Raw genomic sequence first — 42,769 nt, 5'->3', positions numbered from 1 at the left:
CGGGATGCAGCGGCCGACGGCACCCAGGTCGCGTCGGCCTGCGTGGCCCCTGCCGCCTGCTGACCCCCACGAATCGCAGGCCCGGACGGCCTGATTTGTCACAGCATGGGGATGGCGGCCAGCGACTGGCTGCCTAGCATCCGCCTCTTCGCCAGGCCCGTGTGGGCTCGGCCGCGCAACAGGGGAGTGCCGATGAAATCCGTCCAGTGGTCCAGTGGTCTGTTCGCAATCGCCCTGGCCTGCGGGCCTGCAAAGGCCGCCGGCATCGACGCCGTCTACGAATGGTTGGGCGGCACGGATTGGCAGGTGGCGTTCACGCTGCATGCCGACGGCACGCCGGCCAGCGTTTCGGAGTTCAGCGTCTATTTCCCCGAAGCCAGCTTCAGCACGCTGACGCTGCAAGCCGCGCCCGCCACCTGGGACAGCCTCGTGGTGCAGCCAGACGCGGCGCTGGCCTCGCCGGGCTACCTTGACGGCCTGTTGCCAGCGCCCGCTCCAGGTCTGACCGCAGGTCAATCGCAAGCCGGCTGGCTGGTCAAGTTCAGCTACCTGGGCGCCGGCCAGCCCGGTGCGCTCAATTTCGACATCCTCGACTCGAACTTCGCCGTCGTCGCCAGCGGCCAGACCGCCGTCGTGCCCGAGCCCGCGCAGTACGCCTTGCTGCTCGCCGGCGCGCTCGCGCTGGGCCTGTGGTGCTCGCGCCGCCGCGCCGGAGAGGCAGCATGAGCCCCGATCTCGGCGCACCGCGCCGCAGCTGGCTGCCCGGCCTGGCCACCGCATTGCTGTTGAGCGCCTGCGGCGGCGGCGGGCAGGACACGGCGCCCTTCGCCACCGCCACGGAGGCCCCAAGCGCCCAGGCGCTGGCGGTCAGCGCAGCCACCGCTGCCAGCGTCACGAGCCTGACCAAGCTCAGCGAGAAGCGCATCGGCCGCACGCTCTTTGAATATGAGTTCCGCATCACGGTGCAGAACGGCGCCCTGGCGCAGACCGGCCTCAAGGCCCAGCTGACGGCCGCAGGCGCGGGCACCACCATCGTGCAGGGCGGCGTGACCGTGGGTGACATCGCCGCCAGCGCCAGCCTCACGCCCGCCGGCACCATCACGCTGCGCCAGGACCGCCAGCAAGCCTTCCAGCTCAGCCAGTTGGCGTGGACCTTCACCGCCAGCGGCGCCGTGCCCAGCGGCCTGCGCCTCGCGCTCAACCAGGGCGTGATCGGCGCGGGTGGCAGGCTGGCCATCCAGCCCACCGTGACCGACGCCGGCGGCACCGTCATCGACCCAACGCCCGCGTTGACCCTGCAAGTGATCGCGCCTGCCGGCGGCTCGCTCGGCGCCTTGCCCACGGTCAGCGGCAACCAGATCCTGACCTCGGCGGACACGCGCGGCGGCTTCAGCGTGCAAGCCACGCTGGGCAGCCTGGTGGCGCGCGCGGACTTCGTCGTCGTGGCCAACAACGGCCAGTCGGCCAACTCCGGCCAGTTCGCCGATCTGTCGGCCAACCATGCCAGCCTGGTGAACAACCTCGGCCTGCTGCGTGACGCTGTGGCCCGCAACGACAACTCCGCCGTGGCCATGCTGAAGGCGGCCATCACAGACGCCGGCAACCGCATCGACCCGAACATCCTCTACTTCGGCAGCCCGTTCGCGCCGGACGCCGGCTTTGTGCCCGAGGCGTCCAAGCTCAGCGCGGCCGGTCTCACCGGCACGCCCGCCGACGCCGTGTACGCCGGCGCGGTAGCCCAGTTGCAAGCCAAGCTCGCGCAGATCACGGCGCTGCTGCGCGCGACCACCGGGTCGGACGCCGACAACACCGCGCTGCTCACCCAATACCTGGCGGACCTGACCGGCATCGCGGCTGCTCTGAAGTCCCCTGGCGCCCAGCCCAGTGCCCACGGCCTGGTGGCCAATGCCGCTCTGCTCAACCGCCTGCTCACGCAGGACATGCCCGTCACGATGCGCGCCATTGCCGACCGCGCGGTGACGCAGGCGGCGACCTCCGTGGTGGCGGTGGCAAACCCGAACCTGAACACGGCCGCCGCGCTCGCGGTCAAGGCGCTGTCGACCACGCGCGCGGCAGACGGCAGCGCCAGCCGCCAGGCGCTCACCGCCTGGCACCAGGCGTCGGGCGGCAGCGCCTCGCCTCAGTTCCTGCTGTCGGGCCTGCTCAACGCGCTCGGTCCCATCGGCAAGCTCATCGACGGCATGTACGGCCAGGGCCTGTCGCAGATCCAGAACATGATGACGCTGCTCGTCACAAAGGACCTGCTCGACAAGTTCCTCACCCAGACACTGATCATCGAAGGCGTGCATTCGGCCTCGTCGGTCGGCGGCCCCTACGCCTACAACTACCCGAACAGCACCATCGAGCTGCGCAACACCAGCGCTGCCGAGATGGCGGGCGCCGATGCCTACCTGATCGGCGCCTCGGCGGTGAACGCGCTCACAGCCGCCGGCAAGTCTCTGAAGCCGCCCTCAGAGCCCAAGTCGTTCAAGGAAATCTTCGACTACTTCAAAGGCATCGTCGACGCGATCAAGGGTGTGGGCGAAGCCTACGAACTGGCCCACCAGTTGCCCACCGAGATCGTCAACAACAGCTTCACTGAGAACTTCGGCTGCCTGGTGTCGTTCTCGGACAGCTGCACGGAGATGAAGTACCCCGCCGGGTTCAAGAACGTGGCCGGCGGTGAGCGCTTCAGCTTCACGGTGCTGATCCTGGTGCGCAGCGGTGGCCCCAAGCCCAAGTACGGGTCGATCGTGGTGAACTTCGTCCCGACAACCTGAGCCGAGAAAAGCTAGGCCCGGTCGCGCGGCGCGGCCTGATCGCACTTCAGGCAGTCCAGCCGCTGGCCCAGCGCGCCGGCCCGGCCTTGCGCGCTCTGCGTCCAGGGCCGGTTCTGCCAGGGCGGGTCGTGGCGGGTGTGCTGGTTGTGGCCGCAGGCCAGCTCGGCGACCCAGTGGCCCTCATCGTCGACATGAAAGCCAACGATAGGCTGCTGCATCAGCGGCCGAGCACTCGAAGGATCTCGGTGCCGTAGGCTTCCAGCTTCTTGGCGCCAACGCCGCTGATTTCGCCCAGCTCCGTCAGGTCGCCCGGCACCTGCCGCGCCATCTCGGCCAGCGTCGTGTTCTGGAAGATCACGTAAGCCGGCAGCCCATGCTCCTTGGCCACTTCCGACCGCCAGGCCTTCAGCGCCTCGAAGCGGTCCTGCGCCTCGGCGTCCAGCCCCAGCGCCGGGTCGACCTTGGGCTTGCCCGTGCTGGCGCGACCGGCCTTGCCGCGCGGCTTCTTCTCCTCGGCCTCACGCAGGCGCAACTCCACCTCGCCCTTGAGCACCGCCCGCGCGCTGTCCTGCAGCGCCAGCGTGTTGAACTCGCCCTCGGCGGCCACGTGGCCTAACGAGATGAGTTGGCGCAGCACGGCCCGCCACTGCTGCTCGGACAGGTCGGCGCCAACCGCCCAGGTGGACAGCCTGTCGTGGCTGTACTGGCGCGTCTTGTCGGTCGCCTTGCCGCGCAGCACGTCGATGAGATGGCCGGCGCCGAAGCGCTCGCCGCGCTGGTGGAAGCGGTAGATGCAGCTCAGCAGCTTGCGCGCCGCTTCAGTGCCGTCCCAGGTCTGCGGCGGGTTCAGGCAGTTGTCGCAGTTGCCGCAACGAATGCTCTCTTCGCCGAAGTAGCTCAATAGCCGCACACGCCGGCAGTCCGTCGCCTCCGCCAGCGCCAGCAGTGCGTCCAGCTTGCCGCGCTGGCCCTGCTTGAAGACCTCGTCGGCCGGGCTGTCGTCGATCATGCGGCGCTGGTTGACGACGTCGGCCAGGCCGTAGGTCATCCAGGCCTCGGCCGGCGCGCCGTCGCGGCCGGCGCGGCCGGTCTCCTGGTAGTAGCTCTCGATGTTCTTGGGCAGGTCCAGGTGGGCCACGAAGCGCACGTCGGGCTTGTCGATGCCCATGCCGAAGGCGATGGTGGCGACCATGACGAGGCCTTCCTCGCGCAGGAAGCGGTCCTGATGGCGGCGGCGCACGTCGGCATCCAGGCCGGCGTGGTACGGCAGCGCCTTGATGCCCTCGCTCTCCAGCCACACCGCCGTCTCGTCCACCTTCTTGCGGCTCTGGCAGTAGACGATGCCGGCCTCGCCCTCGTGCTCGTCGCGCACGAAGCGCAGCAGCTGCTCGCGTGGCGAGGCCGTCTTCTCGGCGATGAGGTAGCGGATGTTGGGCCGGTCGAAGCTGCTGATGAAGACGCGCGCGTCCTGCAGCTGCAGCCGCTGGATGATGTCGGCGCGGGTCAGGTCGTCGGCGGTGGCCGTCAGCGCGACGCGCGGCACCTCGGGGAAGCGCTCGTGCAGCAGGCTCAGCTGCAGGTACTCCGAGCGGAAGTCGTGCCCCCACTGGCTGACGCAATGCGCCTCGTCGATAGCGAACATCGACAGCAGGCCGCGCTCGTTCAGCGACTCCAACTGGGCCAGGAAGCGTGGCGTGGTGAGTCGCTCGGGCGCGGCGTACAGCAGCGTCAGCCGCCCGCTCATCATCTCGCGCTCGATGCGGCTGGCCTCTTCGCCGGTCTGGCTGCTGTTGAGGAAGGCGGCGTGCACGCCGGCCTCCTCCAGCGCGCCGACCTGGTCGTGCATCAGCGCAATCAGCGGGCTGACGACGATGGCGACGCCCTGGCCACGCGTGTGGCGCACGATGGCCGGCACCTGGTAACACAGGCTTTTGCCGCCACCCGTGGGCATCAGCACCAGCGCGTCGCCGCCGGCGGCCACCTGCTCGACGATCTCGGCCTGCTGGCCCCGGAAGGCCGTGTAGCCGAAAACTGCTGACAGGACCTGGTGTGCAGCGGATTGCAGGTCGGCGGTAGGTTCGGGAAGATGCGCGGGCGGGTTCACGCCGCCATTGTCCCAGGAGCTTCCCAATGAACACACCCGCCCAACTGCGCGAGCGGCTGATCCGCAATTTCAACGACGTGCCGCGCGAGCGCTTCGTGCGCCCGCCGCTCTACGACAGCGAGACCGCCAGCCTCACCAAAGGGACCGCGGCGAAGAAGCTCGGCGCCAGCATCGACATCGTGGCGCCGGGCCAGATGAGCTGCCCTTACCACCTCCACCACGCAGAGGAAGAGATGTTCGTCATCCTGCAGGGCGAGGGCACCTTGCGCGTCGCCGGTGAGCGCGTGCCGATCAAGGCCGGCGACGTCATCACCATCCCGCCGGGGCCGGAGTACCCGCACCACATCATCAACACCTCGAACGCGCCGCTGCACTACCTCAGCATCAGCACGATGGAGAAGCCCGAGGTCTGCGAGTACCCGGATTCGGGCAAGGTCGGTGTTTTCTCTCAGGACCTGCGTCTGTTGCAGCGGCGCGAGGCGGGGCTGGACTACTGGGACGGTGAGGCTTGACGGCGAGACGGCGCGTCACTTCGACGCATCGTCCATCGCGACGAAATCGAGCGTCAACGCCGCGCCCGACGGGGCGAGAGGCCCGACAAACGGAGCGTTGCGCCGGCCATCGCGCTCGCAGCGCAGCTGCGGCTTCCCGCCTGCCTGAACGGCACGCAAGCCGCATCGGACAGTCGCCTGCGCGGACAGCGCCCCGCCCTCTTCGACGGCGATGTCAAAGCGAACCAGGTAGCGCTCGCCCTTTCTCGCCTTCAGCGTCACCTCGTAGCCGATGCCGGTGATGCCGAGGTGGCACGTCCCCGCAAGCACCTCGTCGAGCACGAGATCCTGGGTGGACGTGCCCGGCTCGACGGGGTAATGGAACACCCGCGTAAAGTGGAAGCGCTCTTCCTGGAGGAACGAGGATCTGGACCACCAGCAGCCATCGGCCACCTGGCCGGAACGGGGAAGCAACTGCATGCTGCCATTCGGCTGCGGATGGAACTGCGAATAGAAAGTCACTAGGCGCACGTCGAAATCGGGCGGCGTTCCCGTGGTGACACGCATGGTCCGGGCTCCGCGGGCGGGGTTGCGCGGCGCCATCCCGTCCGTTGCGCGCGTCGAGGCGTCGTAGTCGTCGCCGAATGGCAGCAGGGCACAGCCACTTACGAGCGCAATCCACGCCGCAAGAGCCAGTCGTGCCGCTGCAGTCTTCGTCGGAGCGTTCGCCATGCGCATTCAGTAATGCGGCGGCAGCTCATCTCGCAGATTGACCTGCGCGCCCGGCTCGGCGGTGGCGCGATTGCGCAGCTCCACCAGCTCGCGGATCAGCCGGTCGATCTGGGCCTGCTGGCGCACGACAACCGCGTTGAGCTGCTCCACGGTGTCCTCGGCAAAGCTGGCCTTGATCTCGAGGTCGGTGATGCGTTGTTCCAGGGTGTGCAGGTCGTCCATGCCCGTATTGGGCCAGAAGCTCAGGCGTCGTCCGGCAGCGCGTCCAGCGCCTCGGCCCACTTGGCGGCCACCTTGACGTAGCCGGCGCGGGTGGGATGGATCTCGTTGGCCCAGTCGCCCGAGGCGCCGCTGCTGCCGGCGTCGGCCAGCACGAGTTTGGCGGCCTGGCTGTCGATGATCTGGATGGGGCCAGCGCCGGGGTGGGCGGCGGTGCGCTGCGCGGCCAGGTCGGATAGCAGCTGGCCCAGGCGCTTCATCAGCAACTGGCCGATGGCCAGCCATTCGGGGTCCGGCACCTGGAAGGCCAGCATCGCCGGCTGCAGCCAGGGGCCGAAGCCCGCACCGGCCGAGGCGGGGCGCGGGCGCAGCAGCGCGTAGTTGTGCAGCAGCAGCGGCGTCTGCTTGTTGATGCCGCGGTCGCGCAGGTCCATCAACCCGTCGAAGACGGCGCCCAGGTAGACGCTGAAGGTCTGCCAACCGTCGTCGCTGAGGTAGCCGGCCGCGTCGGGCGGGTTGCCGCGTTCGGCGGGCGTCAGCAGCAGGCGCTGGCCGCGCGGCGCGCTGGGCGGTGAGCCGATGGCCTCGATGAGGTCGTTGCCGCCGCCGGAGACGAGGACTGCGCTCCAGCGCGTGGCGACCTTGCCGCTTAGCTGGTTGGCGAAGTTGGGCGCCTTGACGCTCTCCACCATGCGCTTGAGCACGGCGCCGGGCGCTGCGCAGTTCACCGCGACGGCGCCGCGCTCCAGGCGCAGTTCTTCGAGCACGTTGGAGGTCTTGAAGGGCGGGATGGCGCCGATCGAGAACCACGAGTCGCCCTGCGCCAGAAAGCACTGGCCGTAGAGGTCGATCGGGAAGGGATCCCCCGACGTCAAGTCGTAGGGGCTGATGATCTTGACGGGATGCGGCATGGCGGTTTTCCTCCTGCACGTGAGCAGCCCAGCAGTGGACGGCGCAGCGGCGGCGGGCGCAACCCCAACAGTGACGACTCAGCGCTTGTCGGTCGCCCTGTCGCCCGGCCTGTCGCCCTTGCCCGAGATCGAGCCCATGCCCGACACCGAGCGCTGCACCGACGGGTTGCCGAAGTAGTCGACCGAGCCGACGCCGGAGATGTGGGCGGCGAGATCGTCGGTCACCCAGAGCAGCACGTTGCCCAGGCCGCTGACGTTGACGCGCGCCCGCTGCGCCTGCAGGCGATGGGCAGTGACCTTGCCCTTGCCGGAGATCTGCAGCGCCAGCTCTTCCACGCGGCCGCCGAACTGGCCTTCGCCGGCGCCGCTGATGCCGAAGGTGAGCTGGCGGGCCTGCAGTTGGTCCAGCCGGACGATGCCGGCGCCGCTGATGCTGAGCTTGAGCTGCTCGCATTGCAGCGGCCCGGGCGCGTGCACGTCGCTGGCGCCGGAGACGGAGAGCGCGCGCAGCTGGCGCATTTCGACCTGCACGAAGAGCTTGCCGCTGTGCCAGAACTTCCAGCCGCCGGTGGGCCGGATGACGAGCTGGCGGTCGGCCAGCTCGACCTCGACACCCTCCTGCACCTCGGCGTCGCCGGCGATGAAGGCCTGGTCGCGGTCGCCCTGCACGAGGAGGACGCGGGCTGCGCCGCCCAGCTCCAGGCGGTCAAACTCGCCGGGGGCGTAGACCTTGCCGGGGCCAACGGGCGGCACGGGAGGCGACGGACGCGGCAGCGGCGCCGGGCCAGCCGGTGGCGCGGGCGGCGCTGCCTGCGCGCCGGCAAGGCCCGCCAGCACAAGCAGCAAACACGGCAGCAGGCGCCTGTTCACAGGGATTGCTCCCTCAGCATCTTGGACACCTCGCGGTTGGCCGTGATGCGCGTGCCGTCGCGCAGCTGCACGACGAGCTGGGAGTTCTCGTCGGGCGTCATGCTGTCGACGAAGTCCAGGTTGACGATGCAGCCACGTTGCAAGCGCAGGAAGCGCGCCGGGTCCAGCCGCGTCTCGAAGCTGGCGATGGGCAGGCGCACGAGGAAGCTGCGGCCCTTGGCTGTGATGGCGGTGTATTTGTTGTCAGAGCGCAGGCTCTCGATGGCCTCCACCTGCAGCGGGAAAATCTTGCCCTGGTCGCGCACGAGCAGGCGGGTCAGCGGCGCGTCGGCCGGCGTGCCCAGCGCCTGGGCCACTTCGGCGGTGGTGGGGGCAGCGTCGCGCAGCACATGGGCCACGGCCTCGTCGAAGCGCTCGCGCGAGAAGGGCTTGAGCAGGTAGTCGACCGCGTGCAGCTCGAAGGCCGTCAGCGCGTGCTCGTCATAGGCCGTGGTGAAGATGATGCGCGGCTGGTGGGCGTCGTGCTGGATCTCGCGCACCACCTGCAGGCCGGTCATGCCGGGCATCTGGATGTCGGTCAGCACCAATGCGGGCTTGAGCGCGCGGATCTGCTCCAGCGCGTCCTCGCCATCGGCGCAGACGGCCACCAGCTGCAGGCCCGGCGTGGCCTTGACCCAGTCGGCCAGCGCCTCGGCGGCGAGGGGCTCGTCTTCGGCGATGAGAACGGTGGTGGTCGTGGTCATGTTTGCGGTATGAACAGGTCGACGCGGAAGCCGGCGCCGGGAGCGGTGTGGATGCGCAGGCGCGCGCGGCCGTCGTAGTCGAGCGCGAAACGCTTCTTCAGCGCCGCCAGGCCCACGCCACGACGCTGGCCAGGTTGGGGCTCCAGCGCCTCGGGTTCGCAGCCGGGGCCGTCATCGGCCACGGCCAGGTCCAGGCCCTGGTTGAGGGCGTTGCGGCGCGCGGTGATGGTGACGCAGCCGCCACCTTTGCGCGGTGCCACGGCGTGCAGGATGGAGTTTTCCACCAGCGGCTGCAGCGTCAGCGGCGGTAGCTCGTCGGCCAGCGTGCGCTCTTCCAGCTGCCAGTCCACGCGCAGCCGGGTGCCCAGGCGCAGCGCTTCCAGCGCCAGGTAGTCGCGCAGGAAGTCCACTTCGTCGGCCAGCATGACGCGGTCCTCGGCGCCGCGTTTCGTGTCCAGCACGTAGCGCAGCATGGACGCGAACTGCAGCAGCGCGGCCTCGGCGCGGGCAGGGTCCTTGCGGGTCAGCGCGATCAGCGAGTTCAGCGTGTTGAACAGGAAATGCGGGTTTAGCTTGCCGCTGATGGCCGACAGCTCGGCGCGGGCAAGCGCGCTCTCGGCCTGGGCCGCCGCCACCGCTGCGCCGCGCGCCGCCCGCGCCTGCAGCACCGCCGTGAAGGCCGTGGCGATGGCCGCGTAGACGACGAGGCCCCAGACGGAGTGCCACAACAGGCCGGCCACGAGCACGGCGCCGGCGTGGTCGCCCCCGAACAGGACCGCGTTGACGGCGAACTCGCCCGCCTGCCAGCAGGCCGAGAACACCACCGCCGCCAGGACGTGGGCCATGGCCGTGGCGGCTTGGCCGGCGTCGCTGGCCTGCAGCCGGCGCGCCACCGGCCAGATGGCGACGCCCAGCAGCATGGGCGCCCACAGCATGGTGGTGGCCTGGTAGACGGCCAGCCAGAACGGGTCCAGGCCCCGGTCGAACTCGCTGCCGGCCAGCACGAACAGGCACCACGCCAGCGCGCAGGCCCCGGCGTACGCCAACCACATCCGCCGGTTGGGGCGGCGGCTGCTGGGCATGGCGGCGGGGGTGGTCATGGCTTCATCTTAGGGAGGGCCTGCGGCCGGCTGGCGCGCGGGGAGACGAAGTGCGGCCCCCGGGGTGCGGGATGCGGTCTCCGGGGTTCAGGAGCCTGCACGGCCCAGCCTATGGCCCGCGCCGTAGTCGAGTTGCGGTGACCGGCAAGGCGCAGGCGACGCTGCAGGGCGCCGCAACTCACCCCGGCCCTCCGCGTTGGGCATGGCAAGGGCGCATGCGGCGTTGCTCGATCCTCGTGGGCGCGAGCCCACTTCGTCCTCGCGCCTTGCCTGCGCCCTCGCCAAGCCCAACGCGGGCCGTACGCTGAGCCGTGCAGGCTCCTCGCCCGCCGTCATAATTCGCCCCCTCCCCATCGAATTCGGACGAGCGTCATGGCCAGCGTCAACAAAGTCATCCTCATCGGCAACGTCGGCAAAGACCCCGAGGTTCGCTACAACCCCAGCGGCGGCGCCTGGGTCACCCTCAGCCTGGCCACCACCCGCAACTGGAAGAACCGCGAAAGCGGCGAGCGCCAGGAAGAGACCGAATGGCACCGCGTCGTCTTCAACGACCGCCTGGCCGAGATCGTCGGCGAGTACGTCAAGAAGGGCCGCCCGCTCTACGTCGAGGGCCGCCTGAAGACCCGCAAGTACCAAGACAAGGAAGGCCGCGACACCTACACGACCGAAATCGTCGCGCAGGAAATGCAGCTGCTCGGCGGCCGTGACGGCCAGGGCGGTGGCGACGAGGGCGGTGGCGGCAGCTACGGCCGTGGCAATGACGCGGGTGGCGGCGACGAGCGCGGCGGCGGCGGTGCTCCCCGTGCTGCGGCGGCCCGGCCCCCGGCAGCCGCTCAGCGCCCGGCACCCCAGCGTGCTCCGGCCCCGGCGCCCAAGGCGTCGACGGGGTTTGATGATATGGATGACGACATTCCGTTCTGAAAACTAGAGCCGTTTAGAAAAAGGGCCCACGGCATTCGCCGTGGGCCCTTTTTATTTGTTTTGCTTCAAGTTTGCACGAAGGCTGCTTTGCAGGGCGGGAGCAGCCATTGGGATAGGCTCAGCGAATGGCTTGCTGCAACTCAAGATCCGCTGAACGGGCGCGCGCGACGTAGCGCAGTGCGCAATCGGGAGGAAAACGATGGCTGCCAGGCTTTGTGTTGTCTTTGGGTGCTTCGCCGCGTTCGGCTTAGCAGTCGGCGCGATCCTTGTGCTACTTCCGGCCGGGCTCGTTTCTGTCGGCTTTGAGAACGGCACCGTCCTGTTGGGGGCCGTTTTGTTGGTGGGCTCCGTGTCGTCGCTGGTCAGCTTCGCGCTTTTGCTGGCCGCGCGCAGGCGATCAACCGGGGTCACGGCGAACACATGGTTTTCGCGAGGGGTGATCGGAGTGTTTGCAGTCTATGCGGGGCTGTTTGTCGTCGGCGTTGCCTCAAGCCTCGTGCGTTGATGGGCCGCTGTCAGCCTGAAGTAGTCCCTCTAAAGCCGCCCATCTCACCCACCCGCGCCGCACTCGGCGCATACCCGATTACCCTTTTGAACGACCGGCCGAACGACGACGCTGACTCGTAGTCCGGCCGGTCCGCCGCCGTGGCCACGCGCATGCCGCCCTGCGCCATCCAACGGCGGGCCTGGCACATCTTGAACTTGGCGACAGGCCTCGCCGGACTCTTGCCCATCGTGCGCGTCAAGGCGTCGGCGACGCTGTAGCGCGAGGCGCCCATGACGTCGGCAGCGAGGGCAGGTTCCAGTCGCGCTCGGGGTCGGCGTAGATGGCGGCGACGCCCCTGACGGGCACCGGTGGGTGTCGTGCCGGAGATCTGGGCGGACAAGCCGCTTGGGCCACGGCGCCTAGACGGGCTCCAACTTCACCGCGATCCGATTTCCACCCGTGTTCGTCGGCGGGCAGCTGCCGTAGCTGGTTGCGTAGGCCCCCTTGGTGACCACCTTTTTCGGGGTGTAGCCGGTGGCCGAGACCGTGAAGGAAATGTCGCCCGTCGATGTCGTGAATCCGCAGGGCAGCGTGCATTCCAGGCTATTGCCGACCAGCCGGACGTTCAAGCTCTGAGTCGGTGAAAAGGACGCGGCTGTGAAACTCAAGCCGTAGACCGCGATGTCGCTCAAGACGACCACGGGAACGGGCGCAGAGGTCGCAGCGTTCTGGACCGAAGCGACGATGAGAGAGGGCTCGTCGGTTTGCATGATGAGCGTGCAGCCGACCGACTCACGGTTGTCGCCACCCCCGCCGCAAGCGGTCACGCCAAGCAGTAAGGAGGCCAGCGTGATTGCCGAGGAGCAGACAGGGTGGTGACGCATGCGAGTGGCAGGCCTGCGCCGGCAAAACCGGCGTGTGGCCTAACGGTCTAGGTGGGCGGCCATGCTAGCCAACACCGCCCGCCTCACCGGGCGATTAACTCCCCCCACGAGCCGCACCCGGCGCATGCCCGAGCATCCGTTTGAACGCCGGCTGAACGGCGCCAGCCCAGCCGGCCAGCCACCGTGGCCATACGCATGCCGTCCTGAGCGATCCAGCCGTCGGCCTGGAACATCTTGACCTTGGCGACGTGCTTGGCGGCCGCGCTGTTACAGCACCATCCAAAGGCCCGCAGCCCCAGGCCGGTGCCGCCAGGGGTCAGGCTTGCACCAAGCTGTCTATGGCCGCGATTGCGGCGCTGGTTGCAGTCGACTTGCGCCTCTCGAAACACCCCCAACCCGAGTGGCCGGCGACGAAGTTGGCATGGAACCCGCTAATCCCTGCTCGACAAGTGATGTCAATGCTTGCGAGAGGGAAGAACCCATGCGTGCGAACTCTGTTCTGTTCACTCTGATGGCCACTGCTCTGCTGAGCGGGACCGCAGCGTCTGCGACGGTGCTCACGGTGGCGCTGGGCATGCCCGCGTTCAGCGGTGGCCCGGCAGACGGCGCGCCGGTCGCCCTGCCCGCAGCGACCTCGGCCTACGCCCGGTACAGCGTGGATGGGGCGACCCCGACGATGAACGTGCTCAAGGATGCGCTGGCCGCCCCGGCCGCCACCCAGGCGCCAACCGGCGCCGAGTTGCAGGCCCGCGCGCCCGAGCCGGAGACCTATGCGCTGATCCTCGCCGGCCTGCTGTTCGTGGGCCTGCGGATGCGCAGCGAGCGGCGCAAGCCGCCGGCCCGCCTCAGCCCGCCCGCGCCGCGCTCGGGGCGTGGCCGATGACGCGCCGCCGGTGCCGCGCCGTTCAGCTGGCGAACACGAACCTGAACGTCGTGCCCTGCTCCCGCGACGAGGTCACGGTGACCGAGCCGCCGTGGGCCGCGGCGATGGCCTTGACGATGAACAGGCCCAGGCCGACGCTGCGCGTCGATTGATCCCGCGTGCCGCCACGGATGAGCGGCTGGAACATCCGCTCCAGCATCTCCGGTGGCACGGGCTCGCCGCGGTTGTGAACGGTGAGAACGCATTCGCAATCCTCGCGTGAGGAGGTCACCGCGATGGGGCCGTTCGGCTCGCCATAGGTCACCGCGTTGGCCACCAGGTTGCCCAGCAGCTGCGCGATCCGGTCGGGGTCGACCTTGCAGCCTGCCGACCCGTGGGCGGTGTGGCTGATCGGGTTGGCCGGGAAGGCCAGCTTCAGCTCCTCCACCAACTGCGCGACCAGTTCGTGCAGGTTGGCCGGCTTGTGGGCCACGGTCAGGCCGTGCCCCACGCGCACCAGCGTGAAGTCGAGCAGCTCGTCGATGAGCCGGCGGGCGCGGCGCGATGAGCGGTTGATGTTGTCCAGCACCTTGGCGTGCCGGGCGCTCAACGTGGCGTCTCGGCCAATGGCGCTGGCACCCATGGTGATGGCCGCCAGCGGGTTGCGTAGGTCGTGGCTGACGATGCCCATCATCTGTTCGGCGAACAGGGCACGGTCCTCGGCTTCGGCGCTCTTGCGCGCCAGCTCGGTGATGTCGCGCAGCACGCCGACAAACCGCTGCTGCGCCCCGCTGGCGTTGGCAAAAGCCTGGCCGGAGGAAATCAGGATCTTGTCGTGGCCGCGCGCGTCGCGGATGCCGAAGCTCCAGCTGTGCACGACGGACGGGTCGGCCAGCGCGTTCCGGAACGACAGCTCTTCGCCCTCGCGGTCCTTCGCGTGGATGGCACCGAGGAACTCGGCCTCGCCCACCGTCGCGGCCACGTCGAGCGCGAGCAGCGCCGCCACGGACGGCTCGAAGCGGCGCGTGCCTGTCTCGTCGGCGCTCCACAGGTGCAGCCCGCCCACGCGCACAGCCTGCCGCAGCTGCGACTCGGCCACCTGCAGCACCTCCTGCGCGCGCACCTCCTTCTCGGCCAGCGCTTCCGAGCGCTTGCGCTCCAGCAGCAGTTGGCGCTCGTACTTGTTCCTCTCCTCGGCCACGATGACGGACACCACGTCGTAGGCCGCCGCGCCGGTGCCCTTGCGAACGGCGTTCAGCATGACGGTCAGCAACCCGCCATCGCTGCGCTTGAGGTCGAACTTGACCTCGGAGATGGAGCCCTGGATCTGCAGGATGGGCAGCCAGTGCGTCTGGTAAAAGATGCGCCCGCCCACGTTGAAGAGGTCCTGCAGCTTCTTCAGCCCGATCAGCTCTGCCGCGCTGTAGCCGGCCCAGGTACACAGCGTGCGGTTCACGCTGGTGATCGTTCCCGAGGCGTCCGTCACCAGCAGCCCGACGGGCACCTCGTCGAGCAACTGCTCGAGCGGGGGGCACGCGGGTGGGGAAGGCGCCACGGTCAGAGGTTAAGCGCGGCCACGAAGCGGTCGATGGCCTGCTCGCTCGCGCTGGGCGCGCTGAGGTGCGGGCAGTGGCCGACGTTGTCGACGAGCTCCAGCGTCGAGCGCGGCAGCATCCGGTGCATGTAGTCGCCGACGGCCACTGGCGCAATGATGTCTTCGGTGGACTGCAGGATCAGCGTCGGTTCCTGCAGCTTGATCAGGTCGCTTCGGTTGTCCGACAGGAAGGTCACGCGCGCGAACTGCTTGGCGATCTCGGGGTCGGTGCGGCAAAAGCTTTCCGCCAGCTCCTGGCCGAGTTCCGGCCGGTCGGGCGCGCCCATGATGGCGGGCGCCATGTTGCTGGCCCAACCGAGGTAGTTGGACTCGAGCATGTCGAGCAGGCCGTCGATGTCTTGGCGCGAAAAGCCGCCCACGTAGTCGCCGTCATTGATGTAGCAGGGCGACGGGCCGACCATGATGTGCGCGGCGATGGCGCCCGGTGCGCGCAATCCGGCCAGCAGGCCGATCATGGCGCTGACCGAATGGCCGACGAGGATGACCGGCCCCGAGCCGAACTCCTGGACGATCTCTACCAAGTCCTCGGCATAACCACCCAGCGTGCTGTACTTCTGGCGGTCGTAGGCGCCCAGGTCGGACCGGCCGCTGCCGACCAGGTCGAACGTGACGACCTTGAAACGACGCGCGTATTGGGGCGCCAGCAGCCGCCACATGCTCTGGTCGCAACCAAAGCCATGCGCGAACACGACCGTTGCCGCGCCCTCGCCAATGACCTGAACGTTATTGCGTTGAGCAATGCTCATCTGGACCCCTTGCGAAACATGCTACGCAGCCTTCTTGCTGCGAGTGGTGCTCCGGGTCGCACTCTTCGCAGCCCCCTTCTTCGCCGGCGCCTTGGCCTTTGTCGACTTGCTCCCCAGGCTCTGGCGCAGCAGCTCGGTCAGGTCGACGACGTTGTCGCTGCGGCCCCCGTCGGGCGCGTCCTCGAAAGGCTTGACGGTGGACTTCTTGCCCGCCTTGGCCTTGGCCGCCACCAGCGCGTGGATGGCGGAGGTGAAGTCGTCCTTGAACTGCTCGGGCTTCCAGGCGGCAGTCATCTGCGCGATGAGCTGCCCGGCCATCTTCAGCTCGGCGGGCTTGAGGCCGTTGGCGGCGGCGCCGGCCTGGGGCAGGTCCAGCGCGTCGGGCGAGCGGATCTCCTCGGCCCAGCGCAGCGTGCCCAGCATCAGCGCCGGGCCGGCAGGGATGAGGGCCGCGAGGTGCTCCTTGTTGTGCAGCACGAAGCGGGCGATGCCGATGACGCCGGCTGCCTCCAGCGCCTCGCGCAGCAGCGCGTAGACGCGCTGCGCCTTGGCATCAGGCGACAGGTAGTAGGGCTTCTCGATGTAGACGAAGGACACCTCCGTCGCCTTCACGAAGGCCTCGATCTGTATGGTCTGCGTGCGCTTGGGGTAGGCGGCCTTGATCTCGTCGTCGGACAGCACGACGTAGTCATCGCCTTCGAGCTTCACGCCCTTGACGATGTGTTCCTTGGCGATCTCCTTGCCGGTGCGCTTGTTGATGCGCTTGTAGCCGACCGGGTCCATGCTGCGCTTGTCGAGCCAGTCGAAGTCGACCTCCTGCTCGCTGGTGGCCGTGTGCAAGGCCACGGGCACGTGGACGAGGCCGAAGGAGATGGCGCCCTTCCAGATGGCGCGCGGGCTGGCGGAGTGCTCTGCCATCGTGGCAGCTCAGCGGCCGAGCCTGAGCGCGACCGTGCTGGCCGGCGCATAGCCGGTCTGCACCGTCGGCTTGGGCGCCTTGTCGGGCGTGGGCAGCGGTGGTGGCGGCACTTCCTTGCGGCAGGCCGCCAGGCCGCCAACGGCGATCAGCGCACCGGTCATCAGCTGGGCGATTCGTGGCTTCATGGCGGTCATCCTCATCTGTGCTGCATTCGTTCGCGGACCGAGCGTCGGGCCGCTCCCAAGCCGGGCCGCATTGGGCGATGTGCTTGCGGCTCAACGCAGCAAGCATCGCCGTCCCCCCGGGGGACCGGCCAAGGTTCTCCTTGGACGAGGGGCTTCATACGCCCCAGGCGGCGCCGTAGTGGGCATAAACGCCGCGGCTGTAGTCCTCGCTCCAGGCGGGCGACTCGTCCTTGGCGTAGCGCGGGCCGGTCTTGAGTTGCTCCATGTCGAGGTTGACGACATAACCGTCCTTCTCGATGTCATAGGTCAGCATGCTCCAGGGCAGCGGAAAGGTGTCGCTACCCAGGCCCAGGAAGCCGCCGAAGGCCAGCGCGGCGTGGCGCACCAGGCCGCTGCGCTTGTCGATGACGAGGTCGTCGATGGTGCCGAGCTTCTCGCCGGCTAGGTTGTAGACGGCGGTGCCTTCGACCTTGGACGAAGAGATGGTGGGGTGCAAGCTCATGGGGATTCCTCGAAAAGCGTTGCAGCCACTATCCGGCGAGCGGCCGCACCGGGCGATCGGCCTGGGGGCAGTCCGCCTGTAGGTGCCGACCGACCCGTGCGGGACAGCCGCACCTGCGCGTGTCAGCGCAACTCCCCTCTGCCGGCCGCTTGTCCGATACGCGGCGACGAAAGGGGCCGACACCGCAGGCTGCCCGCTTTGCCCATGATTTGCTTCATCAAGCCTTATCGTCCGGAGACCTTCATGACGTCCCGCCTGCTCCCCCCGCTGCTCTGCTTTTGCATGGTGGGTTCAGCCCTTGCCCAGACGCAGAACGCCGTCACCTACAACGGCACTGCGCTGGCCGGCCAGGGTCAGGCCATGGCCGCCGGCGACCCTGAGCTGAACTGGCGCGACCCGCAGTGGCTGGCCAAGCAGCGTGAGCGCTCGCGCTGGCGCTACCAGCTCGGCCTGGAGCAGCAGGTTCGATCCCCCGTGCAGCTCGGCCCCCAGGCTGCGGTGCGCGAGGCGGTTTGGGCCGGCGTGAGCTACGACCTGACCACGCGACTGAGCGGCGGCGTGGAGACCCCGGTCTGGCAGCGTGACACCGGCTGGGCCTCGCGCATGAGCTTCGAGCGCCCCAAGAGCGACGGCGTGGCCGGGCTGCGCGGCGCGCTGTCGTACAAGCTCAGCTCGCAAAGCAAGCTGATGCTGCGCCCGCAGGCCCGGCGCGTGATGCTGACCTACGCCGCCACTTGGTAGGCGCGGCGCACCCGCACCCTTAAAGCAAGGGAAGCCACCGGCGCGCGGCGGCGCTGGGTTTCAGCAGAATCGGGCCCCGCCTTCCTTGCTGAACTCCCACGATGAAGACTCTGCTGATCTACGACGACCTCGTCTCGCTGAACCGTGAGCAGCATCGCCAGCTCAAGCTGGCGCCGCCTGCGCAGCCCTTCGGGTTTGCACGCGAGACCAACTCGGTGCTGATCGCCGCTGCGGAGCTGCCATTTGCTGTGCTGGACTTCCCCTGCGTCTTCATCGAGGCGGGCGATGGCCACAGCATTGCGGCGCTGGTGGGCCTGCGCGACCACGAGAACCTGTTCGTGCAGCCCGACGGCACCTGGGCGCGCGGCGCCTACCTGCCGGCGTTCTTCCGCCGCTATCCCTTCGTGCTGGCCGAGGCTGCCGGCGACCCGACCTTCACCGTCTGCCTGGACCGCGCCTGTGCGGGGCTGAACACCGAGCAGGGCGAGGCGCTGTTCGACGCCGAGGGCCAGGAGACGCCTTGGCTGGAGGAGATCAAGCGCTTCCTGCTGAGCTTTCGCAACGAGATGGCCGCCAGCCGCGACTTTGCCAACCAGCTGGCCGCGCTGGAGCTGCTGCAGGACGGCGTCATCGAGTACACGCTGGACGGCAACAAGAGCTCGCTGCGCGGCTTCAAGACCATCAACGAAGCCAAGCTGCGCGCACTGGACGCGGCCACGCTGCAGGAGCTGGCGGCGAAGGGCTGGCTGGGCTGGGCCTATGCCCACCTGCTGTCCATCCAGCAGGTGCAGCGCCTGGCGCAGCGGCTGGATGAGCGGCGAGCGCTGGATACGGCCGAGCGCGACGCGGCGCCTTCGACCCACTGAGCGAGAGGCAGGCGCCAGACTCGGGCGGCGACTTGCCTTCTCAACAACGGGCCGCAGGTGCTACAGGCAAGCCCCTAAAGCGCAGCTGGCGCCGCAGTGGTACGTTGGCACGGCGCAAATAAACCCCACGGAGACGAACATGGCTTGGCAATGCTTGAAGGTGACATGTCTGGCGATACTGGCCGTCGTGGCTGGGCTGGCCGCAATGCCGGCGCGGGCGTCGGGCGACAAAGGCCCCGACGCGGAACCTCCGACAGACGTCTCATTCATCAGCTTCCAGTCACCCAACCTGGCGGCGCCCGGCACGATGCTGACGATCCAGGGCAAGCTGAGCGTGCCGCGACATGACGAGCGTTCAGAGAGACACGGCGGCCACGACCACCGCAAGCTGCCGGCCGTGCTGATCCTGCACGGCTCGTCCGGCGTTGACGCGCGTGGCGATTTCTACGAAGCCGCGCTCAATGCGGCCGGCATCGCCACCTTGCAGATCGACATGTGGCAGGCGCGCGGCATCACCGCTGCTGGCCAGAGGCCCGCCGCACCCGTCATGACCTACCCCGATGCGTTCTCGGCCCTGGCCTTCCTGGCGCAGCAGCGCGGTATCGACGGCACGCGCGTCGGCGTGCTCGGCTTTTCCTGGGGTGGGCTGGTCAGCCTGGGCACGGCCGAGCGGCTGTACGCGGGCCAGTTCGGTGGCGGCCTGAAGTTCAAGGCCCACGTGGCGCACTACCCCGTGTGCTATGCATGGAACAACACGGCCCTGCTCGCCGCCGTGCACAGCACCCCCGCGCAATACGGCGTGCAGTGGATCAACCTCACCGGCGCGCCCGTGCTGATCCAGGTCGGCACGAAGGACGACTACGACAACAGCAGCCAACCGTGTGAAGCGCTGGCGCAGTCGGCCAACGCCGGCAACGGCGGCATCGTCAGCGTGAACGCCTACCCCGGCGCCACGCATGGCTGGGACCGGCTGATGGTGCCGATCGTCGTGGCGGACCCATTCGCCAACCAGGGCAGCTACTTCAGCACCGGCGTGCCGCCTGCGGTAGCGTTCACGCCCGACGCCGAGCAGGCCTACCAGTCGCGCGCACGCGTCGTGCGCTTCTTCGCCAAGCAGCTGTAGGGGCGGCGCCTATCCGCCCAGCAGCCGCATCAACGATGCCGGCGAGGCGGACAGCACCTGGTCATCCTGCTCGTCCTTCAGCTCGATACCGCTCAACTGGCGGGTTCGCGCCTCGCGCAGCAACGCGTGCAGCTTGGCGGCCGCAGCGGCGGGCGCCAAGCCCTCGGGGCGGATGTTGGAGATGCAGTTGCGCTGGGCATCCGCCAGGCCCACGCGCGGCGCCCAGCTGAAGTAGGCGCCCAGGCTGTCCGGCGCGCTCAGGCCCGGGCGCTCGCCGATGAGCACGACGACGCAGCGTGCGTTCAGCAGTGCGCCGGCCTCGTCGCCCAGCGCCACGCGGGCCTGGGTAGCGACAACGAGCGGTGCCCAGGTCCAACCGCCTTCCAGCAGCAGCCGCTCGCGCAGCGCCGTGAACAGCGGCAGCGCCTGGCGCTGCAGCGCCAACGCGGAGAGACCGTCGGCGAGGATGAAGGCGAGGTCAGTGGCCGGCGCGTTCAACCCCATCAACACGGTGACGCTGGCGGCGGCCAGGCGCCGGCCGAGGTCGGGCCGCTGCAGATAGCTGGCGCGGTCCACCGCCTGGCTTTGCACCTGCAAGGGCGCCTCACCCAGCGCGCGCAGGCCGGCCAGCAGCGCGCCCACATCGAGCGGCGCATGCACCGCATCGCGCGCCTCGGCGTGGGCCTGCTGGAAGGCCAGGTGGGCGCTCGTCGGCACGCTGACCCCGGCGCGGCCCAGGCCGATGCGCGCGGCGGTGTAGCGGCGCAGGCTGGCCCAGGGTTGGTCGGTGACGGGCGGCTTCATGACTGCGCCAGCAGGTGCGCGAAGCGCGCCGGCAAGCCCTCGGCAAGACGCAGCTCCGGCCCCGCCTCGAACACGCCCACCCGCTGCAGCCAGGCCTCGAACTCCGGCGCCGGCCGCAGGCCCAGCAAGCGGCGCATGGCCAGCGCGTCGTGGAAGCTGGTGCTCTGGTAGCCCAGCATGATGTCGTCCGACCCCGGCACGCCCATGATGTAGTTGCAGCCGGCCGCGCCCAGCAGCGTCAGCAAGCTGTCGACATCGTCCACGTCCGCCTCGGCGTGGTTGGTGAAGCACACGTCCACGCCCATCGGCAGCCCCAGCAATTTGCCGCAGCAGTGATCCTCAAGGCCCGCGCGCAGGATCTGTTTGCCGTCGAACAAATACTCCGGCCCGATGAAGCCGACGACGCTGTTGACCAGCAGTGGCTCGAAGCGCCGCGCGACGGCGTAGGCGCGGCACTCCAGCGTCTGCTGGTCGCAGCCGTGGTGGGCGCCGCTGGACAGCGCGCTGCCCTGGCCGGTCTCGAAGTACATGACCTGGCGGCCGCCGCGCTTCAGGCTCAGCGCCGCCGCCTGCGCTTCGGCCAGCAAATCGAGCGTGATGCCGAAGCCGCGGTTGGCGCCCTCGGTGCCGGCGATGGACTGGAACACCAGGTCCACCGGCGCGCCGCGCTCGATGGCCGCTAACGTCGTTGTCACATGCGTCAGCACGCAGCTCTGCGTCGGGATCGCGTGGCGCGTGATGACGGCGTCCAACATCTGCAGCAGGCGCATCACCTGGGGCAGGTTGTCGGTGGCCGGGTTGATGCCGATGACGGCGTCACCCGCGCCCATCAGCAGGCCGTCGAGCAGGCTGGCGGCGATGCCGGCCTCGTCGTCGGTCGGGTGGTTGGGTTGCAGCCGTGTGGCCAGGCGGCCGCGCAGGCCGAGCGTGCTGCGGAACTGCGTGACGACCTCGCAGCGGCGCGCGATCAGCATCAGGTCCTGCACGCGGCAGAGCTTGCTGACGGCGGCAGCCATCTCGGGCGTCAGGCCGCTCGCGATCTGCGCCGGCTCGACGGCATCGGCCAGCAGCGCATCGCGCAGGCCACCGACGGTGAGATGCGAGATCGGCGCGAAGGCGGTGGCGTCATGCGTGTCGACGATGAGGCGCGTGACCTCGTCCGTCTCATAAGGCACGACGGCCTCGTTCAGGAACGTGGTTAGCGGCAGGTCGGCCAGCGCCAATTGCGCCGCCACCCGCTCGCGGGCGTTCGCCGCCGCCACGCCGGCCAGCTCGTCGCCCGAGCGGCGCGGGCTGGCCTTGGCGAGCAAGGTGCGCAGGTCGGCAAACTGGAATCGTTCGGCGCCAAGGGTGTGGCCGTAGGGCATGACGCGAGTGTGCGCAAAAGCAGTGGCGGATGCATGACCGCGCGTAAACCGCCTGTCGAAAAAATTGACGCCCGGCTGGCGACCCGCCAAGCAACGGAGCGCAAGTGGCTGTAGATGCAGGCGTTTTCGGCACGGGCGCGCGACTTGCGTGTGAGCCCTGCCCCCCAAATCAGAAGAGGTTCTCTCCATGACGCCATCTGCCACTCTTGCCGCCCGACTCCGCCATGGCCTCTTCGGCTGGCTGCTAGCGGGCCTGGCCGCCACCGCCGGCGCGGCGCCTGTCTGGGTCGAGTCCAACGCACTGCAGAGCGCGCTCGACAACAACTGGACCTATGCCTCCGACGCCGTTGCGCGGACCGGCACCGTCAGCTTTCACGACCAGGGCGCCACGAACGCCGGCGCCACGGATGCCCACCTCGGCATGTACCTGGGCTGGGCCTGGAGCTACGACGCCAGCGGCGCGGCCACCTCGCTGCTGTGGAGCAATGCCGACCAGGCCTTCGGCGGCGGCGGCGTCAAGCTGGGCATCACCGGCCACACCGGCAGCATCCAGCTTGGCGATGTTGGCAACGACAGCTGGATTGGCAACCCGTGGACGCCGGGCGCTCCGGCCATCGGCATCGCGACGCAGGCCGACTGGGTAGTGCCGCTGTTCGACTTCGGCACCATCGCCGCTGGCGCCACGGTGCTCTACGACATCACGCTGACCTTCAGCTTCGACACCCAGGCCGCCTTCGACGACTGGAACCGTGGCGGCAATTTCTACCTGGGTGGCCAGGGCGTCGCCGCGCCCCTGCCCGAGCCGGCCAGCCTGGCCTTGGTGATGCTGGCGCTGCTGGCCTGGCGAGCGACAGGTTCGTCCGTCAAGCCCAGCCCCCGGTAAACGCAGTACGCCGCCGGCCCTCGGGCTGGCCGGCGCGACTGGCAACACCGAGCAAACGGTGGGCACGGGATCACGACGCTGTCACGCCAGCAGCCTAGGCTGCTGGCTGCCATGCCGCTGCCTGCCGAACTCCTCCCGCCCTGGGCCTGGGCCCTGCTCGCCTTCGCCGCCCTGCCCGCCGCCCTCGTCCTGCTGCAGGGCAAGCTGCTGTTCGGCCGCACCTGGGTCATCCGCCGCACCGACCCGGGCCCAGCCGCAGCGCGCCGTCACACCGCAGCCGTGTGGCTGGCGCGCCCGGGCGGCGTGCAACTGCAAGGCTGGCTGACCACGCCCGTGGGTGGCGAGCCCCCGCGCCGCCTGCTGCTGTGGTTTGGCGGGCGCAACGAGAACGTCGCCTGGACGCCCGACCTCGCCGGCTGGCTGCCCGACGACTGCGCGCTGCTGGCCTTCAACTACCGCAGCCTCGGCGCCAGCGGCGGCTGGCCCTGCGAGGCCGCCTGCGTGGCCGACGCCGAAGCCGCCGCCGCGTGGGGGCTGGCGCGGCTGGCGCTGCCGCCGCAGGCGCTGCACCTGGCCGGCCGCAGCCTGGGCACCGGCGTGGCCATGCAGCTCGCATCGCGGCTGGCCACGGCCGGGCGCCCGGCCGCCAGCGTCGCCCTCATCACGCCGCTGAAGAGCCTGCGGGCCGTGCTGCGGCGCAACCCCATGCTCGCGCCGCTGACGCCGCTGCTGCGCTCGCCGCTCGATTCCGTTGCCGCCGCACGGGCGCTGAACTGCGCGGTGCTCGTGCTGCTGGCCGAGCGCGACAGCCAGGTGCCGCACGCCCATTCGCACACGCTCGTCGCGGCCTTGCGCCACGCTGGCGCCGCCGTCACCGTGCACAAGCTCGCCGGCACCGACCACCGCAGCCTGGCGCGCACGCCGGCCGCGATGCAACACCTGGGCGGCTGGTTGCTGGAAGAATCCGCAGCAGGATGAAGAAAACCCTGCAAGCCATCGCCATGGTCACCGCCGTGACCAGCGCCAGCGCGCCAGCCCTCGCGGCCGACACCCAGTTCGCCGTCCTCGTGCTGGCAATGCCCACCAAGTACCACTATGAGTACATCCCGGTGGCGCGCGAGAGCTTCGAGAAGCTCGCCAAGCTGCACGCCTTCGAGATGTACAAGGACCCACGCTACCTGGACCACCTGTGGGGCGGCATCTGGTGGGCGGCCACGGGGCACTGACCGCCAGGTTTCAGGCTACTTCGAGAACCAGCCGCCAATGCGCTGCTTGAGGCGAAGGAAGAAGCCCGCGCGTTCCACGTCAGCCAGCGCGACCACCGGCGCCTCGCCGAGCGTCTTGCCATTGGCCACCGCGACCAGCTTGCCGATCACCGCGCCCTTGGCGATCGGCGCCTCCAGGCCCGCGTTCAGCGTCACCTCGGTCTTGACCGCGGCGGCCTGCCCCTTCGGGATCACCATCGTCCACGGCTTGGCAATGCCCGCCGCCACCTCGGGAGCCACACCGTACAGCACCTGGGCGTTCGTCAGCGTCGCGCCCGGCTGGGCCGGCGTCGCTTCCTCGAAGTTGGCATAGCCCCAGTTGAACAGCACGCGGGTCTGGTCCGCCCGGGCCTGCTTGCTGTTCGCGTTCATGATGACCGAGATCAGGCGCATGCCATTGCGCTTGGACGAAGCGGTCAGGCAGTAGCCGGCGTCCTCCGTGTGCCCGGTCTTGAGCCCGTCGACGGTCGGGTCCGTGTAGAGCAGCGCGTTGCGGTTGCCCTGCTTGATGTTGTTGTAGGTGAACTCGCGCTCGGCGTAGATCGGGTAGTACTCGGCGCTGTTGCGGATGATGGCCGCGGCCAGCACGGCCAGGTCCTTGGCCGAGGCCTTGTTGTTGGGGTCGGGCAGCCCGGCCGCGTTGGCGAACTGCGTCTTCGTCATGCCGAGCTTGGCGGCCTCGGCATTCATCAGGGTGACGAACCCGGCCTCCGAGCCGCCGATGTGTTCGGCCAGCGCCTTGGAGGCGTCGTTGCCGCTGGCGATGACGACGCCGCGCAGCATGTCCATCAACGAGGCTTGCGTGTTCAGCGGCACGAACATGCAGCTGTCGCCGTCCTTGCCGCCGCGGCACCAGGCGCTCTCGCTCATGGTGACCGGCTCGTCGGGCTTGTGCTTGCCGCTCTTCAAGCCCTGCTCGACCAGGTAGCTGGTCATCATCTTCGTCAGCGACGCGGGCGGCAGCGGCTCGTCCGGGTTGGACGACGCCAGCAGCTGGCCGGTATTGAAGTCCATCAGCACCCAGGCTTTGTTCTCAAGCACCGGGACGGATTGCCCGTTCGCGTCGGTGGTCATCGCCTGTTCGGCGGCGGCGGGCTTGGCCTTGCGGGCCGCCGCGGCGTGGGGCTTGGGCTTGGCATGCGGCGCGCCAGAGGCGGCTGCGGCCATGCTGGCGAGGATGGCGCTGGCGAGGAGGGAAGGAAGGAGGCGGGAGAGGGGGGATTTGCGGGTCATGGAGATGCTTGCTGAAGAAGCCGGTCGGTAGCTGGCGATCATTGCGCGGGTGCCCAGGGCCGGTGAGGTGTGCCGCTCGCTCGAAACACCCGTCGTCGTCGATGCGATGGAGCGGCCGGTGGCAGCGCATCACGCCGGCATAGGCGGGCGTCCGGTCGACGTGATCGCTGGGTGATCGCGGTCCATTGTGGCTCGCTGCGCTTTGGCGGGCGGTGGCGCCGCTGCGCCGCTGCCATGCCGTGCCGTTGATCAACCTGCTGAGCGGTGGAGTGGGTCCGCATCGTACGCAGCGGCGTGCGGGCACACTGCGCCGTCATGAACGCCACTCGTCGCTTGATGAGCCTCCTGCCTCTGGCCGGCCTGCTGCCAGCCCTCGCGCCGGCCGCCATCGCCCCCGCCGTGCTGCCGCTCTGGCCCGAAGGCGTGCCCGCCTCCGTGCGCGCCGATGTCCCGGCCGCGCGCGGCGACCTCGGCCCCGAGCGCGTGGATGCGAACGGCGCCATCGCCAACGTGTCGCTACCCACGCTGACCGTCGTGCCGCCCGCCGTGGACCGCCCCAACGGCACCGCCGTCATCCTCTGTCCGGGCGGCGGCTACAGCTACCTGTCGTGGAACCGCGAGGGGCTGCAATACGCCGCCTGGCTGAGCACGCTGGGCATCACGACCTTCATCCTGAAAAGCCGCCTGCAGGAATGGGGCCACCCCGCGCCGCTGCAGGACGTGCTGCGCGCCATGCGCCTGGTGCGCTCGCGCGCGGCCGAATTCGGTGTCGACCCGAATCGCATCGGCATCATGGGCAGCTCCGCCGGCGGCCACCTGGCGGCCAGCGCCAGCACGCTTTTCGACCACGCCGACGGCCGCACCGGCGCCGCGCTGGACACGGTGAGCGCCCGGCCCGACTTCGCCGTGCTCGTCTACCCCGTCATCACCATGACCGACCCCGCCGCCCACGCCGGCTCGCGGCGCGCGCTGCTGGGCAACTCGCCGAGCGCGGCGCTGCTGACGCTGACGTCCGTGGAGCAACAGGTGACCGCCTCGACGCCGCCCACGCTGTTGCTGCACACGCAGGGCGACAAGACCGTGCCGGTGCAGAACAGCATCCTGTACTACCAAGCGCTCACCCGCTCGGGCGTGCCGGCGGAGCTGTATGTGTTCGAGCAGGGCGGGCACGGCATCGGCATGCGGGACGCGTTGGGTACGGCGTCGGCATGGCCGAGGCGGGTGGAGGAGTGGTTGCGCATGCGAGGGTTGCTGGGCAAGGAGACGGCGCGGTGAGGAAGGCAAGTTCTGCTGGAACCAGCCGGAGCGGTTCGGCGGCTTGCAATACTGCCGCCTGCACTAGGCGGCCCTGGCCTGACGCCCCTGCCTACCTCTGACCCTTGAACCGCCCCTCCGGCACGCGCATGAACCTCACCGAGCAACAGTTTTTTGACGCCCTCGAACGCAAGCTCTGGACGGCCGCCGATAAGCTCCGCTCCGCGCTGGACGCCTCGGTCTACAAGCACGTGGTGCTGGGCCTTATCTTCCTGAAATACGTCTCCGACGCGTTTGAGGAGCGGCGGCAGGAACTGCGCGCGCAGTTCCAGAACCCCGAGCACGACTACTACATGGACCCCGCCGAGTACGGCGGCGCGGGCACGCCCGAGTACGCGGCCAACCTCGCCGCCGAACTGGAGGTGCGCGACTACTACACCGAGAAGAACGTGTTCTGGGTGCCTTTTGAGGCCCGCTGGCAGACGCTGCGCGAGCTGGCCCAGCTGCCGCCCGGCAGCGAACTGCCCTGGCAGGTGCCCAAGCGCGACAGCGACGGCCGCTACGAACGCGACGACGCGGGCGAGCTGGTCATGGTGCCCGACAAGATGCGCACCGTTGGCTGGCTGATCGACAACGCCATGGAGGCCGTGGAGCGCGAGAACGGCAAGCTCAAAAACGTGCTGAACAGGGACTTCGCGCGCACCCAGATCGACAACCACAAGCTGGCCGACCTGATTGCCCACTTCTCCGACACCCACTTCAGCCAGCCCGTCCACAACGGCCAGCGGCTGGACCTCAAGAGCAAAGACATCCTCGGCCATGTGTACGAGTACTTCCTGGGCCAGTTCGCCCTGGCCGAGGGCAAGAAGGGCGGCCAGTACTACACGCCCAAGGCCATCGTCACGCTGATCGTGGAGATGCTGCAGCCCTTCAAGGGCCGGGTGTATGACCCGGCGATGGGTTCGGGCGGCTTCTTCGTGCAGAGCGAGGAATTCATTGCCGAGCATGGCGGCAAAGTGGCAAAACAGGGCAAAGGCAAGACCGGCCAGATCAGCGTCTACGGCCAGGAAAGCAACCCCACCACCTGGAAGCTGGCGGCCATGAACATGGCCATCCGGGGCCTGGACTTCAACTTTGGCGGCCAGCCCGGCGACACCCTGCTGAACGACCTGCACCCCGACCTGCGCGCCGACTACGTGATGGCCAACCCGCCCTTCAACATGAAGGAGTGGTGGAGCGCCAAGCTGGAGAGCGACCCGCGCTGGATCGTCGGCACGCCCCCGCAAGGCAACGCCAACTTCGCGTGGCTGCAGCACATGCTCTACCACCTGGCGCCTGCCGGCAGCATGGCCCTGTTGCTGGCCAATGGCTCGATGAGCAGCAACACCAACAACGAAGGCGAGATCCGCAAGCAGCTGGTGGAGCGCGACTACGTGGAGTGCATGGTGGCCCTGCCCGGCCAGCTGTTCACCAACACGCAGATTCCGGCCTGCATCTGGTTCCTGACCAAAGACAAGGCCAACGGGTTCAACCTCGACAAGAAGAAGCGCGACCGCCGCGGCCAGTTCCTGTTCATCGACGCCCGCCAGTTGGGCTACATGAAGGACCGCGTGCTGCGCGACTTCACGGTGGATGACATCCGACGCGTGGCCGACACCTTTCACGCCTGGCAACACGGCGAAGGCTATGAGGACATGCCGGGGTTTTGCTATTCAGCCTCGCTCGCTGATATCCGCAAGCACGAGCATGTGCTGACGCCGGGACGATATGTGGGGGCTGAGGAGCGGGAGGAAGACAGCGAAGCCTTCGCCGACAAGATGGCGCGGCTGACGGCCGAGTTGGCGGAACAGTTTGCGGAGAGTTCCAAGCTGGAAGTAGATATCAAGAAGAATTTGGTGGGGCTAGGTTATGAGCTCTGAGTGGCCGCTCATCAAAGTTGAAGACGTCTGCAGTCTCATCGTTGATTGCGTCAACAAGACCGCACCGGTGTCCGAGCAGCCAACGCCGTTTCGGATGATTAGAACGACCAATGTTCGTAACGGCCGGATTAATCTATCCGATTGCAAGTTTGTTGACGAAGAAACGTTTGGAAAGTGGACACGACGAGCAGAGGTTCGCGCTGGGGATGTCATCCTGACGCGAGAGGCACCGATCGGCGAAGTTGGCGCCGTACCGGATACAGAAGGGCTCTTTCTTGGTCAGCGTCTCATGCAGTACCGGGCTGACCGAAGCAAGCTAGATCAGCGTTTTTTACTCTACAGCTTCTTGTCGCCTCAACTTCAACACCAGTTTGGAAGCCACGAGGGTTCCGGATCGGTGGTTAGTCACATTCGGGTTGGAGATTGCTTCAAATTCGAACTTCGGCTGCCGCCTCTTCCTGTCCAACAGAAAATTGGCGATATTCTTGGTTCGTTGGACAACAAGATCGACCTCAACCGCCGCATTAACCAAACCCTCGAAGCCATGGCGCAAGCCATCTTCAAATCGTGGTTTGTCGATTTCGACCCGGTCAAAGCCAAGATCGCCGCCCTCGCCGAAGGCCGCGACCCGCTGCGCACCGCCATGAGCACCATCAGCGGCAAAGCCGAGGCAGAGCTGGACGCGCTGCCGCCCGAAGCATTCGAACAACTCGCAGCCACAGCCGCGCTATTCCCGGATGAGATGCAAGAGTCGGCGCTGGGGGAGATTCCGAAGGGGTGGGAAATTCAGGCCGCAGAATCTCTGTCTGAAGTTGGCATTGGCAAAACCCCACCGCGCAAGGAACCGCAATGGTTCACTGAAGGCGATGGAGATTGGCGCTGGGTGTCCATCAAGGACATGGGTGCAAGTGGCGTCTTTCAGAAAAAATCTTCGGAGTTCCTCACATCCGAAGCAGTCTCGCGTTTCAACGTCAGGGTTGTGCCAGACCGAACGGTGCTGCTCAGCTTCAAGTTGACCATTGGCCGAGTCGCTATCACGGAGGGGGCGATGGTGACGAATGAAGCCATCGCACACTTCAAGTTGCCCAGTGATGCAGCCGTCTCCTCCGAGTATCTATACCTATACCTGAAGAGCTTTGATTACTCGACCCTCGGCAGCACCTCTTCCATTGCTGATGCAGTTAATTCAAAGACCATCCGTGGATTGCCGATTGTTCTAGCGGAACGCACCCTGATTGGGAGATTCACAAAGGCCGTCGCCCCACACTTCCAGGAAATTCGAAACCGGCAGAATGAGATTGGCTCGCTATGTGCGACACGCGACACACTGTTGCCCAAGCTGCTCTCTGGGGAGATCGAGGTGCCCGTATGAAGCATCTCAAACCTATATTCGCTGACGCGCTTGCGCAGGAGCAAAATCTCTCTGTCGATAGAGGGCGAGTGCACATCCGAAACAAGCACTGGGCGCCCGATGAGATTCTGGAAGGATTGCTCGACCCGAAGGCGTACAACGATCTGTTTCTGGATTGGGTCCAGGAGCGCAAAGAAGAGCTCATCGAATCGGCAAATGCCATACTAGATGAGTATGGCTTGCAAGACCGATTTGGCAGGCTGAAAGAGGTCTACGGGCGAGGCGCCGTAGTGCCATTTGTCGGTGCAGGCCTGTCGGTATCGAGTGGGTATCCCGGATGGACTGCTTTCCTCAAGCAACACGTCCGTGAGACAACTATAAATCCTGAATACTTCGATCAAATTTTGCGTGATGGCAAGTATGAAGAGGCGGCCCAGAAGCTGGCTGATGCACTTGGCCCCGCTTTCAACGAAGCAGTAGAAAATGCATTTGGTCGTTCGCGCGAAATATCCGGTTGCGTGCAATTTCTGCCACATGTCTTCGACTCTTGTGTAATCACGACAAATTTCGACGACGTCACTAGACGTTGTTACGACGCTGCTGAAAAATCATTTTCAGAAGTGCTATCAGGGGAGCACTCTAGAGAGCTTCCAAGAAAGCTGTCCGAAGGCAAAAGAATATTGCTCAAGTTGCACGGCACATCTACCAGCCCACGCGGCCGGATTCTGACCGCCGTCGAATACCAGCAACACTACGGCGACGGCGATGAGCTACAACGAGCAATAGAAGCCATCTGCTCGAAGACTTTGTTGTTCATCGGCTGCAGTCTGACGGTCGACCGCACCCTCACGGCGATGAAGTCATTTGTACAAGCCAATGGGCACGACAACATCGCTCGGCACTATGCGTTCTTGCCTGCACCAGGCAGCGACGCGGAGAAAAACGCTCGTCGGGACGCGCTGCTCGCATGCAATGTCTATCCGATTTGGTATCCGGCGGGGGCGCATGATGAATCAATCGAGGCGCTCCTGCTTGCGTTGATGGAGTAGTCATGACCATCACACCAGAGCAAATAGACATCTGGCGCAGCAGCGCCTCAGAAACCCAGAACCTCGAATTCAAGGAAGCGGCCAACCAGTACGACACGCGCAAGCTGTGCCGCTACTGCGTCGCCATTGCCAACGAGGGCGGCGGGCATCTGGTGCTGGGCATTGCAGACAAGCCGCCGCGCCCCGTGGTGGGCAGCCAGGCCTTCGCTGACACCCAGGACATTGCGGAGAGGCTGTTCCACTGGGTGGGGTTTCGCGTCGATGTCGAGGCCGTGGCACACCCGGATGGCCGGGTGCTGGTGTTCAACATCCCTGCGCGCCCGAGAGGCACGGCCTACCACCACGAAGGCGCTTACCTGATGCGCTCGGGCGAAGAGCTGGTGCCAATGAGTGAGGACCAGTTGCGCAAGATCTTCGGCGAGGGGCAGCCCGGCTGGCTGGAGAACCCCGCGCTGAAAGACGTGTCCGCGCAAGATGTGGTGCAGTTGCTGGACACCCAGACCTTCTTCGATTTGATGCGCTTGCCCTATCCCACCGACCAAGCGGGCGTGCTGGCCCGCTTGCTGGACGAGCGCCTGATCGAGCGCAGCGCGGTGGGCTTCAACATCTTGCACATCGGCGCGGTGCTGCTGGCCAAAAACATGCGGCAGTTCCCGGACATCAGCCGCAAGGCGGCCCGCGTGATCGTGTACGCGGGTGAGTCCAAGATGCAGACCGTCTCTGACCTCACCGGCGAGAGGGGCTATGCCGTGGGCTTTGCGGGGCTGGTGCAGTACGTGATGGGCAAGCTGCCCCAGAACGAGGTGATCGAGGGGGCCATCCGCAAAGAGGTCAAGCTGCTGCCGGAGGTGGTGGTGCGAGAGCTGCTCGCCAACGCGCTGATCCACCAGGACTTCGACATGGGCGGCACGTCGCCGGTGGTCGAGGTGTTCGGCAATCGGGTGGAAATCTCCAACCCTGGCGAGCCCATCGTGCCGGTGGAGCGCTTCATCGACGGCTACCAGTCCCGCAATGAGCGGCTGGCCGACCTGATGCGCCGGTTCGGCATTTGTGAGGAGAAGAGCAGCGGCATCGACCGGGTGATCGAGTCCGCCGAGCTCATGCAGTTGCCGGCGCCTGAGTTCTTGACCAGCCACCGGCGAACGATCGTGGTGATCCACGGGCCGCGCGCCTTCCGCGACATGAACGGCAGCGACAGGGTGCGGGCCTGTTACCAGCATTGCGTCTTGCAATATGTGCTGCGCAAGCAGATGACCAATCAGTCGCTGCGGGAGCGGTTCGGCCTGCCCGAGGGCAGCAGCAACACGGTTTCGCAGATCATCACGGCGACCATCGAGCAGGGCCTTGTGAAGAGCGACCCCAATGCGCCGGACTCCCGGCGCTATGCACGGTATATCCCGGCGTGGGCGTAGCCGCCGTTTCATTGCAAAACCGGCCCGCTGCTTGAGCCGCATGCAAGCCATTGATTTAGCAAGACTTTCTTATTTCATCGCAAAGCTGATCAGCTACCGCGAGGTCTGGGGAGGCGCAGGGGACTCAAGATGCTGAACGAACAACAACTCGAAGAGCTCTGCCTGGGCTGGTTCCAGCAGACGGGCTGGCGCTGTGCCCATGGCCCGGATATCGCCCCCGACAGCAGTGCCCCGGAGCGCACCGACTACCGGCAGGTGGTGCTGCGCGAGCGCCTGCTGGGCGCCCTGGCCCGGATCAACCCGCACCTGCCTGCCGAGGCGCTGGAACAGGCCGCCCATGCACTGCTGTCGGTCAGTGAGCCCCAGATGGTGCTGCGCAACCGCAGCAACCACCGCCTGCTGCTGAACGGGGTGATGGTGCGCTTTGCTGTGGGCGACGAGCAGAAGACCGACCTGGTGCGCTTCATCGACTTTGCCCAGCCCAGCAACAACGACTTCCTGGTGGTAAAGCAGTTCACCATCACCGGCAGCAAGCAGCCGCGCCGGCCGGATGTGGTCGCCTTTGTGAATGGCCTGCCGCTGGCTGTGGTGGAGCTGAAGAACCCCGCCAATGAGCAGACCGATGTGTGGGATGCCTTCAACCAGCTGCAGACCTACAAGGACGAGATCAGCGACCTGTTCAACAGCAACGCTGCCTTGGTGGTGAGCGATGGCTGGACGGCGCGCGTGGGCTCGCTCACGGCCAATGCCGAGCGCATGCTGCCTTGGCGCACCATTGCCAACGAAGACGACCGGCCGCGCCTGCAGATGGAGCTGGAGACGGTGGTGCGGGGCTTCTTCAAGCCTGATCTGTTCCTGGACTACCTGCGGCACTTCGTGCTGTTTGAGCAAGACGGCGACACCCTCGTCAAGAAGATCGCCGGCTACCACCAGTTCCATGCGGTGCGCGAGGCGGTGCGTGCCACGGTGATTGCCGCGCAGACCCCGGACAAGGGCTTGCTGGAGGTGCACGAAGAGCGAGCCACCTACGGCAAGGAGGTCAAGCCGGGCTCGCGCAAGGCGGGGGTGGTGTGGCACACGCAGGGGTCGGGCAAGAGCATCACGATGGCCTGCTATGCGGGCAAGCTGCTGCAACAGCCCGAGATGAAGAACCCCACGCTGGTGGTGGTGACGGACCGCAACGACCTGGACAGCCAGCTGTTCGCCACTTTCAGCGCGGCCAGTGACCTGCTCAAGACGACGCCTGTGCAGGCGGGCGACCGCGACGAGCTGCGCGAGATGCTGGCGTCTCGCGAGGCAGGCGGCATCGTCTTCACCACGGTGCAGAAGTTCGCTTTGCTGGAGGGGGAGGAGGCGCACCCGCTGCTGTCCAGCCGCACCAACATCGTTGTGATTTCTGACGAGGCGCACCGCAGCCAGTACGGCACCAAGGGGCGGCTCGATACCAAGACGGGCAAGTACGTTTTTGGCTTCGCCAAGCATTTGCGGGACGCGCTCAAGAACGCCACCTTCATCGGCTTCACCGGCACGCCGATTGCGCTGGAGGACAAGGACACCCGCGCCGTGTTCGGTGGCTACGTCAGCATCTACGACATCCAGGACGCGGTGGACGATGGCGCGACGGTGCCGATCTTCTACGAGAGCCGACTGGCCAAGTTGGACGTGAACCAGGCCGAGATCGATGCGTTGAACGAGCGGGTGGACGAGGTCGTCGAGGACGAAGAGGACATCGCCCACCGCGAGAAGACCAAGAGCGAATGGGCCGCACTGGAGAAGCTGGTGGGTTCGCAGCCGCGTCTGCAGCAGGTGGCTCGCGATCTGGTCCAGCATTTCGAGGCGCGGGTCTCGGTGGTGGATGGCAAGGCCATGATCGTGTGCATGAGCCGGGACATCTGCGCGCAGCTTTACAACGCCATCTGCATTGGCAGCAAGGACAACCCGCCATTGCGCCCCGATTGGCACAGCACCGACCCGGAGCAAGGCGCCATCAAGATCGTGATGACGGGCTCAGCCGCTGACAAGGCATTGCTGCAGCCGCATCTGTACAGCAAGCAGGTGAAGAAGCGGCTGGAGGCGCGTTTCAAGGATGCGCGCGACTCGCTCAAGCTGGTGATCGTGCGTGACATGTGGCTGACGGGCTTTGACGCGCCGTGCTGCCACACCATGTACATCGACAAGCCCATGAAGGGGCACAACCTGATGCAGGCCATTGCTCGGGTGAACCGGGTGTTCAAGAACAAGCCGGGTGGCTTGGTGGTGGACTACATCGGCATTGCCAACGAGCTGAAAGCGGCGCTGAAGGACTACACGGAAGCGAAGGGCAAGGGTGACCCGACGCATGGCGCAGCCGAAGCGCTGGCGGTATTGCTGGAGAAGCTGGATGTGGTGCGCGGCCTGATGCACGGCTTTGACTACAGCGCGTTTGAGACGCAGGCGCTGCCGCTGCTGGTCCCGGCGGCGAATCACATCCTGGGCTTAAAGGATGGCAAGACGCGCTTCCTGGACACGATGGTGGCCGTGGCGAAAGCGTTCTCGCTGTGCGGCACGCTGGACGAGGCGGCTGCACTGCGCAAGGAGATCGCGTTCTTCTCGGCGATCAAAGCTGCCATCGCGAAGTTCACGACCGTGGACAAGAAGCGCAGCGACGCGGAGAAGAACAGCGCACTGAAGCAGATCCTGGACAACGCCATCATTGCCGACGGCGTGGCGGATGTCTTCGCGCTGGCGGGGCTGGACAAGCCGAACATCGGTTTGCTGTCCGACGAGTTCTTGGAGGATGTGCGGCGAATGGACAGCCGCAACCTGGCTGTCGAACTGCTGGAAAAGCTGCTGCGCGACGAGATCAAAGCTCGAGCCCGCAACAACGTAGTGCAGGAACGGAAGTACGGCGACAGGCTGCTGGAAACCCTGCGCAAATATCACAACCGGGCTATCCAAACGGCCCAGGTCATCGAAGAGTTGATTCAGATGGCCAAAGAGTTCCAGGCCACGCTGGAGCGAGAGGCCGCACTCGGACTCGGCACCGACGAGGTGGCGTTCTATGACGCCTTGGCCAACAACGAGAGCGCAGTCCGTGAGTTGGGTGACGAGATCTTGAAGAAGATTGCCGTGGAGATCACCGAGAAGCTGCGCGCAAGCACGACCGTGGATTGGCAGGTGCGCGAAAGCGTTCGAGCCAAGCTGCGCATCCTGGTTCGGCGTTGCCTGCAGAAGTGGAAGTACCCGCCAGACCAGCAACTCCAAGCGGTGGAGTTGGTGCTGAAGCAGGCGGAGACCTTGTCCGAGACTTGGTCGAGCGCGAGGTAACCTGCCACCGAACGACGTGTCGAATCTGGGAGGCTTGATCAACACGATTGGCGAACATGTCGAAACCAGGCGCAGTTTTCGACATGACGGCCAGAGCTTGCCATCGGAGCGTGGGCCTCAGCCATACCCGGTCAAGGCTGCGGGAGCACCAGCCTGTGATGACAAGTGCTTGACCCAAAAAGAAAAACGTCCGCTTTCCGTTTCCGGATGTGATACGGCCGCGCATGACCCGGCCCCATTACCGGGCCGTAATCCGGGCGTCAGACGTCGATATTGCCCGCCCGCAGCGCATTGGTCTCAATGAAATCCCGCCGCTGCTCCACCTCGTCGCCCATCAGCATCGTGAAGACCTTGTCCGCCTCGCTGGCGTCGTCGATCTGCACGCGCAGCAGGGCATCACTGATGGCCTCAACCATGTGCAGCTGCTCGCGCAGTGGCACGCCGAAGGTAGCGGCAATGAAGCGCTGCAGGTCTTGCCCGGTGCCCAGGTCTTCTTGCCCATGAACTCGATGGCCGGCGGGTTGTGCTGGTAGCCCGCGTAGACGCTGGTGGTGAGCAGGTCGTAGGCCGGTGCAAGGCGCACGTCGGCGCGGGAGCTGTAGAGCAGGGACAGGTTCTTGGCTCGCCAAATCGCGACTCATCGATGACCTTCGCAGTTCGCGAATAGCGAATATGGCCAAGCGATGGAACTCAAACGACAAGATCTGCTGGTGCTGCTGAAGGTGGCGGCGCACCCGCAGCAGCGCTGGACCTATGCCGCCTTGGGCGAAGCCCTGGCCATGAGCGCCTCGGAGGCGCACGCCAGCGTGAAGCGGGCGGTGGCGTGCGGCCTGGCGGTTGCACCAGCGCGTGGCGAATGGGCGCCGGTGCGCACGAGCTTGCTTGAATTCATCAAGCATGGCGTGTGCTACATCTGGCCGGCCACGCCCGGGCCGGTCAAGCGCGGCGTGCAGACGGCGTTTGGCGCAGAGCCCCTGGCCAGCCGGGTGAGGCGCCGGTATGGGAGCACCCCGCCGGCACGGCCAAAGGCCCCACGCTGTCGCCCCTGTATCGCACCGCACCGCAGGCCGCGCTCGCCGACCCGGCCCTGCACCGCCTGCTGGCCTTGCTGGACGCCCTGCGCACGGGGCGCGCGCGCGAACGCACGCTGGCCGCCAAGCTGATGGAGGCCGAGCTGATGCAGTTCGACCCGGGCGCTGACGGAGACGCCCATGCGAGCCGATGACCCCAACCTGCCCTACCTGCGCCGCATTGCCGAGGCGCTGGGCGAACTGCGCGAGCAGTTGTTTTTGTGGGTGGCGCAGTGGCCGGCCTGCTGGTGACGGACCCTCTGGCCTACCCCGTGCGCGCCACCCGCGACGTGGATGCGGTGGTGAATGCCAACCGGGCGATGTTCCATCGCATCGAGGCGCAGATGGCGGCGCGCGGGTTTGCGCGAGATGTCAGCAGCGAGGTGATTTGCCGCTGGGTGCACAAGGCGTCGGGCGTGCTCTTCGACCTGATGCCGATGCAGCCGGAGGTGCTGGGTTTCTCGAACTGCTGGTATCCGTATGCCGTGCAGACCGCTGTGCCGCTGGAGCTGGGCGAAGGCGTCACGATTCGGCTGGTGAGCGCCGTCGCCTTTGTGGCGACCAAGCTGGAAGCCTTTGCCAGCCGGGGCGCCAGTGACTTCCTGACCAGTCACGACCTGGAAGACGTGCTGAACATCGTCGATGAGCGCGAGGAGCTTGCCGGGGAACTGGCCGCAGCGCCTGCCGACCTGCGACAGGCGGTGGCCACGGCCTTTGCGCCGTTGCTGGCGAACCGGGATTTTGTGAACGTGTTGCCGGGCCCGATTGCCGAGCCGGCGCGCGCAGGTCTTGTCATGGATCGCCTGAGGGCATTGAGCCAATGAACACGCTAGGGCCCCCGTAAGCGCTCGTTCGCGTAGGGCGCCAAAGTTAGTGCGACGGCCTTACTCAGGAAGAAGTCCACTTGGCGCCAGAGCCGACTTGGCGTTCGGGACGAAGTTGTTGGGACCGGCCTTTCGCAGCGCCACAGTTGCTGCGACGGGCGGGCATGAGTGCCGCCGCAGCAGGAGCGGGTCATGACTGTGCCGCCGACTCCAGGGTGACCCACTTCAGCCCGTTGTGCCGACGGCCCACCGACCCAACGCAACTGCTCCAGGTCTTTGCTTGCGAACGTGAATCAAGACAAGCGTCGGGCCATTGCCTTCTCGGCACCGAGGGTCAAGATGGCGTCGGCGACAGCCGCCGAGCCCGCCGCGCGCGGCGCCACAATCTGCCGCATGACGTCACGACCCATTCCCGATGAACGCGGCGGCAAATCGTCGCCACGCGCTGCAGTGCTCTGGCTGACCGGCCTGCCCGGCGCCGGCAAGTCCACGATCGCACAGGCGGTATGCCGCCGGCTGTGCGCCGCAGGGCAGCCGGCGGTCGTCGTCGACGGCGACGATCTGCGCCGCGGCCTGTCGAGCGACCTCGGCTTCTCCGACCGCGATCGAGCCGAGAACGTGCGCCGCGCCGCCGAGGTCGCGCGTCTGATGGCCGACGCGGGCATCACCGTCGTCGTCGCGCTGATCTCGCCGTTCCGGGCCGACCGCGACCGGGCCCGCGCGCGGTTCGAGCCGGGGCGCTTCGTCGAGGTCTTCGTCGACACGCCGCTCGCGGTGGCGGAGGCGCGCGACCCGAAGGGCCTCTACCGGCTCGCGCGGAGCGGCGCGCTTGCGGGCCTGACGGGCGTCGATGGCCCCTACGAGCCGCCGGCGGACCCCGAATTCATCGTGCGTACGGTCGACGAGCCGGCCGAGCAGGCGGCGGCACGTCTCATCGCGAGACTGGCATGAAGCGCGCCGTGTCGAGCGATCCGCTGCGCGGGCTGAAGCCTGCCGACGCGCAGCAGCTGCGCCGCGCCACGCAAGCGCTGCAGGCGGGCGACCGCATGTACGCGGGGCTGCTGCTGCTCGATCTGGCGCGCAGCGCGCCGGAGCACCCGGAGGTCTTGCGCCTGCGCGCGGTCTGCCGCGCCGGCGACGACGACTGGGAAGGCGCAACGCAGGACCTCGCGCGCGCGCTCGCGCAGCGGCCCGAGGACTTCGACCTCCGCGCGCAACTCGCGGCCGCGCAGGAGCACGCGCACGACCACGCTGCGGTGGTCGCGACGCTGCGCGAAGGCGAGGTACACGCGACGACATCGGCCGACTGGCTGGGGCTGTCGTTCGAGCACGACAACGCCGGCGAGCCGGTGGCGGCGTACGGCGCCGTGCAGCGCGCCGTCGCGCTTGACCCGGCGGCGCCGCTTGCCCGGCTGCAACGCGCACGATGCGCCACGGCGCTCGGCCATGGCGATGTCGCGGCCGCGGATTGCCGGCACCTGATCGCGCGCGGCGAGCTGGTCGCGCACGCGTGGTTCACGCTGGCCGACCTGAAGGTCGTGCCGATGACCGCCGACGAGCTGGCACAGCTCGAGGCGAAGGCCGCCGCGCCGCCGGCGACGACGCCAGCGGAGGAACGGCTGATGCTGCGCTTCGCCCTCGGCCACGGGCTGGAGAACGCGGGCCGGCACGCCGACGCGTTCCGAGTCCTGTGCGCGGCGAACGATGCGGCGCGCGCGTCGCGGCCGTGGGACTCCGAGGCGTTCGCGCGCCGCGTCGACGCGATCCGCGCCGCGTTCGCCGGCGCGCCGCCGCCGCCGCAGGACGGGCCGGGGCGCGAGGTCATCTTCCTCGTCGGACTGCCGCGGTCGGGGACGACGCTTGTCGAGCAGATCCTCGCGAGCCACTCGCAGGTCGAAGGCGCTAGCGAGCTGCCGTACCTGCCGCAGCTGCTCGACGCCGAATCTCGCCGGCGCGGCAAGCCGTTCCCGGCCTGGGTCGCCGATGCCAGCGACGCTGACTGGCGGCGGCTCGGCGACGCCTACTTGCGGGCGAGCGCGCGCTGGCGTAAGCCCAAGCCGATCGCCACCGACAAGCTGCCCGAGAACTGGCTCTATGCCGGCGCCGTGCTGCGCATGCTGCCTGGGGCTCGCATCGTCGACTGCCGCCGCGACCCGGTGGAGACCGCGTGGTCCTGCTACAAGCAGCTCTTCGGGCCGGGCATGGTGCACTTCGCGTACAGCTTCGACGGGCTCGCGGCGTACTGGCGCGCCTACGACGCGCTCGCCCGCTTCTGGGCCGAGCGGTACCCGGGCCGCTTCGTCGTGCAACGGTACGAGGACCTCGTCGCCGACCCGAACGCCGGCATCCACGCGCTGCTCGCCGCTTGCGGCCTCGACTTCGAGCCGGCCTGCCCGCGCTTCCACGAGACGGCGCGCGCGATCCGCACGCCGAGCTCGCTGCAGGTGCGCCAGCCGATGCGCGTCGCGTCGACGCCGGCGCAGCGCTACGGCCCGCTGCTCGACCCGCTGCGCGATCGTTTCGCCGCGACAGAGGGGTGATCGGCCCGGCCACCGCCGACGACGTCCCAGCGACGAACGACGGCTTCCGCCCGCATAGCGGACCAGGGCCGGGTGCGATGTCCAGGCGCTACCGCTGCCCTGCAGCCAGCTGGTTCGCTATGGAGGTCAGCGACTGGACCGCCGAGTACCTGCGCGCCGGCCGTTGGCCGGTGAATACACCGGGGTAGGGAGAAGCGGGCTGCGTCCCGCGCCCGCACCTGCAGGATCTGCATCAGTTCGGAACGGCTTGCCTCCGATCACCAACCGATCCGACAACATCAAACGTCGATGTTTCCAGCGCGCAGTGCGTTGGCCTCAATGAAGTCCCTGCGCGGCTCCACCTCGTCGCCCATCAGCATCGTGAAGACCTTGTCCGCCTCGATGGCGTCGTCGATCTGCACGCGCAGCAGGCGGCGGACGTTGGGGTCCATGGTCGTTTCCCAGAGCTGCTCGGGGTTCATCTCGCCCAGGCCCTTGTAGCGCTGGCGGCCGACGGCGGTTTCGGCTTGGCTCATGAGCCAGGCCATGGCGGCGCGGAAGTCGTCGACCTTGGCCTCCTTGGCCTTCTCGCCCTCGCCCTTGCGCACCATGGCGCCGGCCTGGATGAGGCCCTGGAAACTGAGGCCGGCATCGGCCAGCACTTCGTAGTCGGCGCCGTGCACAAAGTCAGCATGGATGACGCTGGCGCGCACGTTGCCGTGGTGGGTGCGGGCGATCTTGAGGAAGAACTTGTCGGTGCGCGGGTCGGTCTCGACGGTGACGAGCGCGTCGTGCAGCAGGCCCTTGAGGCTGGCGGCACTGGCCTCGGCCTCTTCCGGGGTGTCAAGCTTGAGCGCCAGGCCATTGGCCAGGATGTGCAGCGCTTCGATGTCCATCCAGTTGGACAGGCGAGCGATGACGGACTGCGCGGCGACGTACTTGCGGGCCAGCGTGTCGAGCGTGTCGCCCTTGAGGGTGTCGCCGGTGCCCGTATCCAGCGACGCATCCTGCAGCGCGACCTTGAGCAGGAAGCTGTCGAGCTCGGGCGCGTCCTTCAGGTATTGCTCGTGCTTGCCGACCTTGACCTTGTACAGCGGCGGCTGGGCGATGTAGATGTGGCCGCGCTCGCAGAGCTCGGGCATCTGGCGGTAGAAGAAGGTGAGCAGCAAGGTGCGGATGTGGGCGCCGTCGACGTCCGCGTCGGTCATGATGATGATGCGGTGGTAGCGGAGCTTGTCGGGGTTGAAGTCGTCGCTGCCGGCGCCGCGGCCGATGCCGGTGCCTAACGCGGTGATCAGCGTGATGATTTCATTGCTGGTCAGCAGCTTTTCGTAGCGCGCCTTTTCGACGTTCAGGATCTTGCCGCGCAACGGCAGGATGGCCTGGAACTTCCGGTCGCGGCCCTGTTTGGCGGAGCCGCCGGCCGAGTCGCCCTCGACGATGTAGATCTCGCACAGTGCCGGGTCTTTTTCCTGGCAGTCGGCCAGCTTGCCGGGCAGGCCCATGCCATCCAGCACACCCTTGCGGCGCGTCATTTCGCGCGCCTTGCGCGCGGCTTCGCGCGCACGTGCCGCGTCGACGATCTTGCCGCAGATGATCTTCGCGTCGATCGGGTTCTCCTGCAGGTAGTCGGCCAGGGCCCGGCTCACCACGTCTTCGACCGGCGCTCGCACCTCGCTGCTGACGAGCTTGTCTTTCGTCTGGCTGCTGAACTTCGGCTCGGGCACCTTGACGCTGAGCACGCAGGTCAGGCCTTCGCGCATGTCGTCACCGCTGACCTCGACCTTGGCCTTCTTCGCCAGTTCGTTGTCCTCGATGTACTTGTTGATCACGCGCGTCATCGCGGCGCGCAGGCCGGTCAGGTGGGTGCCGCCGTCACGCTGCGGAATGTTGTTGGTGAAGCACAGCACGTTCTCGCTGTAGCCGTCGTTCCACTGCATCGCGACGTCGGTGGTGATCGTCGTGCCCTGCTCGCTCATCTTCTCGCCGGTCGCGCCGAACACGGTCGGGTGCAGCACCTTCTTGCCGGTGTTGATGAACTCGACGAAGCCCTTGACGCCGCCGGCGAACGCGAACGTGTCTTCCTTGTTGTTGCGCTCGTCGACCAGCCGGATCTTCACGCCGTTGTTCAGGAAGCTCAGCTCGCGCAGCTTCTTCGCGATGATGTCGTAGTGGAAGTCGATGTTCGAGAAGATCTCGAGGTCGGGCAGGAAATGCACCTCGGTGCCGCGCAGTTCGGTCTCGCCGGTCACCTTCATCGGCGAGACCTCGGCGCCATCGCGACGCTCGACGACGCGGTCCTGCGGCACGCCCTGCCTGAACTCCATGAAGTGCGCATGGCCGTCGCGCCTCACCGTCAGGCGCAGCCACTTCGACAACCCGTTGACGCAGCTGACACCGACGCCGTGCAGCCCGCCCGAGACCTTGTAGCTGTTCTGGTTGAACTTGCCGCCGGCGTGCAGCTCGGTCAGCGCGATCTCGGCGGCCGAGCGTTTCGGCTCGTGCTTGTCGTCCATTTTCACGCCGGTCGGGATGCCGCGGCCGTTGTCGGCGACGGTGATCGAGTTGTCGGAGTGGATCGTCACGACGATGTCGTCGCAATAGCCGGCGAGCGACTCGTCGATCGAGTTGTCGACGACCTCGAAGACGAGATGGTGCAGGCCGGTGCCGTCGGAGGTGTCGCCGATGTACATGCCGGGGCGTTTGCGAACC

40 protein-coding genes and 2 pseudogenes are annotated in these 42,769 nt (G+C 67.4%); 22 read left to right on the top strand and 20 right to left on the bottom strand.

The window, feature by feature from the left end:
- The first annotated feature begins 192 nt into the window (after positions 1 to 192).
- Positions 193 to 726 (top strand): PEP-CTERM sorting domain-containing protein, encoded by a 534-nt coding sequence (locus ABIS05_RS09760; protein WP_348013183.1) that lies wholly within the window; start codon positions 193 to 195, stop codon positions 724 to 726.
- On the top strand, positions 723 to 2,780 hold the full coding sequence (locus tag ABIS05_RS09755; RefSeq protein ID WP_348013182.1) for a hypothetical protein: 2,058 nt from the start codon (positions 723 to 725) through the stop codon (positions 2,778 to 2,780). Before ABIS05_RS09760 ends, ABIS05_RS09755 begins: the two co-directional genes overlap by 4 nt.
- A gap of 11 nt (positions 2,781 to 2,791) precedes the next feature.
- Here the strand turns inward: ABIS05_RS09755 and ABIS05_RS09750 are convergent, their stop codons facing one another.
- Both ABIS05_RS09750 and recQ read right to left on the bottom strand, forming a co-directional pair.
- Complete coding sequence (locus ABIS05_RS09750; RefSeq protein ID WP_348013181.1) at positions 2,792 to 2,998, bottom strand: DUF3565 domain-containing protein; 207 nt, start codon at positions 2,996 to 2,998, stop codon at positions 2,792 to 2,794.
- The gene (recQ, locus tag ABIS05_RS09745) at positions 2,998 to 4,884 is read right to left on the bottom strand and encodes a DNA helicase RecQ (protein WP_348013180.1); all 1,887 of its coding nucleotides are present in this window, start codon (positions 4,882 to 4,884) and stop codon (positions 2,998 to 3,000) included. Before recQ ends, ABIS05_RS09750 begins: the two co-directional genes overlap by 1 nt.
- 26 nt (positions 4,885 to 4,910) lie before the next feature.
- On the opposite strand from recQ, the gene ABIS05_RS09740 reads away from it, so the two are divergent.
- Entirely contained in the window at positions 4,911 to 5,396 is a 486-nt protein-coding gene (locus tag ABIS05_RS09740; RefSeq protein ID WP_348013179.1) for a cupin domain-containing protein, read from the top strand.
- A gap of 15 nt (positions 5,397 to 5,411) precedes the next feature.
- Here the strand turns inward: ABIS05_RS09740 and ABIS05_RS09735 are convergent, their stop codons facing one another.
- The 6 genes from ABIS05_RS09735 to ABIS05_RS09710 all read right to left on the bottom strand — a co-directional run bounded on the left by ABIS05_RS09735 (position 5,412) and on the right by ABIS05_RS09710 (position 9,950).
- Positions 5,412 to 6,107, bottom strand: a complete 696-nt coding sequence (locus tag ABIS05_RS09735) for a hypothetical protein (RefSeq protein ID WP_348013178.1) — start codon at positions 6,105 to 6,107, stop codon at positions 5,412 to 5,414.
- 6 nt (positions 6,108 to 6,113) lie between these two features.
- Entirely contained in the window at positions 6,114 to 6,329 is a 216-nt protein-coding gene (locus tag ABIS05_RS09730) for a SlyX family protein (RefSeq protein WP_348013177.1), read from the bottom strand.
- A gap of 20 nt (positions 6,330 to 6,349) precedes the next feature.
- Positions 6,350 to 7,237 carry a hypothetical protein gene (locus ABIS05_RS09725; protein ID WP_348013176.1) on the bottom strand — a complete coding sequence of 296 codons (888 nt, stop codon included), beginning with the start codon at positions 7,235 to 7,237 and terminating at the stop codon, positions 6,350 to 6,352.
- Between the two features lie 78 nt (positions 7,238 to 7,315).
- Complete coding sequence (locus ABIS05_RS09720; protein WP_348013175.1) at positions 7,316 to 8,107, bottom strand: head GIN domain-containing protein; 792 nt, start codon at positions 8,105 to 8,107, stop codon at positions 7,316 to 7,318.
- Complete coding sequence (locus ABIS05_RS09715) at positions 8,104 to 8,850, bottom strand: LytTR family DNA-binding domain-containing protein (protein WP_348013174.1); 747 nt, start codon at positions 8,848 to 8,850, stop codon at positions 8,104 to 8,106. Before ABIS05_RS09715 ends, ABIS05_RS09720 begins: the two co-directional genes overlap by 4 nt.
- Positions 8,847 to 9,950 (bottom strand): histidine kinase, encoded by a 1,104-nt coding sequence (locus ABIS05_RS09710; RefSeq protein ID WP_348013173.1) that lies wholly within the window; start codon positions 9,948 to 9,950, stop codon positions 8,847 to 8,849. Before ABIS05_RS09710 ends, ABIS05_RS09715 begins: the two co-directional genes overlap by 4 nt.
- Before the next feature lie 372 nt (positions 9,951 to 10,322).
- Between ABIS05_RS09710 and ssb the strand changes: the two genes are divergently transcribed.
- Both ssb and ABIS05_RS09700 read left to right on the top strand, forming a co-directional pair.
- On the top strand, positions 10,323 to 10,871 hold the full coding sequence (gene ssb / locus ABIS05_RS09705) for a single-stranded DNA-binding protein (protein ID WP_348013172.1): 549 nt from the start codon (positions 10,323 to 10,325) through the stop codon (positions 10,869 to 10,871).
- Between the two features lie 199 nt (positions 10,872 to 11,070).
- Positions 11,071 to 11,376 (top strand): hypothetical protein, encoded by a 306-nt coding sequence (locus ABIS05_RS09700; protein WP_348013171.1) that lies wholly within the window; start codon positions 11,071 to 11,073, stop codon positions 11,374 to 11,376.
- 10 nt (positions 11,377 to 11,386) lie between these two features.
- Here the strand turns inward: ABIS05_RS09700 and ABIS05_RS09695 are convergent, their stop codons facing one another.
- Together ABIS05_RS09695 and ABIS05_RS09690 are read right to left on the bottom strand one after the other, a co-directional pair.
- Positions 11,387 to 11,605: an AraC family transcriptional regulator gene (locus tag ABIS05_RS09695; protein WP_348013185.1), complete on the bottom strand. Its 219-nt coding sequence runs from the start codon at positions 11,603 to 11,605 to the stop codon at positions 11,387 to 11,389.
- A 172-nt stretch (positions 11,606 to 11,777) separates the two neighbouring features.
- Positions 11,778 to 12,242 (bottom strand): hypothetical protein, encoded by a 465-nt coding sequence (locus ABIS05_RS09690; RefSeq protein WP_348013170.1) that lies wholly within the window; start codon positions 12,240 to 12,242, stop codon positions 11,778 to 11,780.
- Between the two features lie 511 nt (positions 12,243 to 12,753).
- On the opposite strand from ABIS05_RS09690, the gene ABIS05_RS09685 reads away from it, so the two are divergent.
- The gene (locus ABIS05_RS09685; RefSeq protein WP_348013169.1) at positions 12,754 to 13,125 is read left to right on the top strand and encodes a PEP-CTERM sorting domain-containing protein; all 372 of its coding nucleotides are present in this window, start codon (positions 12,754 to 12,756) and stop codon (positions 13,123 to 13,125) included.
- A gap of 22 nt (positions 13,126 to 13,147) precedes the next feature.
- On the opposite strand, the gene ABIS05_RS09680 is transcribed toward ABIS05_RS09685, so the two are convergent.
- The 5 genes from ABIS05_RS09680 to ABIS05_RS09660 form a co-directional block, all read right to left on the bottom strand.
- Positions 13,148 to 14,659 (bottom strand): PAS domain-containing sensor histidine kinase, encoded by a 1,512-nt coding sequence (locus ABIS05_RS09680; protein WP_348013168.1) that lies wholly within the window; start codon positions 14,657 to 14,659, stop codon positions 13,148 to 13,150.
- Between the two features lie 2 nt (positions 14,660 to 14,661).
- A complete protein-coding gene (locus ABIS05_RS09675) occupies positions 14,662 to 15,465 on the bottom strand; it encodes an alpha/beta hydrolase (protein WP_348013167.1) in 804 nt (267 codons plus the stop codon).
- A 21-nt stretch (positions 15,466 to 15,486) separates the two neighbouring features.
- Positions 15,487 to 16,383 carry a Ku protein gene (locus ABIS05_RS09670; RefSeq protein ID WP_348013166.1) on the bottom strand — a complete coding sequence of 299 codons (897 nt, stop codon included), beginning with the start codon at positions 16,381 to 16,383 and terminating at the stop codon, positions 15,487 to 15,489.
- A 9-nt stretch (positions 16,384 to 16,392) separates the two neighbouring features.
- Entirely contained in the window at positions 16,393 to 16,569 is a 177-nt protein-coding gene (locus ABIS05_RS09665; protein WP_348013165.1) for a hypothetical protein, read from the bottom strand.
- Between the two features lie 154 nt (positions 16,570 to 16,723).
- Complete coding sequence (locus ABIS05_RS09660; protein WP_348013164.1) at positions 16,724 to 17,071, bottom strand: PRC-barrel domain-containing protein; 348 nt, start codon at positions 17,069 to 17,071, stop codon at positions 16,724 to 16,726.
- A gap of 243 nt (positions 17,072 to 17,314) precedes the next feature.
- On the opposite strand from ABIS05_RS09660, the gene ABIS05_RS09655 reads away from it, so the two are divergent.
- The 3 genes from ABIS05_RS09655 to ABIS05_RS09645 all read left to right on the top strand — a co-directional run bounded on the left by ABIS05_RS09655 (position 17,315) and on the right by ABIS05_RS09645 (position 19,801).
- The gene (locus tag ABIS05_RS09655) at positions 17,315 to 17,812 is read left to right on the top strand and encodes a hypothetical protein (protein WP_348013163.1); all 498 of its coding nucleotides are present in this window, start codon (positions 17,315 to 17,317) and stop codon (positions 17,810 to 17,812) included.
- Between the two features lie 101 nt (positions 17,813 to 17,913).
- On the top strand, positions 17,914 to 18,678 hold the full coding sequence (locus ABIS05_RS09650; protein WP_348013162.1) for a SapC family protein: 765 nt from the start codon (positions 17,914 to 17,916) through the stop codon (positions 18,676 to 18,678).
- A gap of 139 nt (positions 18,679 to 18,817) precedes the next feature.
- Positions 18,818 to 19,801 (top strand): dienelactone hydrolase family protein, encoded by a 984-nt coding sequence (locus tag ABIS05_RS09645; RefSeq protein WP_348013161.1) that lies wholly within the window; start codon positions 18,818 to 18,820, stop codon positions 19,799 to 19,801.
- A 9-nt stretch (positions 19,802 to 19,810) separates the two neighbouring features.
- Here the strand turns inward: ABIS05_RS09645 and eutC are convergent, their stop codons facing one another.
- Both eutC and ABIS05_RS09635 read right to left on the bottom strand, forming a co-directional pair.
- Positions 19,811 to 20,605, bottom strand: coding sequence for an ethanolamine ammonia-lyase subunit EutC (gene eutC / locus ABIS05_RS09640; RefSeq protein WP_348013160.1), 795 nt, complete (start codon positions 20,603 to 20,605; stop codon positions 19,811 to 19,813).
- The gene (locus ABIS05_RS09635) at positions 20,602 to 21,972 is read right to left on the bottom strand and encodes an ethanolamine ammonia-lyase subunit EutB (protein ID WP_348013159.1); all 1,371 of its coding nucleotides are present in this window, start codon (positions 21,970 to 21,972) and stop codon (positions 20,602 to 20,604) included. The genes eutC and ABIS05_RS09635 overlap by 4 nt, the downstream gene beginning before the upstream one ends.
- Before the next feature lie 187 nt (positions 21,973 to 22,159).
- On the opposite strand from ABIS05_RS09635, the gene ABIS05_RS09630 reads away from it, so the two are divergent.
- The 3 genes from ABIS05_RS09630 (at position 22,160) to ABIS05_RS09620 (ending at position 24,081) form a co-directional block, all read left to right on the top strand.
- Positions 22,160 to 22,855: a hypothetical protein gene (locus ABIS05_RS09630; protein WP_348013158.1), complete on the top strand. Its 696-nt coding sequence runs from the start codon at positions 22,160 to 22,162 to the stop codon at positions 22,853 to 22,855.
- 111 nt (positions 22,856 to 22,966) lie between these two features.
- On the top strand, positions 22,967 to 23,833 hold the full coding sequence (locus tag ABIS05_RS09625; RefSeq protein WP_348013157.1) for a hypothetical protein: 867 nt from the start codon (positions 22,967 to 22,969) through the stop codon (positions 23,831 to 23,833).
- A complete protein-coding gene (locus ABIS05_RS09620) occupies positions 23,830 to 24,081 on the top strand; it encodes a hypothetical protein (protein ID WP_348013156.1) in 252 nt (83 codons plus the stop codon). The genes ABIS05_RS09625 and ABIS05_RS09620 overlap by 4 nt, the downstream gene beginning before the upstream one ends.
- Before the next feature lie 15 nt (positions 24,082 to 24,096).
- On the opposite strand, the gene ABIS05_RS09615 is transcribed toward ABIS05_RS09620, so the two are convergent.
- Positions 24,097 to 25,353, bottom strand: a complete 1,257-nt coding sequence (locus tag ABIS05_RS09615) for a D-alanyl-D-alanine carboxypeptidase family protein (RefSeq protein ID WP_348013155.1) — start codon at positions 25,351 to 25,353, stop codon at positions 24,097 to 24,099.
- Between the two features lie 336 nt (positions 25,354 to 25,689).
- Here ABIS05_RS09615 and ABIS05_RS09610 point away from each other — a divergent pair, with 336 nt between their 5' ends.
- The 6 genes from ABIS05_RS09610 (at position 25,690) to ABIS05_RS09585 (ending at position 35,644) form a co-directional block, all read left to right on the top strand.
- A complete protein-coding gene (locus tag ABIS05_RS09610) occupies positions 25,690 to 26,628 on the top strand; it encodes an alpha/beta hydrolase (RefSeq protein WP_348013154.1) in 939 nt (312 codons plus the stop codon).
- Positions 26,629 to 26,756: 128 nt separating this feature from the next.
- On the top strand, positions 26,757 to 28,526 hold the full coding sequence (locus ABIS05_RS09605) for a class I SAM-dependent DNA methyltransferase (protein ID WP_348013184.1): 1,770 nt from the start codon (positions 26,757 to 26,759) through the stop codon (positions 28,524 to 28,526).
- A complete protein-coding gene (locus ABIS05_RS09600; protein WP_348013153.1) occupies positions 28,516 to 29,898 on the top strand; it encodes a restriction endonuclease subunit S in 1,383 nt (460 codons plus the stop codon). Before ABIS05_RS09605 ends, ABIS05_RS09600 begins: the two co-directional genes overlap by 11 nt.
- Positions 29,895 to 30,926, top strand: a complete 1,032-nt coding sequence (locus ABIS05_RS09595; protein ID WP_348013152.1) for an SIR2 family protein — start codon at positions 29,895 to 29,897, stop codon at positions 30,924 to 30,926. Before ABIS05_RS09600 ends, ABIS05_RS09595 begins: the two co-directional genes overlap by 4 nt.
- Positions 30,927 to 30,928: 2 nt before the next feature.
- Positions 30,929 to 32,338, top strand: a complete 1,410-nt coding sequence (locus tag ABIS05_RS09590; RefSeq protein WP_348013151.1) for an ATP-binding protein — start codon at positions 30,929 to 30,931, stop codon at positions 32,336 to 32,338.
- A 129-nt stretch (positions 32,339 to 32,467) separates the two neighbouring features.
- Positions 32,468 to 35,644 carry a type I restriction endonuclease subunit R gene (locus ABIS05_RS09585; protein ID WP_348013150.1) on the top strand — a complete coding sequence of 1,059 codons (3,177 nt, stop codon included), beginning with the start codon at positions 32,468 to 32,470 and terminating at the stop codon, positions 35,642 to 35,644.
- Between the two features lie 260 nt (positions 35,645 to 35,904).
- On the opposite strand, the pseudogene ABIS05_RS28210 reads toward ABIS05_RS09585, so the two are convergent.
- A pseudogene (locus tag ABIS05_RS28210) lies at positions 35,905 to 36,036 on the bottom strand (hypothetical protein); the annotation flags it as partial.
- A gap of 512 nt (positions 36,037 to 36,548) precedes the next feature.
- Between ABIS05_RS28210 and ABIS05_RS09575 the strand changes: the two are divergent.
- From ABIS05_RS09575 to ABIS05_RS09560, 4 genes and pseudogenes are all read left to right on the top strand, one after another.
- Positions 36,549 to 36,869: a hypothetical protein gene (locus ABIS05_RS09575; protein ID WP_348013148.1), complete on the top strand. Its 321-nt coding sequence runs from the start codon at positions 36,549 to 36,551 to the stop codon at positions 36,867 to 36,869.
- A gap of 78 nt (positions 36,870 to 36,947) precedes the next feature.
- Complete coding sequence (locus ABIS05_RS09570) at positions 36,948 to 37,538, top strand: hypothetical protein (protein ID WP_348013147.1); 591 nt, start codon at positions 36,948 to 36,950, stop codon at positions 37,536 to 37,538.
- Positions 37,539 to 37,973: 435 nt separating this feature from the next.
- Positions 37,974 to 38,489 (top strand): annotated as a pseudogene (gene cysC / locus ABIS05_RS09565) (adenylyl-sulfate kinase); the annotation flags it as partial.
- A complete protein-coding gene (locus ABIS05_RS09560) occupies positions 38,486 to 40,078 on the top strand; it encodes a sulfotransferase (protein WP_348013146.1) in 1,593 nt (530 codons plus the stop codon). The pseudogene cysC and the gene ABIS05_RS09560, both read left to right, overlap by 4 nt.
- A gap of 278 nt (positions 40,079 to 40,356) precedes the next feature.
- Here ABIS05_RS09560 and gyrB read toward each other — a convergent pair.
- The coding region (gene gyrB, locus ABIS05_RS09555) for a DNA topoisomerase (ATP-hydrolyzing) subunit B (protein ID WP_348013145.1) at positions 40,357 to 42,769 on the bottom strand (2,413 nt) is incomplete at its 5' end.

Origin of the sequence: Roseateles sp., from assembly GCF_039929605.1 — a bacterium.
GTDB lineage: Bacteria > Pseudomonadota > Gammaproteobacteria > Burkholderiales > Burkholderiaceae_C > Pelomonas.
The sequence above is the reverse complement of the archived record's forward strand: the minus strand, read 5'-3'. Positions and strand labels throughout refer to the sequence as shown.

Coding starts and splice junctions, on each gene's coding strand:
- ABIS05_RS09760 (WP_348013183.1), top strand. CDS start 193: ATGAAATCCGTCCAGTGGTCCAGTGGTCTGTTCGCAATCGCCCTGGCC.
- ABIS05_RS09755 (WP_348013182.1), top strand. CDS start 723: ATGAGCCCCGATCTCGGCGCACCGCGCCGCAGCTGGCTGCCCGGCCTG.
- ABIS05_RS09750 (WP_348013181.1), bottom strand. CDS start 2,998: ATGCAGCAGCCTATCGTTGGCTTTCATGTCGACGATGAGGGCCACTGG.
- ABIS05_RS09740 (WP_348013179.1), top strand. CDS start 4,911: ATGAACACACCCGCCCAACTGCGCGAGCGGCTGATCCGCAATTTCAAC.
- ABIS05_RS09735 (WP_348013178.1), bottom strand. CDS start 6,107: ATGGCGAACGCTCCGACGAAGACTGCAGCGGCACGACTGGCTCTTGCG.
- ABIS05_RS09730 (WP_348013177.1), bottom strand. CDS start 6,329: ATGGACGACCTGCACACCCTGGAACAACGCATCACCGACCTCGAGATC.
- ABIS05_RS09725 (WP_348013176.1), bottom strand. CDS start 7,237: ATGCCGCATCCCGTCAAGATCATCAGCCCCTACGACTTGACGTCGGGG.
- ABIS05_RS09715 (WP_348013174.1), bottom strand. CDS start 8,850: ATGACCACGACCACCACCGTTCTCATCGCCGAAGACGAGCCCCTCGCC.
- ABIS05_RS09710 (WP_348013173.1), bottom strand. CDS start 9,950: ATGACCACCCCCGCCGCCATGCCCAGCAGCCGCCGCCCCAACCGGCGG.
- ssb (WP_348013172.1), top strand. CDS start 10,323: ATGGCCAGCGTCAACAAAGTCATCCTCATCGGCAACGTCGGCAAAGAC.
- ABIS05_RS09700 (WP_348013171.1), top strand. CDS start 11,071: ATGGCTGCCAGGCTTTGTGTTGTCTTTGGGTGCTTCGCCGCGTTCGGC.
- ABIS05_RS09695 (WP_348013185.1), bottom strand. CDS start 11,605: ATGGGCAAGAGTCCGGCGAGGCCTGTCGCCAAGTTCAAGATGTGCCAG.
- ABIS05_RS09690 (WP_348013170.1), bottom strand. CDS start 12,242: ATGCGTCACCACCCTGTCTGCTCCTCGGCAATCACGCTGGCCTCCTTA.
- ABIS05_RS09685 (WP_348013169.1), top strand. CDS start 12,754: ATGGCCACTGCTCTGCTGAGCGGGACCGCAGCGTCTGCGACGGTGCTC.
- ABIS05_RS09675 (WP_348013167.1), bottom strand. CDS start 15,465: ATGAGCATTGCTCAACGCAATAACGTTCAGGTCATTGGCGAGGGCGCG.
- ABIS05_RS09670 (WP_348013166.1), bottom strand. CDS start 16,383: ATGGCAGAGCACTCCGCCAGCCCGCGCGCCATCTGGAAGGGCGCCATC.
- ABIS05_RS09665 (WP_348013165.1), bottom strand. CDS start 16,569: ATGAAGCCACGAATCGCCCAGCTGATGACCGGTGCGCTGATCGCCGTT.
- ABIS05_RS09660 (WP_348013164.1), bottom strand. CDS start 17,071: ATGAGCTTGCACCCCACCATCTCTTCGTCCAAGGTCGAAGGCACCGCC.
- ABIS05_RS09655 (WP_348013163.1), top strand. CDS start 17,315: ATGACGTCCCGCCTGCTCCCCCCGCTGCTCTGCTTTTGCATGGTGGGT.
- ABIS05_RS09650 (WP_348013162.1), top strand. CDS start 17,914: ATGAAGACTCTGCTGATCTACGACGACCTCGTCTCGCTGAACCGTGAG.
- ABIS05_RS09645 (WP_348013161.1), top strand. CDS start 18,818: ATGGCTTGGCAATGCTTGAAGGTGACATGTCTGGCGATACTGGCCGTC.
- eutC (WP_348013160.1), bottom strand. CDS start 20,605: ATGAAGCCGCCCGTCACCGACCAACCCTGGGCCAGCCTGCGCCGCTAC.
- ABIS05_RS09635 (WP_348013159.1), bottom strand. CDS start 21,972: ATGCCCTACGGCCACACCCTTGGCGCCGAACGATTCCAGTTTGCCGAC.
- ABIS05_RS09630 (WP_348013158.1), top strand. CDS start 22,160: ATGACGCCATCTGCCACTCTTGCCGCCCGACTCCGCCATGGCCTCTTC.
- ABIS05_RS09625 (WP_348013157.1), top strand. CDS start 22,967: ATGCCGCTGCCTGCCGAACTCCTCCCGCCCTGGGCCTGGGCCCTGCTC.
- ABIS05_RS09620 (WP_348013156.1), top strand. CDS start 23,830: ATGAAGAAAACCCTGCAAGCCATCGCCATGGTCACCGCCGTGACCAGC.
- ABIS05_RS09615 (WP_348013155.1), bottom strand. CDS start 25,353: ATGACCCGCAAATCCCCCCTCTCCCGCCTCCTTCCTTCCCTCCTCGCC.
- ABIS05_RS09610 (WP_348013154.1), top strand. CDS start 25,690: ATGAGCCTCCTGCCTCTGGCCGGCCTGCTGCCAGCCCTCGCGCCGGCC.
- ABIS05_RS09605 (WP_348013184.1), top strand. CDS start 26,757: ATGAACCTCACCGAGCAACAGTTTTTTGACGCCCTCGAACGCAAGCTC.
- ABIS05_RS09600 (WP_348013153.1), top strand. CDS start 28,516: ATGAGCTCTGAGTGGCCGCTCATCAAAGTTGAAGACGTCTGCAGTCTC.
- ABIS05_RS09595 (WP_348013152.1), top strand. CDS start 29,895: ATGAAGCATCTCAAACCTATATTCGCTGACGCGCTTGCGCAGGAGCAA.
- ABIS05_RS09590 (WP_348013151.1), top strand. CDS start 30,929: ATGACCATCACACCAGAGCAAATAGACATCTGGCGCAGCAGCGCCTCA.
- ABIS05_RS09585 (WP_348013150.1), top strand. CDS start 32,468: ATGCTGAACGAACAACAACTCGAAGAGCTCTGCCTGGGCTGGTTCCAG.
- ABIS05_RS09560 (WP_348013146.1), top strand. CDS start 38,486: ATGAAGCGCGCCGTGTCGAGCGATCCGCTGCGCGGGCTGAAGCCTGCC.